General features: G+C 41.5%; 47 protein-coding genes and 4 tRNA genes (1 of these 51 running past the window's edge). 30 read left to right on the forward strand and 21 right to left on the reverse strand.

The features are described 5' to 3' along the window. The first annotated feature begins 287 nt into the window (after nucleotides 1-287). The 7 genes from FCV43_RS01290 to nspC all read left to right on the forward strand — a co-directional run bounded on the left by FCV43_RS01290 (nucleotide 288) and on the right by nspC (nucleotide 6935). Nucleotides 288-361, forward strand: a tRNA-Cys gene (locus tag FCV43_RS01290). A 26-nt stretch (nucleotides 362-387) separates the two neighbouring features. Next, a tRNA-Gly gene (locus FCV43_RS01295) sits at nucleotides 388-463 on the forward strand. Between the two features lie 96 nt (nucleotides 464-559). Further along, nucleotides 560-646: transfer RNA gene (locus FCV43_RS01300), tRNA-Leu, on the forward strand. Between the two features lie 34 nt (nucleotides 647-680). Beyond that, nucleotides 681-756, forward strand: a tRNA-Gly gene (locus tag FCV43_RS01305). A gap of 831 nt (nucleotides 757-1587) precedes the next feature. Continuing rightward, nucleotides 1588-4485: a pyridoxal phosphate-dependent class III aminotransferase gene (locus FCV43_RS01310; protein WP_136993785.1), complete on the forward strand. Its 2898-nt coding sequence runs from the start codon at nucleotides 1588-1590 to the stop codon at nucleotides 4483-4485. Beyond that, a complete protein-coding gene (locus FCV43_RS01315; protein WP_017054570.1) occupies nucleotides 4485-5729 on the forward strand; it encodes a carboxynorspermidine synthase in 1245 nt (414 codons plus the stop codon). The genes FCV43_RS01310 and FCV43_RS01315 overlap by 1 nt, the downstream gene beginning before the upstream one ends. 72 nt (nucleotides 5730-5801) lie before the next feature. After that, entirely contained in the window at nucleotides 5802-6935 is a 1134-nt protein-coding gene (gene nspC / locus FCV43_RS01320; protein WP_136993786.1) for a carboxynorspermidine decarboxylase, read from the forward strand. 77 nt (nucleotides 6936-7012) lie between these two features. Here nspC and FCV43_RS01325 read toward each other — a convergent pair whose 3' ends face one another. The 3 genes from FCV43_RS01325 to FCV43_RS01335 all read right to left on the reverse strand — a co-directional run bounded on the left by FCV43_RS01325 (nucleotide 7013) and on the right by FCV43_RS01335 (nucleotide 9945). Then, the gene (locus FCV43_RS01325; RefSeq protein WP_136993787.1) at nucleotides 7013-8233 is read right to left on the reverse strand and encodes a diguanylate cyclase domain-containing protein; all 1221 of its coding nucleotides are present in this window, start codon (nucleotides 8231-8233) and stop codon (nucleotides 7013-7015) included. Between the two features lie 101 nt (nucleotides 8234-8334). Further along, nucleotides 8335-8847, reverse strand: coding sequence for a glycine cleavage system protein R (locus FCV43_RS01330; protein ID WP_017054567.1), 513 nt, complete (start codon nucleotides 8845-8847; stop codon nucleotides 8335-8337). 213 nt (nucleotides 8848-9060) lie between these two features. Further along, complete coding sequence (locus FCV43_RS01335) at nucleotides 9061-9945, reverse strand: DUF3943 domain-containing protein (protein WP_040887335.1); 885 nt, start codon at nucleotides 9943-9945, stop codon at nucleotides 9061-9063. 216 nt (nucleotides 9946-10161) lie between these two features. Here FCV43_RS01335 and FCV43_RS01340 point away from each other — a divergent pair, with 216 nt between their 5' ends. Both FCV43_RS01340 and FCV43_RS01345 read left to right on the forward strand, forming a co-directional pair. Next, nucleotides 10162-11403, forward strand: a complete 1242-nt coding sequence (locus FCV43_RS01340; RefSeq protein ID WP_017054565.1) for a CinA family nicotinamide mononucleotide deamidase-related protein — start codon at nucleotides 10162-10164, stop codon at nucleotides 11401-11403. A 232-nt stretch (nucleotides 11404-11635) separates the two neighbouring features. Continuing rightward, complete coding sequence (locus tag FCV43_RS01345; RefSeq protein WP_017054564.1) at nucleotides 11636-11884, forward strand: hypothetical protein; 249 nt, start codon at nucleotides 11636-11638, stop codon at nucleotides 11882-11884. 124 nt (nucleotides 11885-12008) lie between these two features. On the opposite strand, the gene yfaE is transcribed toward FCV43_RS01345, so the two are convergent. From yfaE to ubiG, 4 genes are all read right to left on the reverse strand, one after another. Next, nucleotides 12009-12287: a class I ribonucleotide reductase maintenance protein YfaE gene (gene yfaE / locus FCV43_RS01350; protein ID WP_136993788.1), complete on the reverse strand. Its 279-nt coding sequence runs from the start codon at nucleotides 12285-12287 to the stop codon at nucleotides 12009-12011. Then, nucleotides 12287-13420 (reverse strand): class Ia ribonucleoside-diphosphate reductase subunit beta, encoded by a 1134-nt coding sequence (gene nrdB, locus FCV43_RS01355; RefSeq protein ID WP_017054562.1) that lies wholly within the window; start codon nucleotides 13418-13420, stop codon nucleotides 12287-12289. The genes yfaE and nrdB overlap by 1 nt, the downstream gene beginning before the upstream one ends. 87 nt (nucleotides 13421-13507) lie before the next feature. Then, nucleotides 13508-15790 (reverse strand): class 1a ribonucleoside-diphosphate reductase subunit alpha, encoded by a 2283-nt coding sequence (gene nrdA, locus FCV43_RS01360; protein ID WP_136993789.1) that lies wholly within the window; start codon nucleotides 15788-15790, stop codon nucleotides 13508-13510. 486 nt (nucleotides 15791-16276) lie between these two features. Next, nucleotides 16277-17014: a bifunctional 2-polyprenyl-6-hydroxyphenol methylase/3-demethylubiquinol 3-O-methyltransferase UbiG gene (ubiG, locus tag FCV43_RS01370; RefSeq protein ID WP_084654926.1), complete on the reverse strand. Its 738-nt coding sequence runs from the start codon at nucleotides 17012-17014 to the stop codon at nucleotides 16277-16279. 336 nt (nucleotides 17015-17350) lie between these two features. On the opposite strand from ubiG, the gene gyrA reads away from it, so the two are divergent. Beyond that, complete coding sequence (gyrA, locus tag FCV43_RS01375; protein WP_136993790.1) at nucleotides 17351-20005, forward strand: DNA topoisomerase (ATP-hydrolyzing) subunit A; 2655 nt, start codon at nucleotides 17351-17353, stop codon at nucleotides 20003-20005. Between the two features lie 170 nt (nucleotides 20006-20175). After that, a complete protein-coding gene (locus FCV43_RS01380; protein ID WP_136993791.1) occupies nucleotides 20176-20817 on the forward strand; it encodes a TPR domain-containing protein in 642 nt (213 codons plus the stop codon). A 99-nt stretch (nucleotides 20818-20916) separates the two neighbouring features. Here the strand turns inward: FCV43_RS01380 and FCV43_RS01385 are convergent, their stop codons facing one another. Both FCV43_RS01385 and nrfA read right to left on the reverse strand, forming a co-directional pair. Further along, entirely contained in the window at nucleotides 20917-21228 is a 312-nt protein-coding gene (locus FCV43_RS01385; protein ID WP_136993792.1) for a DUF1330 domain-containing protein, read from the reverse strand. Between the two features lie 394 nt (nucleotides 21229-21622). After that, a complete protein-coding gene (nrfA, locus tag FCV43_RS01390) occupies nucleotides 21623-23056 on the reverse strand; it encodes an ammonia-forming nitrite reductase cytochrome c552 subunit (RefSeq protein WP_170961579.1) in 1434 nt (477 codons plus the stop codon). Nucleotides 23057-23517: 461 nt separating this feature from the next. Between nrfA and nrfB the strand changes: the two genes are divergently transcribed. The 15 genes from nrfB (at nucleotide 23518) to fabV (ending at nucleotide 38872) form a co-directional block, all read left to right on the forward strand. Beyond that, nucleotides 23518-24105, forward strand: a complete 588-nt coding sequence (gene nrfB / locus FCV43_RS01395) for a cytochrome c nitrite reductase pentaheme subunit (RefSeq protein ID WP_136993793.1) — start codon at nucleotides 23518-23520, stop codon at nucleotides 24103-24105. Nucleotides 24106-24109: 4 nt separating this feature from the next. Continuing rightward, on the forward strand, nucleotides 24110-24802 hold the full coding sequence (gene nrfC, locus FCV43_RS01400) for a cytochrome c nitrite reductase Fe-S protein (protein ID WP_017054553.1): 693 nt from the start codon (nucleotides 24110-24112) through the stop codon (nucleotides 24800-24802). After that, the gene (nrfD, locus tag FCV43_RS01405; RefSeq protein WP_017054552.1) at nucleotides 24799-25755 is read left to right on the forward strand and encodes a cytochrome c nitrite reductase subunit NrfD; all 957 of its coding nucleotides are present in this window, start codon (nucleotides 24799-24801) and stop codon (nucleotides 25753-25755) included. The genes nrfC and nrfD overlap by 4 nt, the downstream gene beginning before the upstream one ends. A gap of 94 nt (nucleotides 25756-25849) precedes the next feature. After that, nucleotides 25850-27781 carry a heme lyase CcmF/NrfE family subunit gene (locus tag FCV43_RS01410; protein ID WP_136993794.1) on the forward strand — a complete coding sequence of 644 codons (1932 nt, stop codon included), beginning with the start codon at nucleotides 25850-25852 and terminating at the stop codon, nucleotides 27779-27781. After that, nucleotides 27771-28298: a DsbE family thiol:disulfide interchange protein gene (locus FCV43_RS01415; RefSeq protein WP_017054550.1), complete on the forward strand. Its 528-nt coding sequence runs from the start codon at nucleotides 27771-27773 to the stop codon at nucleotides 28296-28298. The genes FCV43_RS01410 and FCV43_RS01415 overlap by 11 nt, the downstream gene beginning before the upstream one ends. 41 nt (nucleotides 28299-28339) lie before the next feature. Then, nucleotides 28340-28753, forward strand: coding sequence for a heme lyase NrfEFG subunit NrfF (nrfF, locus tag FCV43_RS01420; RefSeq protein ID WP_431188279.1), 414 nt, complete (start codon nucleotides 28340-28342; stop codon nucleotides 28751-28753). Between the two features lie 115 nt (nucleotides 28754-28868). Continuing rightward, nucleotides 28869-29057: a hypothetical protein gene (locus FCV43_RS01425; RefSeq protein WP_017054548.1), complete on the forward strand. Its 189-nt coding sequence runs from the start codon at nucleotides 28869-28871 to the stop codon at nucleotides 29055-29057. Between the two features lie 210 nt (nucleotides 29058-29267). Beyond that, nucleotides 29268-29897: a GTP cyclohydrolase II gene (locus tag FCV43_RS01430; protein WP_113797334.1), complete on the forward strand. Its 630-nt coding sequence runs from the start codon at nucleotides 29268-29270 to the stop codon at nucleotides 29895-29897. Between the two features lie 195 nt (nucleotides 29898-30092). Next, a complete protein-coding gene (locus tag FCV43_RS01435) occupies nucleotides 30093-31352 on the forward strand; it encodes an imelysin family protein (protein WP_017054546.1) in 1260 nt (419 codons plus the stop codon). A 155-nt stretch (nucleotides 31353-31507) separates the two neighbouring features. Continuing rightward, nucleotides 31508-32893, forward strand: a complete 1386-nt coding sequence (locus tag FCV43_RS01440) for a di-heme oxidoredictase family protein (RefSeq protein ID WP_136993796.1) — start codon at nucleotides 31508-31510, stop codon at nucleotides 32891-32893. Nucleotides 32894-32903: 10 nt separating this feature from the next. After that, complete coding sequence (locus FCV43_RS01445; protein WP_136993797.1) at nucleotides 32904-33965, forward strand: imelysin family protein; 1062 nt, start codon at nucleotides 32904-32906, stop codon at nucleotides 33963-33965. Next, nucleotides 33955-35052, forward strand: coding sequence for a DUF1513 domain-containing protein (locus tag FCV43_RS01450; RefSeq protein WP_136993798.1), 1098 nt, complete (start codon nucleotides 33955-33957; stop codon nucleotides 35050-35052). The genes FCV43_RS01445 and FCV43_RS01450 overlap by 11 nt, the downstream gene beginning before the upstream one ends. A 492-nt stretch (nucleotides 35053-35544) precedes the next feature. After that, nucleotides 35545-36201, forward strand: a complete 657-nt coding sequence (locus FCV43_RS01455) for a 2OG-Fe dioxygenase family protein (RefSeq protein ID WP_017054542.1) — start codon at nucleotides 35545-35547, stop codon at nucleotides 36199-36201. Beyond that, nucleotides 36185-37414 carry a cysteine desulfurase-like protein gene (locus FCV43_RS01460; protein ID WP_136993799.1) on the forward strand — a complete coding sequence of 410 codons (1230 nt, stop codon included), beginning with the start codon at nucleotides 36185-36187 and terminating at the stop codon, nucleotides 37412-37414. Before FCV43_RS01455 ends, FCV43_RS01460 begins: the two co-directional genes overlap by 17 nt. A 255-nt stretch (nucleotides 37415-37669) precedes the next feature. Continuing rightward, nucleotides 37670-38872 (forward strand): enoyl-ACP reductase FabV, encoded by a 1203-nt coding sequence (gene fabV, locus FCV43_RS01465; protein WP_136993800.1) that lies wholly within the window; start codon nucleotides 37670-37672, stop codon nucleotides 38870-38872. A 76-nt stretch (nucleotides 38873-38948) separates the two neighbouring features. Here the strand turns inward: fabV and FCV43_RS01470 are convergent, their stop codons facing one another. Both FCV43_RS01470 and FCV43_RS01475 read right to left on the reverse strand, forming a co-directional pair. Then, nucleotides 38949-40631 (reverse strand): aspartate:alanine antiporter, encoded by a 1683-nt coding sequence (locus FCV43_RS01470; protein ID WP_017054539.1) that lies wholly within the window; start codon nucleotides 40629-40631, stop codon nucleotides 38949-38951. A 186-nt stretch (nucleotides 40632-40817) separates the two neighbouring features. Continuing rightward, a complete protein-coding gene (locus FCV43_RS01475) occupies nucleotides 40818-41084 on the reverse strand; it encodes a GrxA family glutaredoxin (RefSeq protein WP_017054538.1) in 267 nt (88 codons plus the stop codon). Nucleotides 41085-41415: 331 nt separating this feature from the next. Here FCV43_RS01475 and FCV43_RS01480 point away from each other — a divergent pair, with 331 nt between their 5' ends. Continuing rightward, the gene (locus tag FCV43_RS01480; RefSeq protein ID WP_136993801.1) at nucleotides 41416-42645 is read left to right on the forward strand and encodes an iron-containing alcohol dehydrogenase; all 1230 of its coding nucleotides are present in this window, start codon (nucleotides 41416-41418) and stop codon (nucleotides 42643-42645) included. 138 nt (nucleotides 42646-42783) lie between these two features. Here FCV43_RS01480 and FCV43_RS01485 read toward each other — a convergent pair whose 3' ends face one another. From FCV43_RS01485 to FCV43_RS01505, 5 genes are all read right to left on the reverse strand, one after another. Further along, the gene (locus tag FCV43_RS01485; RefSeq protein ID WP_017054536.1) at nucleotides 42784-43638 is read right to left on the reverse strand and encodes a MurR/RpiR family transcriptional regulator; all 855 of its coding nucleotides are present in this window, start codon (nucleotides 43636-43638) and stop codon (nucleotides 42784-42786) included. A 325-nt stretch (nucleotides 43639-43963) separates the two neighbouring features. Beyond that, the gene (panP, locus tag FCV43_RS01490) at nucleotides 43964-45607 is read right to left on the reverse strand and encodes a pyridoxal-dependent aspartate 1-decarboxylase PanP (protein ID WP_136993802.1); all 1644 of its coding nucleotides are present in this window, start codon (nucleotides 45605-45607) and stop codon (nucleotides 43964-43966) included. Nucleotides 45608-45735: 128 nt separating this feature from the next. Then, nucleotides 45736-46248 (reverse strand): hypothetical protein, encoded by a 513-nt coding sequence (locus FCV43_RS01495; protein WP_136993803.1) that lies wholly within the window; start codon nucleotides 46246-46248, stop codon nucleotides 45736-45738. Nucleotides 46249-46322: 74 nt separating this feature from the next. Continuing rightward, nucleotides 46323-47228 carry a lysine exporter LysO family protein gene (locus tag FCV43_RS01500; protein ID WP_017054533.1) on the reverse strand — a complete coding sequence of 302 codons (906 nt, stop codon included), beginning with the start codon at nucleotides 47226-47228 and terminating at the stop codon, nucleotides 46323-46325. Between the two features lie 27 nt (nucleotides 47229-47255). Then, nucleotides 47256-48176 (reverse strand): HDOD domain-containing protein, encoded by a 921-nt coding sequence (locus FCV43_RS01505; protein ID WP_136993804.1) that lies wholly within the window; start codon nucleotides 48174-48176, stop codon nucleotides 47256-47258. A gap of 377 nt (nucleotides 48177-48553) precedes the next feature. Here FCV43_RS01505 and FCV43_RS01510 point away from each other — a divergent pair, with 377 nt between their 5' ends. Then, a complete protein-coding gene (locus FCV43_RS01510) occupies nucleotides 48554-49135 on the forward strand; it encodes a TfoX/Sxy family DNA transformation protein (RefSeq protein ID WP_017054531.1) in 582 nt (193 codons plus the stop codon). Between the two features lie 135 nt (nucleotides 49136-49270). Here the strand turns inward: FCV43_RS01510 and FCV43_RS01515 are convergent, their stop codons facing one another. The 3 genes from FCV43_RS01515 to FCV43_RS01525 all read right to left on the reverse strand — a co-directional run bounded on the left by FCV43_RS01515 (nucleotide 49271) and on the right by FCV43_RS01525 (nucleotide 52459). Further along, nucleotides 49271-49813: a hypothetical protein gene (locus tag FCV43_RS01515; RefSeq protein ID WP_017054530.1), complete on the reverse strand. Its 543-nt coding sequence runs from the start codon at nucleotides 49811-49813 to the stop codon at nucleotides 49271-49273. Nucleotides 49814-49989: 176 nt separating this feature from the next. Then, nucleotides 49990-50487 carry a response regulator gene (locus tag FCV43_RS01520; RefSeq protein ID WP_136993805.1) on the reverse strand — a complete coding sequence of 166 codons (498 nt, stop codon included), beginning with the start codon at nucleotides 50485-50487 and terminating at the stop codon, nucleotides 49990-49992. Then, complete coding sequence (locus FCV43_RS01525) at nucleotides 50480-52459, reverse strand: ATP-binding protein (protein WP_017054528.1); 1980 nt, start codon at nucleotides 52457-52459, stop codon at nucleotides 50480-50482. The genes FCV43_RS01520 and FCV43_RS01525 overlap by 8 nt, the downstream gene beginning before the upstream one ends. Nucleotides 52460-52667: 208 nt before the next feature. On the opposite strand from FCV43_RS01525, the gene FCV43_RS01530 reads away from it, so the two are divergent. Beyond that, nucleotides 52668-53942, forward strand: a complete 1275-nt coding sequence (locus FCV43_RS01530) for a DUF945 family protein (protein ID WP_136993806.1) — start codon at nucleotides 52668-52670, stop codon at nucleotides 53940-53942. A gap of 129 nt (nucleotides 53943-54071) precedes the next feature. Then, complete coding sequence (serC, locus tag FCV43_RS01535; protein WP_136993807.1) at nucleotides 54072-55169, forward strand: 3-phosphoserine/phosphohydroxythreonine transaminase; 1098 nt, start codon at nucleotides 54072-54074, stop codon at nucleotides 55167-55169. A 214-nt stretch (nucleotides 55170-55383) separates the two neighbouring features. Here the strand turns inward: serC and cydC are convergent, their stop codons facing one another. Next, a complete protein-coding gene (gene cydC / locus FCV43_RS01540; RefSeq protein ID WP_136993808.1) occupies nucleotides 55384-57105 on the reverse strand; it encodes a heme ABC transporter ATP-binding protein/permease CydC in 1722 nt (573 codons plus the stop codon). Continuing rightward, on the reverse strand, nucleotides 57098-57671 hold the 3' end of the coding sequence (cydD, locus tag FCV43_RS01545; protein ID WP_113797306.1) for a heme ABC transporter permease/ATP-binding protein CydD. 1211 nt of this gene lie beyond the right edge of the window; the window shows 574 of its 1785 coding nt (coding positions 1212-1785); its start codon lies off the right edge, out of view; the stop codon is at nucleotides 57098-57100. The genes cydC and cydD overlap by 8 nt, the downstream gene beginning before the upstream one ends.

Raw genomic sequence — 57671 nt, forward strand, 5'->3', positions numbered from 1 at the left:
GTTCGCTTTTTTTGTTTTAGTCTATTGGTTTTAAGGTGATGACTTCTGTGATTGAGTAGGAGAATGCACTTTCTTACTCTCATTTTCTAAGTTGCTAGCAGTTATCTTCTCCAATATGGAGGTTTAGTTGCTAGTAAACTGACCAATTTGGCACGTTTTGAATGTTTAGTAGCCAAACAGTCTGAAAATAGAAAAAATAGTGTTGACTCAACTGCTCTAATCCGTAAAATGCATCCCGTACCCAAGAGGAGCTCAACGAAATAAGTGAGCAACTTAACGGTGATAAAGGCGCCTTGGCAGAGTGGCTATGCAGCGGATTGCAAATCCGTGGACCTCGGTTCGACTCCGGGAGGCGCCTCCATTCTCTCTTTTAAAGAAGAATGAAATGCGATACTAGCTCAGTTGGTAGAGCGCAACCTTGCCAAGGTTGAGGTCATCGGTTCGAACCCGATGTATCGCTCCAAATTTGAATGTAGCGTTATGGCGACGATACATAAGATGGTGTCTAACCACTCTTCATTGAGTTACTGGTTAGGAGCATCGCAATAAAGAATTGCGTGCCCTGGTGGTGGAATTGGTAGACACAAGGGATTTAAAATCCCTCGGCGTTCGCGCTGTGCCGGTTCAAGTCCGGCCCGGGGCACCATCTATAAAAGTCTGCATTCTATGAATGCAGCAATGCGATACTAGCTCAGTTGGTAGAGCGCAACCTTGCCAAGGTTGAGGTCATCGGTTCGAACCCGATGTATCGCTCCAAATTGAAGAAGCCCGATCAGAAATGATTGGGCTTTTTTTCGTCTGAAATAAATAGATTGGGTGCGCAACCTTACCCAGGGTGAGGTCACGCCTAATGTTTTGAAGAGAGGGATCTTGTGTGTCGCTCTCATTAATACCAATCGTAGTAAATAACTGGTCATCCTAGCTTGTTAAAATACTCGATAACGGCGTTAGAAATTTTGATTGTAGAATAACTACTTATCGAAAATTTCTGCCTTGTTCTCAAGCATTTTTTCCTACGCTTTTTATGACCATCTACTTACTGTGATTGGTATAATTAGACAGAAAGTAAATTGCCCTGATAGAAATCCCCGTTTTTTTTCCGCTGTCGTTAACAGGTTAAGAATTTATTCTAAAGATGATCTGCTCTTTATTTGTCCAAAGAATGTTGGCTTTAACAACCTTGTCATTAAAAAATTGCAATCGCATTATTGTTTATGTTACTTTTCCGCCCAATCTCGGAATGAATCTGGGGGAGACGCGTAGTGAGCATTCTGCTGATTGTGAAACTGCGTAGGGTAGGTATTAGTTAAGCCTTTTAACTAATAGACGGGATACTAATGGTGCGATGCATCATGTTAATGGGAAACCCAACATTGAACTCAATTAAACTGCTTTTAAAAATCAGCTTTATACTTCCAACCTGTAGCATCATTACAGAACCTTGATCGCCTGAAGTTTAAATTCGTCATCGTTGAATGACCGTTTTCCCGAATCCGCAATATGCAGATCCGGCGCTTTAGCTACCCTAAAATTATTATTACACACTAATATAAACGTAATTTAGGGCTTATATATTTAGGTATTTGTATGAGTACAGTTTTTGATATCAACGCATCGAGTGTTGATGCCTTAGTTTCTATTCAAGTCCCGGTGACTGACGGACTATATGATCTTACGCTTGACCAAGCGTTGCTGGACCAGGCTGAGCATGAATCAGAAGTCCGTTCTTATCCTCGTCGTCTGCCTATTGCAATCAAGCGTGCATTTGGTGCATTGGTTGAAGATACGCGCGGTCAAATTTATTTAGATTGTCTTGCCGGAGCTGGAACCTTGGCTCTTGGTTATAATCACCCGGAGATCAATCAAGCACTGAAATCTCAGCTTGACTCCGGATTACCGTATCAAACTTTAGATATTACTACTGAGGTTAAAAATCATTTCATCAAACAGGTGAAAGCATTTCTGCCTCAAGATTTTTCACATAATTCATCGATTCAGTTTTGTGGTCCCTCAGGGGCCGATGCTGTGGAAGCTGCCATCAAACTTGCTAAGCAAACAACAGGTCGTAATACCATGTTTGCATTCCGTGGTGCTTATCATGGGATGACTAACGGAACCATGGGACTGATGGGGAACTTAGGCACCAAAGCGCGTAGAACGGGTTTAATGTCTGACGTTCACTTTATGCCATTCCCATATAATTTGCGCTGTCCTTTTGGTATTGGCGGCGATGAAGGTGCCAAGCAGAGCATTCGATACATTGAACGATTATTGAATGATGATGAAGCGGGTATCATGAAACCGGCAGCGATCATTGTTGAGCCAGTTCAAGGTGAAGGCGGTGTTATTCCTGCCCCTGCATTCTGGCTTAAAGAGTTACGTCGAATTACTCTTGAGCATGGAATTTTACTTATCTTAGATGAGATCCAATGTGGTGTAGGTAAAACTGGTCATCGCTTTGCATTTGAAGAGGCGGGAATTACGCCAGATATACTCTGCTTATCGAAAGCCATTGGTGGCGGTTTACCAATGTCTCTCTTAGTGTTTAGCAAAGAGATCGATACCTGGAAAGCGGGTGAACATACTGGAACATTCCGTGGTAATCAATTAGCTATGGTGTCTGGTGCTAAAGCACTAGAGATCATTGAGCGAGATAACCTTGTCGAACACGCTAAAATTGCAGGGCAGTACTTACGCTCAGGGCTTGAAAAAATTCAGAGCAAGGTTAATTGCATCGGTGAAGTTCGCGGAAAAGGTTTAATGCTCGGGCTCGAAATTGTTCAGCCATCAGGCGAGCGTAATAAATTTGGTGAGCCTGCTTCAGATGGCGACTTAACGCTTGCGATTCAACGTGCGGCATTAGAGCGTGGGTTGATGATCGAAAAAGGCGGACGTGATGGATCGGTAATTCGTTTCTTGCCGCCGTTGATTATTTCGTTTGAGCAGATCGACTTTGCATTAAAAGTAATAGAAGAGGCGATCATTGCATCAGGCGGTGGGGTGACAAATACGCCTGAAAACCTAGCATGGAAAAAGCACTTCATTCACACCGGTGAATTTGGTAGCCAAGAATTTGCAACGGTAATGAATCATACCACTCAAGCGATGAAATCTGTGTTTGAGCAAGTAGAAACACCCTATTCGGCAATGGATCCTCTTGATCTTGAAACTGCAATCAATAACGTTAATTTGAACAGCAAGAATGCAGTACTCGCAGACGTGATTGATGACACTGCCGAGCTTGTGGCAAAAAACTCAATATTCGTTCAGCACCCAGATTGCATCGCTCATCTACATACGCCGCCTTTACTTTCATCTGTTGCCGCTGAATCAATCATCGCTGCGTTGAATCAATCAATGGACTCTTGGGATCAAGCTTCTTCAGCAACATATGTTGAGCAACGCGTTGTAGATTGGGTGTGTGATAAATTCGATTTAGGTGAGAAAGCCGATGGGGTCTTCACCAGTGGTGGCACTCAGAGCAACCTTATGGGGCTTCTAATAGCCCGAGATTGGATTGCCGACAAGTTCGATCAGCACTCGATTCAAAAGTTGGGACTACCTGAATATGCGTCTAAGTTACGTATTTTGTGTTCCAACAAGTCGCATTTTACTGTTCAGAAATCCGCATCGTTATTAGGTCTCGGAGAAAAGTCAGTGGCGTGTGTGGATACGCATCCTAACGGCACGATTAAAACAGATGCACTCATCGACACGATAGAAGAGCTTAAATCTGAAGGGCTGATCCCGTTTGCTTTAGTGGGAACAGCGGGAACCACCGACCACGGTGCGATTGATGATCTCAGCACTCTTGCAGATATCGCGCAGCAGCACTCGATTTGGTTTCATGTTGATAGTGCTTACGGCGGCGCACTGATCCTTAGCGGTTCAAAAACTCGTTTATCTGGCATTGAACGTGCTGATTCAGTCAGTGTTGATTTCCATAAACTGTTCTTCCAAACCATCAGTTGTGGAGCAGTGTTAATTAAAGATAAAACGAATTTTAAATATCTGCTTCATCACGCTGATTACCTAAATCGTGAGCATGATGAACTACCTAATTTAGTCGATAAATCTATCGCGACAACGAAAAGATTCGATGCGCTAAAAGTCTTCATGACGATGCAAAACGTTGGGCCACAAGTTTTAGGTCAAATGTACGATCATTTATTGGCGCAAACGCTGGACGTTGCGGATTTAGTGCGAGGCTGCAATGATTTTGAATTGCTCGCGGAGCCTTCTCTCTCTACGGTACTTTTCCGTAGTACACCGAAGAACTGCATAGATCTGAATCAGCTAAATAAAAATCTAAGGCTTGAGGCTCTAACTAAAGGGGTTGCAGTGTTGGGAGAAACGGTTGTTGATGGGCATTCAGCGCTCAAATTTACCATTTTGAATCCATGCCTTGCGCTATCAGATTTTGATTCACTTCTTACAAAGATTAAAACACTAGCCATTGAGTTAGTAGAAAAAGGAAATAAATAATGTCTATTTTACAAATTGGCGCAGGTGGCGTTGGTTGGGTTGTTGCACACAAAGCGGCACAAAATAATGAAGTACTTGGTGATATCACGATTGCATCACGCACCATTTCGAAGTGTGAGAAAATCATTGAATCAATCAAAGGTAAAAACAATCTTAAAGATCCATCGAAAAAATTAGAAGCTCGAGCAGTCGATGCGGATGATGTTGAAGCGTTAGTGGCATTAATTAAAGAAGTACAACCAGATTTGGTTATCAACGCGGGTCCTCCATGGGTTAATATCACCATTATGGAAGCGTGTTTACAGGCTAAGGTGTCATATTTAGATACTTCAGTGGCGGTGGATCTTTGTTCTGAAGGGCAACAAGTTCCTCAAGCTTATGATTGGCAGTGGGGCTTCCGTGAGAAGTTCGAAAAAGCGGGTATTACTGGCATTTTAGGTGCAGGCTTTGATCCTGGTGTTGTGAGTGTTTTTGCTGCTTATGCGGTTAAGCATTTGTTCGATGAAATTGACACCATCGATGTCATGGATGTTAACAATGGCGATCACGGTAAGAAGTTTGCGACAAACTTTGATCCTGAAACCAACATGTTAGAGATCCAGGGCGACTCTTTCTACTGGGAAAACGAAGAGTGGAAACAAGTCCCTTGCCACACTCGTATGTTGGAATTTGATTTCCCTAATTGTGGTAGCCATAAAGTGTACTCAATGGCACATGATGAAGTCCGCTCGATGCAAGAGTTTATCCCAGCTAAACGTATTGAGTTTTGGATGGGATTCGGCGACAAATACCTGAACTACTTCAATTGCATGCGTGACATTGGCTTATTGAGCCCAGATCCACTGACTTTGCATGATGGTACGGTTGTTCAACCTCTGCATGTACTTAAAGCGCTACTGCCAGACCCAACCTCACTTGCTCCGGGATACACTGGCTTAACGTGTATCGGTACGTGGGTTCAAGGTAAGAAAGATGGCAAAGAGCGTAGTGTGTTCATCTACAATAATGCAGACCACGAAGTGGCTTATGAAGATGTAGAGCACCAAGCGATTTCATACACGACTGGTGTACCAGCGATCACGGCAGCACTGCAATTCTTCCGTGGCGAATGGGCTGACAAAGGCGTGTTCAACATGGAACAGCTAAACCCAGACCCGTTCCTAGCAACAATGCCTGAAATCGGTCTAGATTGGCATGTTCAAGAGCTAGAGCCCGGTCAGCCGCATATCAATATTCTTAAATAATCACTGAGAGATTATTTGCTTCCAAGCCGATGTTGAACATCGGCTTTGTTCGATTTAAATAGTGATATAAAGATGCAGAAGAGTGAATTGAAAACCCCTTACTTTATGATTGATGAGAGTAAGCTAGTTGCAAATTTGGAAAAAGCGAAGTACTTGAAAGATATTTCAGGCGTTAAGTTAGTATTGGCTTTGAAATGCTTTTCTACGTGGGGCGTGTTTGATCTTATCAAACCCTATCTTGATGGGACAACCAGTAGCGGTCCATATGAAGTGAAGCTTGGACATGAGACCTTTGGTGGAGAAACTCATGCTTATAGTGTGGGCTACAGTGAAGATGACGTGCGTGAAGTCGCTGATATTTGCGATAAAATGATCTTTAATTCCCAGAGCCAATTGGCTGCGTACCGTCATATTGTAGAAGACAAAGCATCAATTGGGCTGCGTTTAAATCCGGGAGTGAGCTATGCAGGACAAGATCTAGCCAATCCTGCGCGTCAGTTTTCACGTTTAGGCGTCCAGGCAGATCAAATCAATCCTGCCGTTTTTGACTCACTGAATGGTGTCATGTTCCATATGAACTGTGAGAATAAAAGTGTTACTGCATTCAAAGGGTTACTTGACTCTATCTCGCTTCAATTCGGAAAATACCTTGATGAGCTAGAGTGGGTGAGTTTAGGTGGTGGTGTTTTCTTCACGTGGCCAGACTACGATATAGATACGTTAGGCTTAGCATTAAAAGAGTTTGCAGAGCGTCATGGTGTACAACTGTATCTTGAGCCAGGTGAAGCGATTATCACCAAAACAACGGATCTCGTGGTTACCGTTGTGGATATTGTTGAGAATGGTAAAAAAACGGCGATTGTGGATTCAGCTACTGAGGCACACCGTCTTGATACGCTTATCTATAACGAGCCAGCATCAGTATTAGAAGCGTCTGAAAGTGGTAGCCATGATTATGTGATTGGTTCATGTTCGTGCCTTGCAGGCGACCAGTTCTGTGAAGCAAGCTTTGACGAGCCACTGAACATTGGTCAAAAGCTGCATCTGTTGGACAGTGCGGGTTACACCATGGTGAAACTGAACTGGTTCAATGGCCTTAAAATGCCATCAATCTATTGCGAGCGCAGCAATGGTGAGGTTCAGATGCTGAATGAATTTGGTTATCAAGACTTTAAACGTTCATTGTCGCAATGGTCGGTTAAATAACAGAATTTATTATTCATAGAAATAAAAAGAGCAGCTAATGAGCTGCTCTAATTTGTATTTTCCAATTCGCTGCTCTGTTAGCTGTTTTTATTTTTGTACATCTCATGATCAGCCGCGCTCAGTAACATATCCGCCGACGTTTCTGCTTTGGTGTGTACAACATGACCAATTGAGGCTGAATATGAGATATCTAGCCCATTAAAATCTACTGTGGTGGTCATCGCTTTTGTTATTCTTGAAGCTAACTGCTCTGTTTCGTCATCGTGTATTATATTCGGGATCATGATGACAAACTCGTCACCGCCTATTCTTGCAAGTGTATATTCCGTTTTAATCATATTTTTTAACGTTTGAGCGCAACGGGTTAATACTCGATCTCCAGCAGCGTGCCCCCATGTATCATTGATGTATTTAAATTTATTGAGATCGATAAATAACAGTCCGATATTGTTACTTGTTGAGTCCTTTAGAGCTAAGTCCATCATCTTCGTGAGTTGGTTTAGATTCGATATCTTCGTCAACGGGTCATGGCAAGCTTGGAATTCTAACTCGGACATGAGGCTTTGAGACTGTTTCAAAGATACTTTAAGTTGTTTCACTAAAGGTAAAACTAAAAAAACACCACTGATAGATACAAGTAGGGCAACGATTACGCTTAAACAGGTGTAGTCACTCTCGAATATATTTTCGGTTGAAACTGGGAAACTGATTTCTCGAACACCACGAAAGTCGCCATCTTTCCAAGTTATACCAGTGTAATCTGACTTGGCGTTATGGCAGTTAAGGCATGGTTTTGACATATAAATAGGTGTGATCAAGGTGATCATGTTTTTTTCGCCGCTATCCATTTTTTCATACTTGAAAATATCTTCGGTATTTCCTTGTTCAAAATAAGTAAGAGCAGATTTCTGAGAATCATAAAGTTGTCTGTCTTTTCTATTTTCGAATGGATATTGGCTATAAATTTCAACGGATACATCAGAAAGTTGCTTGTTTAATCGTTGACCAAAAGCATTGCTGAATGTGATAGGGAAAGGCAAATCATGATCATTATCTAAGTAATTTAAACTTGTTTTTGCTCCTGATGCTTTAGCTCTCGGAAGAATTTCATCAGAGTAATATTGATGTAAAAGTGAAAGTGTATTGCTGTATATGATAGCCGTATCTTGTGCGATACGGTTATAAGTGGAATCTTTATAATATTGGCTACCGATGAGGAATAGGCAAGATACAGAGAGAATATAAATAAATATTACAGACGTAATATTCTTAACCAATAAACACTTTAACGATTTCATTATAATTGGATACCTTTTTTACCGTTCGATATTCTATCGAATGGCGAACGGTATATCAAATAGTATCCATAATGGGGCGTAATTATTCAGACCCTGTATGGTTATGCTTCTAAAATTACTCGTGTATCTTCGCTTAATGCTTCCAGTTCACTTGCCACATCTTCTATTTGTACATCCACAGGTAAGCGAATCGATAGAGTCGATGTGAATAAGCTCGAACTCACACCACCACCACCAGCGATGAATACCCGTTGGCAATCCATATCTAAAATACTGATTCCCTGTCCATCCAAAACGTGTGTAATTTCATTCACGATGCCAGCTCGATCATTTGAATCAAGTCGTAGTTGATAGATGGTATCAACTTCATGTGCAGTGCTTGCTGAATCAACGATATCGACCATTAAATTTTTTTGTGCTTTAAATGCGGCTTTGACGGTTTCGGCATTGGCTTCGGGAAGTTCAATTTTAATCACCGCGGCTACTTGGCTTTCTATGAAATTAACCTTGCTTATCAACCATTTACCACCATTTTCGTGAGTTGTGGCTGCAAGTTCTTTTATGGTTGCTGGTGAGGCTTTACCGACGAAATTTACAATAAATGTACTATTCATATTTTATTCCCTCTTCTAAATACCAGTCATACATCTAACCTACTGGTTGATAACTATTTTATTTATATCCTTGGTTTTAGTGTAGAAGGTCTGTGGTAGGAATAGTTGATGAATATCAATTTTTTGGCCTAAGCGAAGGTCGGAATCTCAAATATCAAAACTCAGACACAAAAAAGCGGCAACAGAGTGCCGCTTAAATTGAAGATGTTTATATTAAAAAGTGATTTTTAAATCAACGCCGTAATACTGATTGTCGTACGCGGCACCAGCATCAAGGGCAAACTTGGCAGCATCTTGATTATTACCCCAAGGCTTATTGTTAAAGCTGAATTCGGCTTCACCGCCCCATGCATCACTTACCCAGTAATGGATATGACCGACTGGGTTTAGGAAAAAGAGTGATACGTCACCAACGGTTTCAGACCCCATTACTTCACCACCATTCGCCACAATCTCTTGTTCTGTTTCGAACATGATTTCACCAGCAACAGCACCAAAGAAAGGAGTAATGAAAATATCTTGCCATGAAGGTACTTCTGCAAAGGCTTCTACACCATATTCCCAGAAAAATGTGGACATAGTGAACGAGTACATGAATGACTCAAACTCATTAAACCCAGCATGGCGAGCAGCAGTGTAATAAACACCACCAAAATATGGGTGAGCAATGTAGTTAAGGAAGTGTTCATCGCGGTCCCATGTAGGGCCTGAAGTCACGTTATCTTTCCATTTGCTGCCAATATTGCTTAAGTCACGATCTTCAGCATCCCATTTGGTGATACTTTCAGGAAGTAAAGTCATCAAACCTACAGTCGCAACGCTAAGACCTAAAATTGTGTAAGTTTGACCTTTCAAGTAGTCCCAATCTTTCTCACTGCGAGGATTCATATACAAAGGCAGTTCAGGTTCTGAAAAATCTAAGCTTTGATCTGACGTTAGGGCATAAGAATTGCTTGTGTTGTAACGATAAGAGTTATTATCTAGGCAAAACTCTTGTTTGCAATCAACGGTATAGGAAAACTCAATATCTTGGCTAATATTGCTGTTTGCGTGGACTGTTACAGAAGATGACAGTGCTAGTCCTGCAATAGTTTTCATTAATACGGTTTGCTTTGACACGGATTGCTCCAAAGAGTGGGTTATTACGATCAAGATCGCAATTATCCATGAATAGAGCATGCTTGAAAACACTAAATAGGTAATTTTTCTGAAACTTATTGTGTAAAAGCGTTGTCTGATACTAGATCAGCGACATTTAAATACCCCCAGAGTATCAATGCCCGATTAAGTCATCGTGCACCAAAGGAATATATTATGTTGAAAATTGCAATGTTGAGTACTGGTGAGGAAGTCCTTCATGGTGACATTGTTGATACAAATGCTGCATGGTTATCGAGTAAATTCTATCAACACGGTTTTGGGCTATCTAAGCGATCAACCGTTGGTGATCAGCTTAGTGCTCTCACAGAAGAGTTTTTAATGCTGAGCTTTAATTACGATGTGATTATCGTAAATGGCGGTTTGGGGCCAACAACTGACGATATGAGTGCTGCCGCTGCTGCTAATGCTTCTGGCGAAAAATTGGTATTGTTTAGTGATTGGCTGAAAAAACTTGAAGCGATGTTTAGTGCTAGAGGTGTGGTAATGCCAGACAGCAACTTAAAACAAGCGATGTTGCCAAGTAATTCCGAGATTATTGATAATCCGATAGGCACTGCTTGTGGCTTTAAAATGAAAATTAACGATGCGATTTTCTATTTTACTCCTGGTGTACCTAGTGAATTCAAGCGAATGGTACAAGATCAAATATTGCCCGATTTGAAGATGTCTCAACCAGACGTTGAGCAGTCTGAATGCAGCCGTTTATTTACTTTTGGTTTGTCAGAGTCAGGGATTTCTGATTCATTAGATCAACTTAAGTTACCTGCTGGCTACGAACTTGGCTATCGTTCATATTTACCTTTTATTGAGGTCAAGTTATTTGGCCCTAAAGATGGGTTAGAAGTTCGGATAAAACTACTGCAGATGATCTATAAGCTGCTAGAAGCTCATGTTGTCAGTGTAGATGAACCTATGTTGACGCACTTAGGGCATTTATTGGTTGATCAAAAGAAGACATTGTCGATTTCAGAGCAATCCACAAGAGGCTCCTTATCTTCTTGGTTACAGAGTGATGAGCTTATTGAAAGCTGTTGTGGGCATTCATGGATAATGAGCTCGTTAAATGAATCCCCTGGTGATGGGGGAGACCCTTTAGCCGCGGCGTTTGCTTTAGCAGCGGCTACACGAGAAAAGTGTGCGACTGATATTGCGTTAGTTACTGGAAAAATAGAGGAAAATCAATTTTCAGTTGCACTAGCAACACAAACTGGTGAATGGGGGCAGGTTCTTGAGTTTAAAAGAGACTACAACCGCAATGATGCTCGAAAAGTCATCAGTACAGTGGCGTCAGATATGTTGAGGCGTCACCTTGAAGGTAAGCCGATGTTTGTTCAGTATGGTTCACTGAATAGGATAAAAGAGCTGTTTATACCCGTGAGTGTTATTCAAGCTTAACCGCATAGTCAGCTCGCTGTAATTTTGTGCGCCGAAAAAGGTAAGCCGATGATAAATCAGCTTATCTTTTTTTAATCTTTATCTTAATTATCTATAAGTAATCGATCTATCGCTTAACTCAATGATTTTATGAGGATGATTTTTATGTCTCACTTTTGATACGCGCGAATAAAAAATAAACGGTTAAACTGACTCTAGTACTCATCAATGGATAGTGAGACTGGAGGCAAGGATGCAGCAACAATCAAAAATAAAAGTTTTGTATCAAATCGCAAGTCAGGAAGTGGTATTAGGGGAGATTTTCAATAGCGCCAAGGGAGACATTGTCTCATTATGGCGTGGTTTTCCGAGTTCATTTCATCAACTTCCTAAGCAAGGTTATCGGTTGTCACTGTTTGATGATGATGGAAAACACATTGGGGATAAATCAGTTTCAGTCGATACGGCGGATATGATCTTGCTCGAAACTAAAGTGGGATAACGTTAAACGAGTAATAAATAAAAAAGAAGAGCCAGCGCGGTGAGGCGTTGGCTCTTTCGTTTTTGGAAGTCTTGAAGGGTCGAATACTTAGCCGAGGTGTAAAATTTAGCAAATCAGATGGAATCTAAGCTCGCTGTTTTCTGACCGAATAGTTCACACTACTTAACGCAACATCAGTTTTTGCTCGACAGACACAAGGTAAGATCTCGTCATCGTTCGTATATGCCATTGCAAAACCAACATACTCGACCTCACCAGATTCTAGTTTGCAGCGACATGCGCCACAATGACCATCTCGGCAATTATACTCAGGGGTCAGCCCTGATTGCTCCATGGCCTCAAGTAGAGTGCTAGATGAGTTAGACTGGATAGAGGTCAAGCCGTTAATTTTGAGTGCTGGCATTACAGTTCAAAACCTTCGAAGTCATCCGCACTTACTTCGTTATCAATTTGACCTACGAGGTAAGAGCTAATTTCTGCTTCTTGAGGCGCAACTTGTACGTTGTCTGATGATAACCAAGCGTTGATCCATGGAATTGGATTCGAAGTCGCATGTGGGTAAGCGATGCCTAAACCGACAGCCTGCATACGAATATTGGTAATGTATTCAACATACTGACATAGAATGTCTTTGTTCAAACCAATCATTGAACCGTCTTTAAATAGATATTCTGCCCACTCTTTCTCTTGTTCGGCAGCGGCTTTAAACAAGTCAAAACAGTCCTGCTTACACTCTTCTGCAATCTGCATGAAAGAGAAATCATCTTGACCATTACGCAGAATATTAATCATATGCTGAGTACCTGTTAGATGAAGCGCTTCATCACGAGCAATCAGCTTGATGATTTTTGCGTTACCCTCCATCAACTCACGTTCTGCAAAGGCAAATGAGCAGGCAAAACTTACGTAGAAGCGGATTGCTTCAAGTGCATTCACGGACATTAGGCACAAGTAAAGTTTCTTCTTCAAGTTATGAAGGTTTACATCGACTGTTTCGCCATTAATATCGTGCTTGCCTACGCCATAACGGTGGTAGTCATTTGATGTCGCAATCAAATCGTCATAATAGTGAGCGATGTCTTTCGCGCGCTTTAAGATCTCTTCATTTTCTACGATATCGTCAAATACAACACTTGGATCATTGACGATGTTACGAATGATATGAGTGTAAGAGCGAGAGTGAATCGTTTCAGAGAAAGACCAAGTCTCGATCCAAGTTTCGACTTCAGGTAGTGACACTAAAGGAAGCAAAGCCACGTTTGGACTACGTCCTTGAATTGAATCCAATAAAGTTTGGTATTTCAAGTTAGAGATGAAAATATGCTTTTCATGATCTGGTAGTTTGTTGTAGTCAATACGGTCGCTTGATACATCAACTTCTTCTGGACGCCAGAAGAAAGAGAGTTGCTTCTCAATCAGTTTTTCGAAAATTTCAAACTTCTGTTGGTCGTAGCGTGCAACGTTTACTGATTGACCAAGGAACATTGGTTCTTTTAGTTGATCGTTTTTATTTTGAGAAAATGTACTGTAGGCCATGTGAACCTCTAAATCTTGTGAACTTATCAACCTAGTCGTTAGATTGAAGCAATAAAGCCTACCGTGGTTGGGTAGGCTACATTGGTGTTAAATTTTACAACCGCCGCCTTCGCAATCATCATCTTCCGGCTGAGCAGTGTCACCTTGGTCATCTTTAGCACCATCACGAGTGTTATGATAATAAAGCGTCTTCACACCGAACTTATAGGCTGTTAGTAAGTCTTGTAACAGCTTCTTCATTGGTACTTTACCGCTGTCATAAGCACTTGGATCATAGTTGGTGTTAGCAGAGATAGCTTGGTCAACAAACTTCTGCATGATGCCAACTAAGTGAAGGTAACCATTGTTTGAACCAATATTCCAAAGCAACTCATAGTTGTCTTTCAAATTAGCGAAATCAGGAACAACTTGCTTCAAAATACCATCTTTCGATGCTTTCACTGATACAAAACCGCGAGGTGGTTCGATACCATTGGTTGCATTCGATATTTGAGATGATGTTTCTGACGGCATTAAAGCTGTTAATGTTGAATTTCGTAGGCCGTGCGTCATGATCTCTTGGCGTAAAGTATCCCAATCATAATGAAGCTCTTCATCACAAATTAGATCGATATCTTTTTTGTACGTATCGATTGGCAGTAAACCTTTCGCATAATTTGTTTCGTCAAAAAGAGGGCATTTACCTTGCTCTTTCGCGAGTTCAACAGACGCTTTAAGCAAGTGATATTGAATAGCTTCGAATGTACGGTGAGTCAGAGCGTTTGCGCTGCCATCAGAGTACTTAACACCATTTTTCGCAAGGTAGTAAGCGTAGTTGATAACACCCACACCTAATGTTCTGCGATTCATTGTTGACTTGTAAGCCGCTGGCAAAGGGTAGTCTTGGTAGTCAAGTAGAGCATCAAGAGCACGAACCACAAGTTCAGACAGTTCAGCAAGATCATCTAAAGAATCGATGGCCCCAAGGTTAAATGCTGAAAGCGTACAAAGTGCAATTTCACCGCTGTCATCATCAACATTCGTTAATGGTTTAGTTGGCAGAGCGATCTCCAAACATAAGTTTGATTGACGAACTGGCGCAACTTTTGAGTCAAATGGACTATGAGTATTACAGTGATCGACGTTCTGAATATAAATACGACCCGTTGATGCTCGCTCTTGCATAAGGAGAGAGAATAGTTCTACTGCACGAACGGTTTCTCGTTTTACAGAAGCATCGTTTTCGTATTTAACATACAGACGTTCAAATTCATCTTGATCTTCGAAAAACGCATCGTAAAGACCGGGTACATCAGATGGTGAGAATAGGCTGATATTTCCGCCTTCAACCAAACGTGAGTACATCAGTTTGTTCAACTGAACACCGTAATCCATATGACGAACACGGTTCTCTTCAACACCACGGTTGTTTTTAAGCACTAATAGAGATTGAACTTCACCATGCCACAGTGGATAAAATACGGTTGCCGCACCACCACGAACGCCACCTTGAGAGCAACATTTTACCGCAGTTTGGAAATATTTATAGAAAGGTATACAACCAGTATGGAAAGCTTCACCATTACGGATTTCAGAGCCTAAAGCGCGGATACGACCTGCATTAATACCGATACCAGCACGCTGAGATACGTAACGTACAATTGAGCTCGCCGTTGCATTGATTGAATCTAGGCTATCACCACATTCGATAAGTACACATGAGCTAAACTGGCGCGTAGGAGTACGAACACCAGACATAATTGGTGTTGGTAACGAGATCTTGAATGTTGAAGCCGCATCATAGAAGCGCTTAATGTAATCAAGGCGTGTCTCTTTTGGGTATTTCGCAAATAAACACGCAGCAACCAAGATATACAAGAATTGAGCACTCTCGTAAATTTCTTTAGTTACACGGTTTTGAACGAAGTATTTACCTTCAAGCTGCTTAACGGCGGCATAAGAGAAATCCAAATCACGGCGGTGATCAATGATGCCATCAAGTTGGTTAAGCTCTTCGCGAGTATAGTCTTGCATGATGTGTTGATCATACTTACCCATGTCAATCAAACGCGAGACATGATCGTATAAAGCGGGTGGCTCGTATTGGCCATATGCTTTTTTACGAAGGTGAAATACTGCTAGACGCGCGGCTAAGTATTGATAATCAGGTGTCTCTTCAGAGATTAAATCTGCGGCTGACTTAATGATGGTCTCATGGATATCCGAAGTAGTAATACCGTCATAAAACTGAATGTGAGCTTTCAGTTCTACTTGAGATACGGATACGTTATGAAGGCCTTCTGCTGCCCATGTGATAACACGGTGTAGCTTTTCAAGATCAATGCTTTCTTTACGTCCATCACGCTTGGTGACAGTGAGTTGTTGGTTCATTCTGCTTTAGTTCCCTAACAAAACTGATAAAAGCCGTATTTTGAGTGTTTTTGTTTGCAATTATTGTAAATTGCGCTGCGGCTTTGTGATCTGAATCTACCCATATATTGTAGACTAAACACAAGATATAGGGGTAAGTTGTTTCGTGGCTACAAGATAGTGCTATCTATGATTATTTTCAAGGAGCAGTTTTGGACAGGGCTGTGGATAAGTAGGGGAAAGAAAAAAAACAGTTAGTAACCACTAACTGATGGTAACAGGGCGCACTTGATTGAATGAAATGGATGGTTTGCTGATGCTTTTAATTTGACCATTTACAAAAATAAATTCCTTGATCTTTGAACGAAACTGAGCAACAGATTTGTGGTGGTTAAAATAAAAACGGGTTGGTCAAAATGGAATCTAGAGCACGAAAAATAGGCTGAACTGAGCATCAAAAATATGATAATTGCAACTCAGTTCAGAGATATTTTTGAGAAAGATAAATCACACTAATCGAGTATGGACAATGTAGTTCACATCGACATTTGGGCCTAAGCGATAAGTGTCCATTAATGGGTTGTAATGTAGACCTGTGATCCCTAATTCTTGCAATGGTGTTTGGTCTACCATTTTGATGAGCTCGGCTGGACGGATAAATTTGTCATGGTTGTGAGTTCCGTCCGGAACGATTTTTAATAGTTTCTCAGCACCGACAATGGCAAATAGATAAGATTTAATATTACGGTTGAGAGTAGAGAAGAAGACATGGCCACCAGGTTTCACTAATTTTGCGCATGACTGGATAATAGAGAGTGGGTCGGGCACATGTTCGAGCATCTCCATGCAAGTGACGACATCGTAATGATGGGGATGGCTTTGAGCGTGATCCTCAATGGTGCTTTGAATATACGAGAGCTTTGTTCCCGTTTCTAATGCATGTAATCGTGCGACTTCTAATGGTTCTTTGCCCATATCTAACCCAGTAACAATCGCGCCCTCTTTAGCCATACTTTCAGCAAGAATGCCACCTCCACAGCCAACATCAAGAATCGTCTTGCCAAAAACACCGTCGGCTTTTTCTAAAACATAATTTAGACGCAGCGGGTTGATTTGATGTAGAGGTTTGAACTCACCTTCGAGATCCCACCAACGAGAAGCCATATCTTCAAATTTCTTAATTTCTAACGGATCGACATTTTGAGGTTTGCCAGAACTGATGTTTGATGCTTGATCTTTGATCATATTTTTCGTCATAGGTTGTTTCACAATAAGTGCTGAATGGGTGTAATAGTCTAACGTCAGATTAAAGAATGCAACCATGATGCTCGATTGCGTTATTGTCGTTTTTGAATGTGGTGACATAATGTCCAAGAATATGTATTTATATTGACTGCAAAACAACCTACTTTCAGTAAGATATGAATCGTCAGTGCAATTTTTCACCAATTGATTCGCCACCAAGCTCACAACATGATAAAAGGGCGATGAAAGTGATGCCGAATCAGGTAAATTTGTGTTATATTTTTTGGTCTTGTACGTATTAAAAATACGATCAGACTATAGAGGGAAAATGGCTCTATGAGCGATCTAGCTAAAGAGATCACGCCCGTAAACATTGAAGATGAGCTTCGAGGTTCATACCTAGACTATGCGATGTCAGTTATCGTTGGTCGTGCTCTTCCAGATGTGCGTGATGGCCTAAAACCAGTACACCGACGCGTATTGTTCGCGATGAATGTACTTGGTAATGATTGGAACAAAGCATATAAAAAATCTGCCCGTGTAGTGGGTGACGTAATCGGTAAATATCACCCACATGGTGATAGTGCGGTATACGATACAATTGTACGTATGGCACAGCCATTCTCACTTCGTTACATGTTGGTCGACGGTCAAGGTAACTTTGGCTCGATCGATGGTGATTCAGCGGCGGCGATGCGTTATACCGAAGTTCGAATGTCGAAAATTGCTCATGAGCTTTTGGCTGACTTAGAAAAAGAAACGGTAGATTACGTACCTAACTACGATGGTACTGAGCAAATCCCTGCGGTTTTACCAACAAAAATTCCAAACCTATTGGTTAACGGTGCTTCTGGTATCGCAGTAGGCATGGCAACGAATATTCCACCGCATAACTTAGGTGAAGTGGTAGATGGTTGCCTAGCGTTTATTGATGATGAAGACATTACTATCGATGAGCTAATGGGATTCATCCCAGGCCCAGATTTCCCGACGGCCGCTATGATCAGCGGACGTAAAGGCATCATTGATGCTTATAAAACGGGTCGTGGTAAAGTTTACATGCGTTCAAAAGCGGATATTGAAGTTGAGAAGAATGGTAAAGAGACCATTATTGTCACTGAAATCCCGTATCAAGTGAACAAGGCTCGCTTGATTGAAAAGATCGCAGAATTGGTAAAAGACAAAAAAGTTGAAGGCATTAGTGCACTACGTGACGAGTCTGATAAAGACGGTATGCGTATTGTTATCGAATGTAAGCGTGACGCTGTGGGCGAAGTTGTTCTAAACAATCTTTACTCTCAAACTCAGCTTCAAACGACTTTTGGTATCAATATGGTTGCGCTTGATAATGGCCAGCCGAAATTGTTTAACCTAAAAGAGATGATCAAGTGTTTCGTTGATCACCGTCGTGAAGTTGTAACTCGTCGTACTATCTTCGAACTTAAAAAAGCTCGTGATCGTGCTCATATCCTTGAAGCACTAGCACTAGCATTAGCCAATATCGATGAAATCATCGAACTTATTCGTAACGCAGCAACACCAGCTGAAGCAAAAGTTGGTCTGGTTTCTCGCGGATGGGATTTGGGTAATGTTGCTTCTATGCTTGAACGTGCAGGTACTGACGCGGCTCGTCCAGATTGGTTAGAAGATCAATTTGGTATTCGTGACGGTCAATACTTCTTAACTGAGCAACAAGCTCAGGCGATTCTAGAACTGCGTTTACACAGACTAACAGGCCTAGAACACGAGAAAATCTTAGATGAATATAAAGATTTGCTCGAAGTTATTGCTGAACTTATGCATATTCTTGCTAGCACTGAACGCTTGATGGAAGTTATTCGTGAAGAGCTAGAAGCAGTTCGTGACGGTTTTGGCGACCCTCGTCGTACAGAAATCACAGCGGCAATGCACGATATTGATATGGAAGATCTTATCACTCAAGAAGATGTGGTAGTGACGCTTTCTCACGAAGGTTACGTGAAATATCAAATCCTTAGCGACTACGAAGCTCAGCGCCGTGGTGGTAAAGGTAAGAGTGCAACTAAGATGAAAGATGAGGATTACATTGAGCGTTTGCTTGTTGCTAACACTCACGACAATATCTTATGTTTCTCTACTCGTGGTAAAACGTACCGCTTGAAAGTATATCAATTGCCTCAAGCGAGCCGAACCGCTCGTGGTAAGCCAATCGTCAACATTCTTCCACTTGAAGAAAATGAACGTATCACGGCTATCCTACCAGTTACTGAGTTTACTGAAGATAAGTTTATCTTTATGGCAACTGGTGACGGTACCGTTAAGAAGACATCATTAGCAAGCTTCTCTAACGTTCGTTCAAACGGCTTAATTGCGGTTAACTTACGCGACGAAGATTCACTGATTGGTGTTGACATTACTGACGGCGAAAGTGACATCATGCTGTTCTCTAAAGCGGGTAAAGTGGTACGCTTCAGTGAAGATAAGGTTCGTAGCATGGGACGTACTGCGTCTGGTGTACGTGGCATGAAGCTAGCGGAAGATGACCAAGTTGTGTCTCTGATTGTTCCTTCAAATGAAGGCGACATTCTAACTGTAACGCAAAATGGTTACGGTAAGCGAACGACGCTTGCTGAGTACCCAACGAAGGGTCGTGCAACACAAGGTGTAGTTTCTATCAAAGTATCAGATAGAAATGGCCCAGTTGTTGGCGCGGTACAAGTTGAGGAAGGTGATGAGATGATGATGATCACCGACGCTGGTACTCTAGTTCGTACACGTGTTTCTGAAGTTAGCCAAGTTGGTCGTAACACTCAAGGTGTGACGCTAATCCGCACGACTGAAGACGAAAATGTAGTTGGTTTACAACGCATTGATGAAGTCGAAGAGTCTGAAGTTTTGGACGGCGAAGATGTAGAAGGTCATATTGCTGAAGGTGAACAACCTGCTAGTGATATCGCTGAATCTTCTGACCAACCGGAAGCTCCGACTGAAGGTGGCGATAGCGAAGAGTAGTCTCAAGACTCACTGAGCATTCTCCCCAAAAACCGAGCCTTTGTGCTCGGTTTTTTTATCCATAAAATACATGACTTTTATTGATCAATCTTACAATTTACAAGCAAAAACAGATTGTAAGTGCCTAATTGATATACCATAAACTGATAATTAGAGTGAGAGGAAAGATGATGCAACAGTGGACATTCGTTTTTATCACTGTGACATGTATATTTATCGTTGGTTTTATCTATGCTATGACGCCAAAAGGGGAACAGAAGAAGTACTCTCTAGCGTTAGGCGTCGGGGTCGTAGGGTTAAGTGTGATCGCTTGGTCTGTCTTACGTCAGCCAGTACAAACTGTCGCAGTGGATACCCCAGTTAAGCACTCTAGTCAGAAAATGATGACATTGAAGGAGGAGTTGCAAGCTCAACTCACACAAGATCCTAATCAAGGCGAGCTGTGGTTTCAACTTGGCCATGGTTACGTTCTTGAAAATGATTTTCAATCGGCGCTGACGTGTTTTGATTACGCAATTCGACTCAGTGAGAGCCCAACTGCAAGTCAATATGCGGCAAAAGCAACAGCACTTTATTACGTTAGCTCGCAACAAATGAGTTCGGATGTTGTTGCACTGTTAGATGCTGCTTTTGAATTAGATCCACAAAACCAAACGGGTTTAATGTTAGTCGCAAATGATCACTTTATCAGTTTCCGTTATCAACTCGCGATAGATACATGGACAAAGATTCTGGACTCAGAAAGACAAGAAGTAGATAGAGTGAACTTGATTCAGTCGATTAACCGAGCCAAGGAGTTGGTTAACAATTGAAGCTTAGATACAACTTCCAATCTAGAATTTGCTCCTAAATTGGAAGTTGAGTGCTATTCATTCACTTAAGCTATTTATTCACCTAAGTTGTTCATTGTTCTATTCTGGTAACACCAACTTATCTACGATAAATGAGTTGATGTTTGTCGTTGAGTTCAGTCTAATTTGCTTCACTTTTGCGTATTCTGGGTCGTCGTGCCAGGCGAGTGCGGCTTCTTTATTTGGAAATTGAACCACAACCTTCATCTGAGCCATTTCCCCATCAACCACTTGCCCTTCATTTGTAGCAACAAGGATTTCTCCCCCGTGTTTAGCAATCGTCGCTGCCGTGATGCCAATCGAACCTGGGTTGTAAAGTGAATACTGTTCTGGATCTGAAACATCATAATTTAAAATGAAAAATACCGTCATAATATAGATTCTCTTATTTGGATTTTGGTTTAATTATAGAGTAGATATTTATTTATATTGCAGGAAATAGTCGCGGTTCAAAAGGGGAATAATATCCAATGATTATGGGTTGAAACGACCATAATAGAATTTGTCTTGATATGAATACGAACAAAACCGTAATGAGAATGTGTCTTAATATACTTATTGTTTGCTTCTTATTTGATATGAATAAATAGTACCAAAGAAGAAATGACTTTAAGTGATATTAGCGAATCGAACTTAACTCTCTTTTCGCTAGGAATAAAAAAACCAGCCACGAGGGCTGGTTTTTGGAACAACATTGCTTATTGCTTATTGCTTATTGCTTATTGCTTATTGCTTATTGCTTATTGTGCGTAAGCTTGCGAACGATCTATTTGTAGTCGTAGCCCGCTTCACGTTTTTCAGCTTGCTCTTCCCATTGTGGAACGATGGTTTCTAAGAATTTCTTCTTATCAGCATTCATCTTATCCATATTCATACCAAGTGCTTTTTGAGCTTTTGCTTTGGTAGAGATATCAGGGATTTGAACAGGTTCCGTAATGCCTTTCTTCGCAAGTAGGCGAATTAGCTTAGTACGCGCATCAGCGGCACGGTCAACTGCAGTACCTAGAACTTCAAGTGCTACTTCAGGAGCATGCATATGAACACCGTGAGAAGCGATAGCGTAGTCCCAGCGCCATTGTGCATGGCGAATATCTTGTAGGATAGGTTTCATTTCAGCTTCTGTTGCACCAGCATCCCATGCTGCGCCCGCCTCAAAGTGTGCTGCCACAATTTGCTTTTCAGCGGTTAGCTTCATGTTTGTCACTTGTGTTTTACGAGTCGCAACAATACTTTGCATTTGTTCTTTACTTTGAGTATGACATTGCGCACATGTGTCATCGAAACGGTCAAATGGGTTGCCTACTTTATGATCAGTAAAGACAGTGCCATCTTCTTTGGTGACTTTTGGCATGTGACAATCAACACAAGCAACTTTATTTTTGCCGTGAATACCTTCACGCCATGTTTCAAAGCCTGGGTGCTGTGCTTTTAGCATTGGTGCTTTCGATACTTTATGCGTCCAATCTTTAAAGCCTAATGCATCGTAGTACTCTTCCATCTCTTCAACTTTTGTGCCGTTATCCCACGGGAATTTGACGCCTTTTGTTGGGCCAGTAAAGTAGTATTCTACGTGGCACTGAGAACAAACAGAAGATTGTTGATCTAAGCGGGACTGATGATCAAAGTTTTTGCCGATGGTGTCAAAAGCACGTTCAACATACGGACGAGTGATTTTTAATGCAGGCTCGCCATTTTTGAATTCATCGCTTTTCGTATCGTGACAATCAGAACAGCCGATAGGGTTAACGATTTCATTACCTAAACGTGCCCATTTGCCTTCGAAGTATCCATCTTCACCACGATCTTCAATTGAACGAGCTACATCAGGGCTTTTACAGCTCCAACATGCCATTGGCATTGGACCCGTTTTTCCATCTGTTGGTCCGCCTGTTCTTAGTGTTTGGCGGACATCATCTACTGCGTAAAAGTGACCACGAGCTTTGTTGTAATCTTTTGCAAAACCGTAGCCAGCCCACATGATAACCATATTTGGATCGCTTTTTAGGGCATCTTCCAGCACTTCACTTTCAGATGTTTGCTTCCAAGTTTGGTATTGGTCTGGGTGGTTTTGTTCAAATTGGGTATTTCGTGGGTCACCAATTTCTTTTTCTTCTGATGCTGCAAAACTGGCGAAACCAACTAAAGAGGTGGTTACCATCAGTAAGGTTGCAGCCGAATTACGTATCCAGTGCTTTTTCAAAATAATATCTCCGTATTCTAGATTTTTTATAACAAGCGTTGTGAACTGGCTATATTCCAAATAAGAACTGGAGAGTTGTTGAAATAATAGTACATATCTTGAAACATTTATTAGCAATTATATCTAGAATTGTCTTAGATCAAATATCAATAGTGATCCATGTCACATCTGGTTCCGTATAACCCTAAAGGGGTAGTTATTAAGCTTGTTTCTTCAAATAGTTCATATAGTTAGAGATATGACCATTATATTAATAAGGTGAAATAGGTCACTAATTTGAGAGGTGTATATATATATTCTACTACTATAGAGTTATTATATTTACTTATAGCGTTGTGGCTTATCCAAAATAAGAATTGATATCATTTAGATTTGGCAATATACCATTCTAAAGGTACATTTTATTTGACCGGAATAATTAAGTAGAGAGCTTAATTTCGCTGGTATAAGGAAAGGATATAATGGGCAATATAAAATTGACCATAGCCATAATGTTGAAGTCTCTTCTAGCATTCTGTCTCTATGGTTATTCCATCCATGCCGTTGCCGACTCTTCATCTGTTCAGCTTGAAGATGCCTCGACACGACATGAAGTCAGCCTCATTCGTGATAAAGATTATAAATGTGTGCAATGTCATAAAGATTCAAAAGAAACTCTTTTTGGTTCTCATGGCGAAGATGCGCATAAAATTCTTGGACGCGAAGTAAATTGTACGGAATGTCATAGCAATATTAGTCCAGATCACCGTGAAGGTGCTCCGAAGGTTATTAAGTACTCCAACGCTCAATCGCAACCTGGCTCTGAAAAGGTATTCCTTGAACCTGACGCTATTTTAAAAGCGAACAGTCAATGTACCGATTGTCATAAGCCAGAATATTTACGTGAGTCCAGTTGGACACACGATGTTCACGCGAAAAACTTAACTTGTTCTAATTGCCACGATGTTCACGCTAAGAAAGCGAAAGTATTGGCATTCGACAAGAAAGAAAAAATTAAGCTATGCGTGGATTGCCACTCAGACTTCAACCAGTTAAAAGAAGAGGAGTGATGTTATGAGTTGTTCTAGACGTAATTTCTTAGCAGGCGCTGGTGCCGTTATTGTTACTACTGGTGTTGCGGGTACCGCTGTTGTTACTAGCCGTAAAACATTGGCAAGCGTTCAAGAAGATGGCAATAAACGCTATGGTATGATCCACGATGAAACTGCTTGTATCGGTTGTACGGCATGTTCAGATGCTTGTCGTGAAGTAAATAATGTTCCTGAAGGTGTATCACGATTAGAGATCATTCGCAGTGAACCACAAGGCGAATTCCCTGATGTTGAATACCGTTTTACTCGCCAATCTTGTCAACATTGTGAAAATGCTCCTTGTGTTATGGTTTGCCCTACAGGCGCAGCCTATAAAGATGAGAAAACAGGCATCGTCGATGTGCACCACGATAAGTGTGTCGGCTGTGGCTACTGTTTAGCGGCTTGTCCTTACCAAGTTCGTTTCTTCCATCCTGAAAACAAATCAGCAGATAAATGTAACTTCTGTCGTGACACAAATCTTGCTCAAGGTAAATTACCGGCATGTGTCGAGTCTTGCCCGACGAAGGCGCTGACATTTGGTGACTTGAACGATCCTGAAAGTGAGATCAATCAAGTATTGAAGAATGAAGTGGTTTATCGAGATAAGGTTCATTTGGGTACTAAGCCTAAGTTGTTCAAAGTACCGCATCAGAAAGGGGAGATTTCATCATGAGTGCATGGGACACCGCATTTCAATCTAGCACAGTCGTGTGGGATTGGATTATTGCTATCTACTTGTTCTTAGCTGGTATGTCAGCAGGTGCTGTAATGATCTCAATTTACCTTAAACGCAAGGTAATTGAAGGAAACCCAGCTGAAAATGGTATTTTGAAAGCGACGGCTTTCCTTGCACCATTCGGTATCATATCTGGCCTAACGATTCTTATTTTCCATCTAACAAAACCACTTTCGTTTTGGAAAATAATGATCTTCTTTAATCCAACATCGGTGATGTCTATGGGGGTTATTCTCTTCCAAGTCTACATGGCGGTATTGTTTGTTTGGATTGGTATCATCTTTAAAAAACAAATTGTCGATTTCCTACAAGGTCGCTTTGCATTTGTTGATGGTTTACTGGAGAAATTCACTAAGTTTGAGAATTCAATTGAGCTATTCCTTGGGTTCCTTGCGCTACTACTAGCGGCTTATACTGGTTTCCTATTGTCAGCACTTCAAACGTACCCAATGCTGAATAATCCAGTACTTCCAATACTGTTCTTGTTTTCAAGCCTATCCTCTGGTGCTGCGGCATGTATCTTATTCGGCGTTCTTGTATTTAAAGAGTCTCCACATGGGCCAAGTGTTTCATGGATCCACGGGTTTGAACGTCCAGTCGTTATGTTTGAGTTGTTCGTTTTGGTCACCTTCTTCACTGGACTAATTTTCTCTGGTGGACAGGCTGAGATTTCGGCAATGAATGCGATTGGCGAAGGCTTTTGGGCATCTTGGTTCTGGTGGGGCGTAATTGGCGCAGGTATGTTGCTACCGCTTCTACTTAATGCAGTCACGCCTAAGTCAATTCGTCATAGTGGCGGTTTTATTTTAGTCGTAACAACGCTGAGTTTAGTGGGCGTATTGATGTTACGTACTTTCATTCTATACGCAGGTCAAATGACAGTTGTTTAAATCAGTTTTGATTGATAACACTAGTGTTTGAAAGTGTCATTGCTTGTAAACTATAAGCTCCACTGATTTTGGTGGGGCTTTTTTTTGAGGTTTTATGATTGGTGAGTTAGGTCTATTTTCTCTTGTTCTAGTCGCTTGTTTGAGTTCAATAATCTGCGTGGCTATTGGCTGGAAAAGACAGCAAAACTCGCCGATTGAACTCTCTACTGTGCGCTCTTGTACTCAGCTATCTGCGCTGTTTTCTATCGTGAGTATAGTCCTGCTTGGCTTCGCCTTCTATATTGATGATTTTTCAATATCATATGTTGCAGCACACTCTAATACTGAATTACCGATATTTTTCAAATTGGCGGCCGTATGGGGTGGTCATGAAGGCTCCCTGCTTTTCTGGGTTTTAACTCTTGGGTGCTGGAGTGGTTTAATTACGTTGAACCGACGTTATCCGCGAGCATATTTGATCAATGTTCTCTGGGTGATGAATGGCTTAATTGCTGTGTTTGCGTGGTTTACGCTTATCGCATCCAATCCATTTGTGATGAGTTCTATGATTCCTGTAGAGGGGCGAGATTTAAATCCTATGCTCCAAGATGTGGGGTTAATATTCCATCCGCCATTGCTCTACTTGGGCTATGTTGGCCTTTCGACGGTACTGGCATTTGCCGTTGCCGCCTTATTAACACCGGAAATAGAGTACAACTGGGTTAAGTATTGTCAGCCTTGGTGCCAGAGCGCTTGGGTGTTTCTAACTGGTGGCATTATTCTGGGCTCTTGGTGGGCTTATTACGAACTAGGCTGGGGCGGTTGGTGGTTTTGGGATCCGGTAGAAAATGCATCTTTATTGCCGTGGTTAACTTCAACAGCACTATTGCACTGTTTGTCTGTTGCTCGTTATAAGCGTCAGCTAATGAAATGGGCGTTTTCGCTGTCTTTTATCACTTTCAGTTTGAGCATTCTAGGCACGTTCATCGTTCGATCTGGAGTACTGACATCCGTTCATGCTTTTGCCGTTGATCCGGGGAAAGGATTGACACTCTTATTGATACTTTCACTTGTTTTATTCGGATCATTTTGTCTATTGCTGGCTAGAGGCGACGAGATTAAATCCGAGTCTATCACTCACTTTCTGAGTAAGAGTTTTGTGTTACTGCTGGCCAATAGCCTGCTTATTGTTGCGATGATAGTTGTCCTCGTTGGGACCTTCTATCCAATGCTATTTAGTTTATTAGGATTAGGAAATATTTCGGTAGGAGCTCCTTACTTCAATACCGTTTTTTCTCCGCTAGCGCTCATTGCTCTATTTATGATGGGAGCCAGCCCTTTTATTTCTTACTACAAACAGCGCAAGAACGTAAAACAAGTCGTTATCATTACCGCTATTGCTTCTATCGTTGTTGGTGTATTGCTCTACCAGGTTCAAGTTGAATACAGTGCTTGGCTAGTACAACTAACCTGGATAATAGCAGTTTGGGTGGTGTTATCTCATCTGTATTTGCTGAAATTTTCGCTGGCAACATCGGGTCGAGCACGAAGCATTGCGGTTAATATGGCGCATATTGGTGTTGCTGTTGTTTGTATAGGTTCTGCGATGAATAGCGAACACTCTTATGAACTTAACCGTAGAATGGCACCAGGAACAGAAGTGGTATTCGCTGACTGGACGATCAAACATTTAGACACTGAGTTATATATTGGGCCAAACTATACATCAGAGAAGATATGGTTAGAGATTAGCGGCAATAACCGGACAGATATCATTATACCTGAGAGACGCCATTATCAAGTCCGCGTAATGAATATGAGTGAACCGGCTATGAAATGGTTCTGGCATGGTGATATTTATGTCACGGTTGGAGAGAAGGTCGATCTCAAATCCTATGCTGTAAGGATTCAATACAAGGCGTATGTTCGCTGGATATGGCTAGGAGCGCTGCTTTCGATTTTAGGCGTGGTGTTGCTTTTAGTTCAACCAAAACGCAGTCGCGAAAATCAACAAAAAACCAATACAGGGGCTGGCTTTGCAAAATAAAACCAAACTAAAAATTGGCGTACTGTTCCTCGTGATGTGTGCTTTTATTGGCACGCTGACCATTGGGTTATCTGAGAGTCAGAGTAGTAAATCCGTTTCGGTTAATAAACCTTTGCCTGAGTTCATGCAAGCGGACTTAAGAGATTCACAGCAAGTTCTCACCAAGGTTGATGTTCTTACAGAGAATGTTCAATTGCTCAATGTATGGGCCTCTTGGTGTGGCGTTTGTAAATCAGAGCATGAATTTCTCAAAGAATTGAAAGATGAGAATATTAATATCATCGGTTTGAATTATAGGGATGATCTTAAATCGGCAAATAATATGCTCTTGGAGGAGGGTGATCCTTACAGAAGGATCATATTTGATCCTCGTGGAGAGTTTGCGTTGGATCTTGGCGTTATTGGTACTCCTGAATCTTATTTAATTAACAGGGATGGAATTATAATTAAGAAATACAGTGGAGCATTAACCCGTGATATTTGGAACCAAGAATTTAAACGCTACTTTAATAATTGATGAATCGTTGAAGAAAAACTATGCGAATACTATATTTTTTTATGATGGTTGTATTAGCCTCTTGTCATGCTCAAGCCTCAACTGACGAGGTGTTTGTCGGAGCAAGTAAAGAAGTCAGCCAACAGGTTGAATTGTTTGAGTTTGATACGCCTTTACAGCAGAAACATGCCATTTTACTCGCAAAGTCATTGCGTTGCCCACAGTGTCAGAACCAAAATCTTGTCGAATCTAACTCTCCAATAGCTAAAGATTTGCGCTTAAAAGTCTTTACCATGGTAAAAGAGGGTAAGTCAGAAGAAGAAATAATAGAATTTATGACGGATCGTTTTGGTGATTTTGTTATGTATAAGCCCACATTTAATGCGAAAAATCTATTACTTTGGATCTTTCCACTGCTGTTGTTGATCTTATTTCTACTCTTTGCGATAAAAAGTGTTAAAAAAAAGAGTTTGTGACTATTATTCCATTTTCAATTAATGATTGTGTAATATATAAACGAAGTGATATTATTTAATCAAATAATATCACTTCGCACTATACCAAACGTTAATTGAATATAAGGCTTTGCACATGGACTCGATAACCTCGCAATTAAAAAATGACTTTTATGCGCATCTTCGTTCTATGCAAGCCAATAATTCCGGAATCTCGACCTCAAGTGTTTCTCTACTCACTCAAGAAGAGCTTTCTGAACTGGAAAGTGTTTGGATTCAATTAGCGGTGTGGAAAAAATCGCAGAAACAGCAACTGAATTGCTAATGTGTTCGTTATGTGTGGATAATATAACACATTGAAAATAAGCAACTTTAGTATAATGCCTCAATTTTATCATTATAAAATTGGGGCTTTTTATTGCCTGTGGATTGAAATGTTATAATATAACAATTATGATTTGGTCATTGAAAAATGAGGCGTGAGTCCCCATAGTTGAAGAATCGTAGTGCGAATACACTGCATTCCTTTTCTAAAATGCAGACAACAAATAGTCAAGTGAGTGAGAATATGGCGGAAGTACGTGCCAGAATAGAGTTGAAAGTCGGAGCAAAGAGTAATATCGATGCAGAGATGCTCTCTTTTAAAGGATTAGAAACGGATAAGGAACATGTAGCGGTTGTCTTCAAGTCTGTTGATCAGCTACCCACAATTCCGTTAGTTAGAATGCATTCAGAGTGCTTGACTGGCGATGTTTTTCATTCATCCCGTTGTGACTGTGGTGAGCAGTTAGAAGAAACGATCCAAAAGATGGGTGAGCAAGGCGGCATCATTCTTTATTTACGGCAAGAAGGTCGTGGTATTGGTCTATATAACAAGATTGATGCATACAAACTTCAAACTGAAGGGATGAATACCTATGAGGCGAACAATCATCTTGGATTTGGTGATGACCTTAGAGACTTCACTGAAGCCGCACAAATGTTAACAGCATTGGGTATTAATAAAATTCATTTAGTTACCAATAATCCTAAAAAAATCAATGATCTTAAGAACTTTGGTATTGAAATAGAATCAGTCGTTAACACGCTCGCTCATATTAAATCGGGCAACGAAAGCTATTTACAAGCGAAAGTCTCTCATGGGAAACACAACCTGAAGTTGTAGCCCTTCCTTAAAGTCTCTTCCCTAGATTTTCTGTTGAATTTGAATAAAGCCTCACTATTGTGAGGTTTTTTTGTTTTTGTCTTGCAAAAAAATTGTAAATTTGTATTATCCCAAACCTAAGTGCAAATGATAATAAGTTGCACTATCAATATAATTAAAATTTAGAATACGATTAAGCTCAACAAGGACGCTTTCATGACTATTAAACATTTAGTGGCAACAACCATTGCATCGTCACTACTTCTAGCTTCAGGCTCTACATTTGCCGCAGTAACTAAAGATCAAGTAGTAGAGCATTACGCAGATATTGCTCACGCGGTATTTGAAGACTCTGTTATTACAGCGAAAACTCTGGACACAGCAATTGATGGGTTTTTAGCCCAACCTTCAGCATCAAGTTTTGAGAAAGTAAAACAAACTTGGTTAGATTCACGCGTACCGTACCAACAATCTGAAGTATTCCGTTTTGGTAACGTCGTGGTCGATGACTGGGAAGGGCAACTGAATGCTTGGCCTCTTGATGAAGGTTTAATTGATTATGTTGGTAGTGATTATCAGTATGAGCTTGGTAATGAAGGTGCGAGTGCAAATATCGTAGCTAACAAAACTCTTAAAGTTGGTTCAAGTGTTATTGATGCAACGACCATCACTCCTGAGTTGATCGCAGATTTAAATGAAATTGGTGGCTCTGAAGCGAATGTAGCCTCTGGATACCATGCGATTGAATTCTTACTTTGGGGTCAAGATCTTAACGGTACAAATGCTGGTGCAGGCGCTCGTGCATACACCGATTTCGTTGTAGGCAGCGAATGTACAAATGGCAACTGTGATCGACGTGGTCAATATCTTAAAGCGGCTGCTGAACTTTTGATCCAAGATCTTGAGTGGATGGAAAAACAGTGGGAAGCCGGTGAAAAAGGTAACTATCGCCAAGAGCTATTAGCAGATTCTGCTGATAACGGTTTGCGTAAAATGCTGTTCGGCATGGGGTCACTTTCATTAGGTGAGTTAGCCGGCGAGCGTATGAAAGTGGCATTAGAGGCAAACTCAACGGAAGATGAGCATGACTGTTTCTCTGATAACACTCATAACTCTCACTACTACAATGAGCAAGGGATCTATAACGTTTATACAGGTTTGTACAAACGTGAAAGTGGCAAGTTACTTTCAGGACCTAGCCTTTACGATTTAGTGGCTCAGAAAGACAAAAAAGCAGCTAAAGAGATCCAGAAACAGTTCGATCTAGCTCGCGCACAAGTTGGTCAATTGGTGACTTCAGCAGAGAAAAACAATCAGCATTTCGATCAACTGATTGCAGCTAACAACCCGGCAGGTAATGCTTTGGTTAATAAGACAATCATGGCATTGGTTGCACAAACTGGTTCTATTGAAAGAGCGGCATCTGTCATTGGTATCAGCAGCTTAAACCCAGATACTGCCGATCACGAATTCTAAGCATAAAATAATAATATAGAAGGGCTCTCTTGAGCCCTTTCTGCTATCTCTAAAATAATAATCATATTTAAGTCAATGACAGCGGAAACCGCCTGCAATATGACCACTCTTTGATGGCATTTTTGAAAGCTAAATTACACAATAAGAATACAGTTATGAAATCATATATTTTCTCAGCAGCTATTGCCTTGATCACATCGTTTTCAATACAGGCAAGTGATGTTAAATCTGGTGGGCAAACCAGTGTAAAAAAAGAAGGGAGCAATGCCTTTTCTTTACCTGCTGCAAATTTACCAATGAGCAAACGCCTTGATTTTAGCGTTGGTAACAGTTTTTTCCGTAATCCGTGGGTGCAAGCACCAGCTTCAACCGATGCTCGTGATGGATTAGGACCTCTATTCAATACGAATGGTTGTCAGAACTGCCATATTAAAGATGGGCGAGGGCACGCTCCTGAAAAAGGGGATACTCATGCCGTCTCTATGCTAGTTAGGCTAAGCATTCCAGCCATGACGGCAGAGCAAAAAAAAGCGTATATCAAAGATGGTGTCATTCCAGAACCCACGTACGGTGGTCAACTACAAGACTTTTCCTTACCAAATATAAAACCTGAAGGTTCAATTCAAATTGATTACACCGATGTCCCTGTCACGTTTAAAGATGGTTTCGTTGTCACCTTACGTAAACCCACATTAACCATTAATGATCTCGGCTTTGGTGAGATGCACCCAGACACTCAATTTTCTGCTCGCGTCGCCCCTCCTATGATTGGTCTTGGTCTGCTTGAAAGTATTCCTGAAAGTACTATTTTGGCGTTTGCTGAACAACAGAAGCTAGCGGGACAAGGCGTTTCAGGTAAAGCTAACCGTGTATGGGACGTTCAAGCGGAAGAATTTGCGCTTGGTCGTTTTGGTTGGAAAGCTGGACAGCCGAATTTGATGCAGCAAAACGCGGCCGCCTTTAATGGTGATGTTGGATTAACGAGTTCACTTTTCCCAAATGAAAACTGTACATCGAAACAGAGCTTATGCGATGAATTGCCAAATGGTGGCGATATTGAAGTAAGTGATAATATTCTAGACTTTGTAGAGTTCTACTCTCAGCACCTTGCTGTCCCTATTCGCCGTAACGTGAAAGACGAAACCGTAATGAAAGGGCAAGCTCTTTTTGCTCAATCTGGTTGCCAAAGCTGTCACCAAACCAATATCAAGACGGCAAATCGTGAGGGTCTACCCGCGATTTCAAACCAAGTAATTAACCCTTATACCGATATGTTACTGCATGATATGGGTGAAGGGCTTGCAGATAATCGTCCTGAGTATTTAGCAAATGGCCAAGAGTGGAGAACAGCGCCGCTATGGGGCATTGGCTATACAAAAGAAGTCAACGGGCACACGATGTTTTTGCATGATGGTCGAGCAAGAAACCTTCTGGAAGCTGTGCTTTGGCATGGTGGAGAAGCGAAATCAGCAAAACAGCAAGTTCTCGGTTTTGACAAAGCAGAACGTGATGCGCTGATTGCTTTCTTAAACTCATTGTAAGGAGAAGTATATGTGGTTAAAAATATCTCGGATAATGAGTTTAATTGTTCCGACCGTATTGGTTTTAGGATGTCAGAGTACTGACTCGAAACACTCATCAAACCAAGCTGTGTTGAGCAAAATGGACACGACTGAACATATCAGTTCCAGTTTGTACCAAGTACAGTTTCAATCGGCTATGAAACTGAACGAACAAGCAATATCTTTAAATAAGTCGATGAAATCATTCTGCTCAAATGGAGCCGACCTTTCGGATTTAAAAGGATATTGGCAAGCATCGATGGCGGCTTGGATGCATTTACAAGGACAGGAGAGAGGCCCGGTAAAAGCATTGGAGCAGAGTTGGAATGTTCAATTCTGGCCAGACAAAAAGAACACGACAGGTCGAAAAATGTCTCAGTTGGTGTCATATGATAAATCATGGACAGCTGAAGAGATCTCGAACCAGAGTGTGACGGTGCAAGGTCTTGGTGCTATTGAGTGGATGTTGTTTGACGCCCAGTCACCTCTGCTTACCAATAAAGGTGAGACGTGCTCATCAGCGACTGCAATCAGCCAGAATTTACAGAATCGTACTTCACAGATTCGACAGGCATGGCTCATTAACCCTTGGACCTCGATGAATGAAGCACAGTGGAATTCGGAATACGTGAGCCTACTTTCGAATCAGCTTGAATACAGTATGAAGAAGTTGAGTCGACCACTGGCAAAAATGGGCCATCCACGAGCCTACTTTTCTGAGTCGTGGCGTTCTGCTTCATCGTTATCCAATCTGAAGGAGAATCTGAAAGCGATGCAGGCTATTTATTTTGCCAATGGTTCTGGATTGGATGCGATCTTGCGTGCAAGAGATAAAGGCGAACTTGCTGATCGAATCGCTTTACAGTTTGATATGGCCATCGACACTTGGCCAGAGCAAGACAGCCTATTCAATATGCTACAAACTAAGAGTGGGTACCAAAACGTACTTGCACAATACAATAAATTAGAACAGCTTAAGTATTTGATCCATGAAGAAGTGGCAATTGAACTTGGCGTAGTGATAGGATTTAACGCGACCGATGGTGACTGATTTAAATCGAAGAACGCTATTGAAAGCGGCTATGTATGGGGCGATGGTTCCTGTATTGCCCTATGGATGTGCAGCGCAATCAGTCAACGCCAATGCTTCTCCGGCATTGATAGGTTGCTCCTTGAGTGCAAAAAAGCAGTATCGTGCTGTTGTCGCTGATGAATCTGGCGTTGAAATTCACTCATTACCAATACCTGAGCGTGGTCATGGCGTTGCTATCAATAGCCAACATGGTGAGGATCAGTATAAATATCACGCTGCAGTTTTTGCTAGGCGTCCAGGTTCATATTTAATGGTGTTCGATTATTTATCTGGTGAGCAGATCTTGCTGCGGCCAGCGGATAAAAATCGCCATTATTATGGCCATGGTGTTTTCAGTAATGATGGTATGTACTTGTATGCAACCGAAGGTGAACGTGGTACTAGCCGTGGGATCATTGGTGTATACCGTGTTCAAGATGGCTATAAGAAAGTGGAAGAGTTTTCCGGTTTTGGATTGGGGCCCCATGAAGTGATCGCAATGCCAGATAATACACTCGCGATTGGGGTAGGTGGCGTTCATACCGATGGACGAAAAGCATTGAATCTCGACGCTATGTCGCCTAGTTTGAGTTATGTATCCGCAGAAGGAAAGTTACTCGATCAAGTTTCTCTTGATGACCGCCACTTAAGCATTCGACACTTAGCACATGACGGAAGTGATACCGTGCTTTGCGGTCAGCAGTACCGTGGTGAACCTGATGAGTATCCCTCTTTACTGGCGATGCACCGTCGCGGTGGCGATATGGTTCAGCTTCAAGCAGAGCCTGAACAGTGGGCACGTTTCAATCACTATATTGCAAGCATTGCAGCAAGTGATGAATTGATTCTGGCGACATCGCCTCGTGGCAACTGTTATGGGATATGGTCGAAAGAGAGTGGCGCATTGATCGAATTAGCGGCACTTCCTGATGCATCCGGGGTGATTGAAGCTAACGGCATGTTTAAGGTGAGCTCTGGCTCTGGCTCGGTTGTTACTCGCAATAAGCAGCAATCCACTTCTAAATACTCTGGCGTGCAATGGGATAACCATTGGTCTGCCATTTGATCTATTGAATCACATTTTGACTTGAGCTTTTACGATGACGGCCCTTGATTGTTAAGGGCTGTACACAAAAATGTTCGGGGTTGGGTTCATATTCGAACTGAATGCCGGCATAAGATTGTAGAGTCAAACACACTGCTTTATCTGAATTCTGACAATTTTTTACTCTGATAATATCGCATTTACTCCCCGCTAAAATTTCGCGAGATTCTTACATCTTAAGTAAAGTGATGAGACGATATAAATACAATTTTCAATAATTTCAATATTTTAGTGTGACCGCAGTGAACTCATCTGCTTTTTAACTATCCACAATTCAAATATCGGAGTGTTTAACTTCTAATTGTTAACTTATTGGTGTTTAGTGTGGTTTTTGTCTATTTTATGGGATTATTGATGGCGATGCCTTGTGTTTGCCATATTTGTGCGTATTCTTTGTGTGAACTAAATGTTAAATTTATTGATTGTTAATGTTTCTTTATCAAGGAGTCGATGATGTTACATAACCACGAGAGTACCCTACATATCACTAGTTTATCCCGTCACGCTTTAGAACAGTTATCCCCTTCATTTAACCAACTACCATCAACAGAACATGCGGATGGTAAATATCGATTACGTCGTTATTCAGTTATATGCCTGCAAGATGGAACCGTGACAGAGTTGGATAACCCAGGGTTTGTACAAACTGATGATATTAACCATTTTCAAGGTGATATTGTCCGTCAATTTGAATCCATTGAGCAGGGCATTCTCGATAGTGATGGCATGAAGGAGATGTGCCAACTGTTTGTTGATAGCAACAAGTTACCTAACGGGCAAGAAATTGAAATTCATCAAATTCGAATCGCAGCAATATACGATGAGACACAAGTTGCGCCGGAAGGGGTTCACCAAGATGGTTTTGATCACCTTGCATTAATCGGTATTGATCGTAGTAACATCATTGGTGGTGAGATTATGCTGTACAACAATAGCAATGAAGCACCATTTTTCAGAAAAATTCTTGAGAATGGTGAAGTAGCAATGCTAGCCGATAGCAAGCTGTGGCATAACGCTCAACCGATATGTCCCGTCGAGAATGAAGAAAAAGGGCATATGGATGTTTTTGTTCTGACAGCAAAGGATGCGCGTAATGAGCTTCAATCTTAATTCTGTTCGTGAACAGTTTAGTGCGTTATCTCAGCAATATAATGGAAAGCCCGTAATATTCTTGGATGGCCCTGGAGGTTCTCAAGTGCCGAAATCTGTTTTGGACGCGATGACAAGTTATCTCGGTTTCTATAACTCCAATCTAGGCGGGCATTTTTTTTCGAGTCAACACACGACAAATCTGATGACACAGGCAAGAGAGTCAGTTCAAGCTCTAGTGAATGCAGAAACTCCCGATAATATGGTGTTTGGGGCGAACATGACGTCGTTGACCTTTCAATTGAGTCGAGCAATAAGCCGAGATTGGAAGGCTGGAGATGAAATCATCGTCACAGCATTAGATCACTATTCAAATGTTTCAAGTTGGCAGCAAGCGGCTGAAGATAAAGGCGTTGTAGTACATCAGGTTAAAGTCGATGAAAGTAATTGCTCGTTGGATATGGATCACTATGCCTCTCTGCTTAGTGAGAAAACTAAGCTGGTGGCGGTAACATTCGCATCGAATACCACAGGTTCAATTGTCGATGTAAAAACAGTGATCGAACAGGCTCACTCTGTTGGCGCGAAAGTGTATGTTGATGCTGTTCATTACGCGCCGCATCATCTGATTGATGTTCAAGATTTAGGCTGTGACTTTCTAGCCTGTTCGGCTTATAAGTTCTTCGGCCCACATGTTGGTATTGCATATATTGCACCTCAATGGCTGCAAACCATTCAACCTTACAAAGTTGAACCTGCAACGAATTTAGGCGCTGGTCGGTTCGAAACTGGCACTCAAAGCTTTGAAGGCTTAGCTGGCGTGATCCAAGCGGTGGAGTATTTGTCTCAATGGGGCGAGCAAGGTAGCTCGTTGAGGAAGAGGCTTGAACAGAGTTTTAGCCAATATAATCAGCATGAACAAGCGCTCAGTGAATACTTCTTAAAACGCTTGAGTACCCTTGGTGATAAGGTCGCTCTACATGGGCGTGAAGAAGCTGATTCGAACCTTCGTACTCCAACCTTTGCTGTTACATTCAAACATCATCATCCCGAATTTGTCGCTAAAAGTTTAGGTGAACACAACATCTGCGTCTGGAATGGCCACTTTTATGCGCTGGGGCTGATTAGGCAACTTGGCTTAGAGGAGAGTGGTGGTGTCGTAAGAATCGGCTTCATGCATTACAACACAATAGAAGAGGTCGATCAGCTGTTTGAGGCGCTTAACGGGCTGTAAATTTACTCGACTAATTGATGTATACTTGAAAGATATCAATACCAATCAGAGATACGCTGGTTGGTATTTTTTATGCTCTTATCAAAATATAATGATCCTGTTTATGACGCTATTTCCGTCTTTTTCATATTTTTGGGAACAAAAGTGGCCGGTAGTGCTCCAACCACTTACATTTTAAGGGTCTTTTTGAAGAAATTAGATGCCATTTGAGAGCGAAACTTTTATCCTACCAAGGATTTTTTAAGGAAGTTGAATATGATCATCAAACCTAGAATTCGTGGATTTATCTGTACTACAACGCACCCAGTGGGTTGTGAAGCGAACGTAAAAGAACAAATTGCTTATACTAAGGCGCAAGGCCCAATCAAAAATGCACCTAAGCGTGTACTTGTTGTGGGTTCATCAAGTGGCTACGGTCTATCTTCTCGTATTGCAGCGGCATTCGGTGGCGGGGCATCAACGATTGGTGTTTTCTTTGAAAAAGCGGGTACTGAGAAAAAACCTGGTACGGCGGGTTACTACAACTCAGCTGCTTTTGAAAAGTGTGCACATGAAGAAGGCTTGTACGCTAAAAGCTTAAATGGCGATGCATTCTCAAATGAAGCTAAACAAAAAACAATCGATTTAATCAAAGAAGACTTAGGTCAAATCGATATGGTGGTTTACTCATTAGCGTCTCCTGTTCGTAAGCTCCCTGATTCTGGTGAGTTGATTCGTTCATCTCTGAAGCCTATCGGTGAGACATATACGGCTACAGCGGTTGATACCAATAAAGATCAAATCATTGAAGCGAGCGTTGAGCCTGCAACTGAAGAAGAGATCAAAGACACTGTGACGGTAATGGGCGGTGAAGATTGGGAACTTTGGATGAATGCGCTTTCTGATGCAGGCGTGCTTGCTGAAGGCTGCAAAACGGTTGCTTACAGCTACATCGGAACAGAGCTAACATGGCCTATCTACTGGGATGGCGCGTTAGGTAAAGCGAAGATGGATTTAGATCGCGCTGCAATGGCATTAAATGAGAAGCTTAGCTCAACAGGTGGTACCGCGAATGTTGCAGTACTTAAATCTGTTGTGACTCAGGCAAGCTCTGCGATTCCTGTTATGCCGTTATACATTGCGATGGTATTCAAGAAGATGCGCGAAGAAGGCGTACATGAAGGCTGTATGGAACAGATCTTCCGTATGTTTAGCCAACGTCTGTATAAAGAAGATGGCAGCGTTGCAGAAGTGGACGATAAAAACCGTTTACGCCTAGATGACTGGGAACTGCGTGAAGACATCCAACAGCATTGTCGTAACCTTTGGCCACAAGTGACGTCTGAAAACCTAAAAGAACTAACGGATTACGTTGAGTATAAAGAAGAGTTCTTGAAACTGTTTGGTTTCGGTGTAGACGGTGTTGATTACGACGCTGACGTAGCTACAGCCATCGATTTTGATGTGATTGATATTTAAGTCGATTAATCAGAAATTACTGATAAAAGAAAAGGCGCTCATTGAGCGCCTTTTTGTTATCTGACCGTTTCGACTTTTAGCTAAGAATAATTAAGAACGTTCCTGCTAAAGTCATCAATATATTGGCGATAGCATAAGTGCCTGCGTAGCCCAATGCAGGAATGGTCGATTTTGCGTACTCATTAACGACATCCATTGCTGGCGCACACGTTCTTGCTCCAATAATGGCACCGAACAACATGGCTCTGTTCATTTTTAAAACATACGCCCCGACTAAATACGCGAGCATCACGGGAACCACACTCACGATGAGTGATAAGCCAATAACTTGAGGTCCAACTTGGGTTAAATGCTCGAACATATTCCCACCGGCACTTAAACCGATCCCCACCATAAAGAACATTAAGCCAAGGTCTTTAACCATGTTCAATGCACCTTGCGGGACATAACCAAAAGTAGGGTGATTGGCTCTTAAGAATCCAAGGGTAATACCGGCAAGTAATAACCCTACAGCGTTACCTAAGCTGAAAGAGACCTGCCCAAAGGTCATTGTGACTAACCCGAAGAGTAGGCCTAAAATAAAGAAGCTACAGAATGCAAGTAAATCAGCCATTTGGCTATGTATAGAAATGAAACCAATTTTTTCCGCTAGACCATGAACTCGGCTCTTTTCACCACTAATTTGCAGGACATCACCTTTAGCGAGAACGATGTCCAAATCCATCGGCATTTCGATTTGAGCTCGCGTTACAAGGTTTAGAAAACACCCATACTCTGACAGGTTGAGATCCGAAAGGCGCTTACCTGCGATACTGTCACTTTTAACTACGATCTCTTCTTCAACCACGCGCAAATCGAGTAAATTTCGATCGAAAACTTCCTTGCCGTTTCTGAAACTAGGATCTAGGCGAGCATGACTATCTGGAAAACCCACTAATGCTATTTCATCACCTTCTTGTAAAATAGCATCCCCATCAGGATGGGCAAGAATGCCATTACGACGAATTCGTTCAATGTAACAACCTGTTTGTCGGTAGATACCAAGCTCACGTAGGTTTTTGCCATCAGTCCAGTCAATCAGCTCTTGCCCAACTCGATAGGCTCGAATAATAGGTAAGTAGACCTTACGCTGACTTCCGCCTCCTAGACCGCGCTCTTTTGCGATCTGTTGAGCCGAATCGTGCAAATTCTCTTTTTGAAGCTTAGGCAGCAATTTAGCAAACATTATCATGCTGATTAAGCCAACCAAATACGCCATAGCGTAACCGACTGAAATACTCTCAAGTATCAGTCCGATATCCATATTTCGCGGAATATTCGCCAGTCCGGAATTTAATGCATCCTGAGCACCTACTAAAACGGGTGTTGCGGTCAGTGCTCCTGCCATCATCCCGGCAGCTAAACCGAAATCAAGCCCCAAATAATGGCTACAGAAGTAGGTCAAAGAGACAGCGGAGACTAACACCACGAGGCTGAGAATAAGGTAATGCTTGCCATCGCGAAAAAAAATGCCGAAGAAGTTGGGGCCAGCTTCAATACCAACGCAATAGATGAAGAGCATGAAGCCGATAGTGAGAGCTTCCGAGTTAAATGAGAAACCGAGGTGGCCCATAACAAGTGAAGTGATTAGCACGCCAATCGAGTTACCTAATTGCAAACTTCCAAAGCGGATTTTTCCAAAGGCAAGGCCAATAGCAAGTACAACGAAAATTAAAAGGATGGGGTTTTGCTCTAGTAGTAATACTACGTCTATATTCACAGCGTTAGCTCAGTTAAACTTGATTTATAAAAGGTATTTAAGAGTGGGGGATTGTAGCGAATAATAAAAAAATGATAAGTGATATTTTTTATCTTTTGCTATTAGCTGACATAACATAACGAAAACAGTGGATATAAAAAACCCGCCTATCAATAGCGGGTTATTTTAGATACTGTGGTTGAGCGATTACTCGTCAAATAGACCAAGGTGCTCTTTAGCGTATGCTTCAAATTCTGTACAACCACCGATATGGTCTTGATCTACAAAGATTTGAGGAACAGTTTCAACTGGCTTACCAACTGTTTTTTCAAGATCAGCTTTGCTGATGCCTTCGGCATGGATATCAACATAGCGATAGTTGAAATCATCACGTTTCGCTTTTAACGTTTCAGCATGCTCTTTTGCACGAACACAGAATGGACAAGCAGGGCGACCAAAGATAACAACAAACATAACTCTCTCCTTTATTTTCTTGAAAGCAACTATGCCTCAATAGTCAAAGGAAATAAAGACAGATTTACCTGTTGTTTCAATAGGTAAAACCTATCAGGTGATTTCGTGAGCAAAACGGTGGTTACAGAAATCGTGAGCTTGACTTGAAACGTCTCATCTCAATTGTGATACGGTGCAAAAAACAGGCAATGCATCGGGATTCTTATCTGCAAATTGCACCAAATCAAATATTTATGCGTATTTAAAGCGCAATCTGTACTGAGTCCATCGAATCGAATTTGAGCCTAAATTGTCTATCAACGACGTAATTAGGTAAGCATAAGGATATCGCATGTTTCAATTTATGACGTCAACTCGGATAATTTTTGGTGAGGGGGCGTTACAGTCCTCGCTATCGATACTGAATCAATTTGGCTACAGTGTTTTACTCGTCACGGGTCAAGATCCTGAGCGGTCCTCCCCCATAATCCAATACCTTAAAAATCAATCAATGCGTTATCAACATGTCGCCATCAATGGTGAACCCAATATTACAATGGTTGAGGAAACGGCGGTATCGGGGCGAAAATTTCAGCCCGATATGGTGGTCGCTATCGGAGGCGGTAGTGTGATTGATATGGGTAAGGCGTTGGCGGCTGTTATTCCAAATCAAGGGGATGTTTATGATTACGTAGAAGTCGTTGGGCGAAATGTACCATTAAAAACGAAGCCAATTCCGCTTATTGCCATCCCCACCACAGCAAGCTCAGGATCTGAAGTGACAAAAAATGCAGTATTGAAATCAGGTCAAGATCGGGTGAAAGTGAGTCTGCGCAGCCCTGATATGTTGGCTGATGTCGCTATTGTTGATCCTACGCTTACATATGGAACTGATGCGTACACCTCTGGAAGAGGCGCAATGGATGCATTTACTCATCTGATGGAGGCGTATGTATGCGGGGACCCAAACCCGCTCACCGACATGGTGTGTGAAGAGGGACTTCGTCGATTAAGCCCGTCGATTATTGCGGCCTGCAAACAAGATGATCATAAAGCTCGAGCTGACCTCTCTTTTGCAGCAATGCTAGGAGGGATGGCAATTACCAATGCAAAACTTGGCGCTGCTCATGGGTTAGCCTCTGCTCTTGGTGGAAAGCTTAATGCACCACATAGCGTGATCAGTGGGCGTTTGGCTCCATTTGTCATGAGTGAAAATATCAATGAGGCAAAAGCGGCAGGGCGTAGTGATATCTTAAATCGATATAAAAGAATCGCACAGATAGTCACTGGGCGAACCAACGCTCATATTGAGGACAGTGTGCTTTGGGTGCAAATGGTACTGGATAAATTAGAACTGCCTCACCTTTCCGAATTCGGTGTTTGCAGTACCTCTTTTGAACAAGTCGCGCAAGACGCATTACAGTCGGTTGCGATTAAAGGAAACCCATTACCTTTAAATGAAGAGAGGCTAATACACATTTTAAATCAAGTTTGTGGATCGGTGTGTGTTTGTGAAACGCAAGACTCAGTCACGCAAGCAAATGTGAAAGTGATCGATTCTATATTGCAGGCTGAGAAATAGTGCTATCAGGGAGGTGGAGGCTAACGGCTTGGAGATAGATAAATTGTAGGCGTACAGTGCAAAGATAAAAAAGTAAGTCTCGACATATTATTGAACATACTAATATGTTGAGACTCGCTTGTGTTAGTCATTGGAATCTTAAAATTGCGACATCTTATCGTAGCGAGAATCTTTAAGAGAATCTTTAACTCGCTTTAAGTTGTCACGAAAACCAGATCCACGACGAAGAGTAAAACCTGTCGCTAGCACATCAATGACCGTCATCTGTACTACACGGCTTGCCATTGGCATATAAACGTCAGTATCTTCAGGTACATCAAGTGAAATAGACAGTGAGCTCGCTTTATCAAGAGGTGAATCTTTTGCTGTGATAGCAATGACAGTTGCACCGTTTTCACGAGCGAGATTCGCAACTTCAACTTGGCTTTTCGTACGACCAGTATGAGAGATAAGGACAATCACATCGTTATCACTGCAATTTATGCAGCTCATACGTTGCATGACAATATCTTCAAAACAAGTGATTGGGATATTGAAGCGAATGAACTTATTCTGTGCATCTTTTGCAACAGCAGAAGAAGCTCCAAGACCAAAGAATGAAATTCGTTTAGCTTGAGTGAGCAAATCCACAGCACGATTTATCTGCATAGAGTCGATGCTATTTTTCGCTACATCTAAACACGCCATTGTCGATTCAAAGATCTTATGCGTGTAAGCATCAGGACCGTCATCTTCTTCAACGTTACGGTTTACATAAGGTGTTCCATTCGCAAGGCTTTGTGCAAGGTGCAATTTAAAGTCTGGGAAACCTTTAGTATCAAGACGACGACAGAAGCGGTTAACTGTAGGTTCACTGACATCAGCCATTTTGGCTAGTGTCGCAATACTAGAGTGGATTGCTGTTTGGGGCGACGCCATGATAACTTCAGCTACTTTTCGCTCAGATTTGCTAAAATTTTCTAGATTTTTTTGTATTTTTTCTAATGTATTCATAGTGTTCACGAGGGCGTAGAGAACAACTTGCTGATTTTTGCCATTACTTCTGAATCAGAAGTTATCACCACTAGCAGAGCTAGGTGAATATTTAATGACAAGAGCAAACCAGCACCATAAAAATAGTATAAACGTAACTGTGCTTAGCCTATAACAAAAGTCGAAACCAATTGGCTAGAATATGACAAGCCTCAAACAATATTTTGGTAAAACTACAGAATTGGAGGCTAAGTGGAAAAAAAATAGGCTTTTCTAGCACGAGGCTGATGTATTTGTTACACCAAAACGAAATAAATTTTCATTTTGGTGTAATTTCAAATTACTATTAAGCGAGGATTTCTTGTGTTAATTGCTGAATTTTAGCCATTAATTTAGGTGCTAAAGAGGCGATTTGTCTCTGTTCAACAAGAACCGATTGAAGAATGTCGTGGGTGGTTAATGGGTTTGCCAATACCACTCTAAATACGATGGTATTAAGCTCATCCCATTGCTCAGGATTGAGTTGAGTTCTGGACACAAATGACTTTCCAGTCTCACGCTGCTTCTTCTGAACGAACTTGGTTAGCTCATTGATCAAGTTGTTGAGCTTTTTCTTACTTCCTTTATCCGCAATGAACAAGGCTTGTTTTACGTCTTGAGGAAGATAGCGGTAGGTCAGTAAGCACAGCTCAGGCTGAGAAACTAACTCAAAATCTTGTTGCTGTTGAATTAGCTCTGCGAAATATTGAGCTTTTTCAATACTTTCATTAATTAAAAGTTCGTAACCCGGTCGCCCGATAATATGCATGCTGGCATAAACAAGCATTGCCATACCTGAACGTGAGCCTTCAAGAGTATGGCTGCCTAAATCTTTAGAGCCTTTTCTAAGAATATACTGAGCGTGATGTTCGATTGCCATCATTGCGTCAGGATCTTTAAACAGCACCATTCCTGCACCCATTGGAATATAAAGCTGTTTGTGAGCGTCAATGGTGACTGAGTCCGCCTCTTCGATGCCATCAAGCAGCGAACGGTGAGAATTCGACATTAACGTTGCGCCACCCCAAGCGGCATCAACATGGAAATGGCAGTCATGTTTTCTACATATAGCAGCCATTTCTTTCAACGGATCAATATTGCCGGTTTCTGTTGTGCCCGCAACACCAATGGCAGCAAATGGCAATATCTTATTAGCCTTTAGCTCGCTCATTTTTTCATCCAGTGCTTGTGGACAAATTCGGTTATGGTGGTCGGTCTTGATCGCAATAAGACTATCTTGGCCAATCCCAAGAACATCGGCCGCTTTTTTAAGCGAGTAGTGACCACGTTCTGAAACTAAGATGGCTAAACCTTCGTAGCCATAGTGTTTCATTGCACGGAATAAGCCCTCTTTTTCGACACCTTTGAATGAACCTTCCGCTCGTAAAGCATTGTTACGTGCAACCCAAAGAGCGGTGATGTTTGCAATGGTGCCACCAGAACAAAACGCGCCTAATGAGTGATTCGAACTGTGCATCCATCGAGAATAAAACTTATCATCTTGCTGATAGATAAGACGATGAAGCATACCCAGTACTTGGCGCTCAAGAGGAGTGAAAGCTTTAGATGTCTCGATTTTTACCAAATTTTGGTTTAGCGCAATCATGATCTTAGATAGCGGCATTAAGAAATAGGGCAGAGCAGAGGTCATGTGCCCAATAAAACTTGGTGATGCAGTATGTACAGAATGCGCGACGAGAGAATCTAGCAAGTGTTCAGTATGTTCAGAGACAAACTCAGGTTGCTCTGGGATATGAGCATTAGAAAAATCTTTCTCGATTTCGAGTAATGGCTTCTCTTCCGCGACGATATGTTCACGTAAGAATTGATTAAGATTTTGGGAAAGTTTTTCTTCGATTTGAGTTAACGTTGAATCAGGTCCTTCTGGGACAGTGAAAATTCGAAGTAAGCTTTCGAAATTTACGTCAACAGTTTTTTGTTCCGATACCATAGCAGCTAGTTATTTTTCTATTATTTAAAAGCGCGAGCGAGATAATTTAAACGAAAACGGGAACAATGTCCCGTCTTAATTATGAAAACGAATTTTCCAGCAAATGATGTGGTAAAGAGGATGATAGCCTATTTACATACTGTATTTTCGACGGTTTTGATCGCTTGATTGTACTTGTTTAACGCATTATCAATGTTTTTTGGGTGGCTAAGAAGGTCAGCAAAAGCGGATCTTAACTCATAGTTTTTATCGTGCGGAGTTGATTGACGGTCATTGAAAGTTGAAGTCGCAATCTTGCCTAGTGCATTGTCTTTAGATGCTAACTCTTTGATATCTTTCTGCTCTAATTGCAACCAAGCTTCAATTGGTTGTTCAGTCGCGACTTTACTCGAATCATTTTTAAGGTAGTAATGAACGGCTGCTCGATTAAGTTCAAAGTGATGTTTACGCCCCTCTAAAAACCATTCCCCAACTTCATTTAGGTCCGGATATTGAGCTGATGTTAAATCGACAAGGTCTTGATACCAAGTTAGTGAAGCATCAATATAAGCGTCATATTTTCCAGTTAAGCATTGAGTATCAGACGCTAGACTCATGGTTGAAGAGGTGGCGAGAAGCATTCCGATAATAAAGCGTTTCATAGTGATTCCTTTTGAATTATTTTGATTATTATTTTTTGCGTATTGTAATAGAGCTGAATACAAATTCATGCGATCTAGCTAGCAAGTGAAACAAAGAACAACATCATTATTGGGACTAAAATACTTAAAATAAAACCACTTACGATGGCTATCGGAACACACCTGACGCCGCCAGTTGTTTGGATCACGGGTAAGGTAAAGTCCATCGCTGTCGCCCCAGCATAGCCGATAGAGGTACATGGTGCGCTACGAATAAATAGAGGTATAAGTACTAAAGAGACAAGTTCTCTAAGTAGTTCAATCATAAAGGAGGCCCCACCATAAACCGGGCCAAAAGCATCACCCATTAAAATACCTGCGAGTGAATACCAACCAAAACCGGATGCCATTGCTAAACCACGAGCCATTGGAATGTCCAGAATGAATGAGGCGATAATACCTCCAATCATCGAAGTTCCGACAACCACAAGAGCAATGACCATTCCGTGTTTGTTGAGCAGAATTTGTCGTAACGTTAAGCCACTGTTTCTTAATTGAATGCCAATAAAAAACAGTAAAATAAACAAGATCCACTCACTCGCGGTGTCTACCCAAGATAGATCGATTGGAAGCAATAACCCTATGATGAGACCGCTGCCGACAACAAGAATAAGTTTAAGTGATTCTAGTGCCATACTTGATAGTGGCAACTTAGTATTGGATTGGTCTGTTTGGATAGGCATTAATTTATCGATCAGAGGAAGCCCTGCCAAGTTACATACGCTTAAGCAGATAAAGAAAGTTCCTGTGAACTGTAAAATGACTTGTAAATTTTCACTGAGATTATCAAGTGCAGCAAGGCTTAATCCCATCAAAGCTAGAATGACATATATTAAATATGAAGTAGCTTTATTGATGACATTTAACACTGACTGTTTTGATATGGAAAATAGATACCCCACCACCAGTGGGGCAAAAATGAAAATCATCCCTGTAAACATTGTTGATTAACCATCCTTGTTGTTTATTTAGAAGCCGCTTGTGTTGATTACATCCTGAATCTTAGATCTGAAAACTTCTTCGCTTAAATTGCTTAATTCATAAAGTATTTCAGCCCCAACGAGATCGAATTCAACTTCATGTTCATCAATATTTTCATCTTCACTTCTAAACATCAATAAATGATTAGATATTCGAGCGATATCGAGGTAAGAGACATTGGAGTGCTCAGCAGAAGAAGGTTCATTTGATGCGACTTCAATAAAATCAACGTCGAAGCCCCAACGTTTTAGCACCTGTTTGCTAGTAATAGCACATCGACTTTGGAAGATCTGCATCGCAAGGTCTTGATCCAAATAATTGCCATTTTCTAAATAGTGATGGTACTCATTAACCAAGCAAAATAGGCCAATATCCGCAAGAAGCCCAACCAGTAGTGCTTTCTCGTGTTCTAAATTCGAATGTTGATCAGGAGCTCGGCGTTTGAATTCGTTGGTTACTAGTACCATCGTTGCCCCGAGTTCGCGAGAAACATGAGCACTTTGAGATAGAATCGCGCTGCATTCGTTGGTGAGATTGACGCTATGCTTGAGCTGTTCAATCGCTTGGGCGGTAACGATATCTCTTACTCGTAAGATGCCTAGTCGAGATACCGCAGTCATCAAGTCATGGCAAGTGATATTACGGCGGTTAAAAACAACAGAATTAGCGATACGAATTACAACCGCAGTTAACCCTGGGTCTTCCAGCAAACACTCTGCAATTTCTGAAATACCTGTCGCTTCAAAAGTACATAATTGTTGGATCTTTAAGACCACATCTGGGATTGGAGGAAGAGAAATCTTTCCTGAACTAATGGATTGCTCGACAAGCTGAGCAAATTCAGTTTCTAGTCCTTTAAGAAGCTGTGATTCATTGTGCGGTAACCAGTAAAAAGAGAGGTGTTCCATAGAGAAAAGTACCGAAGGCTTTATATGAATACAGTGTACCTTTAACGTTTGGTTTAACGCAATAGAATGAGAAGCAAATTAAGTATTGTGTCAATAAATGGGATGATGTTTTTTTTGTATTATGTTAGAGAAATGCTGCATTGATTTGATTTGTAATGTGCATTTTGTCACATTTTTAGGCCGTTGAGATTTGTTTGATGTGAGCTGTGACCAGACTTAATTTGTTTTGTTAAGTATCATTGGTACCCATAATAGCATCTATGCTAAATAATAATTATTATACAACTAATTGATTTATAAAATTTTTCGCGAAAATTACAAGCTGCTATCTGGTGATCATAACTAATCGGGGTAATTCAGATTAAGGATCAATAGATATGACAGGGCACAATTTTTATAATTATGTAGAGCAGTTTGGTACTTCCCAAAAACGTTCTATGTTTGGTGGTATCGGCCTCTTTATGGATGAGGCGATGTATGCACTCATCAGTAATGACTCTATCTTTATCCGTGGTGGCCATGAACTAGACGAAAAACTGAAAGTGCTAGGTTGCGAGAAGTATCGCCATGTTAAAAAACAGACGACCGCAACAGTAAACTATTATGACATTACTCACTTATTTACAGCGGATCATCGTGAGCTACATTCAATCGTTGAAGAGTCTATTAATTACTCCGTTAGGCAAAGAAATTACCAAAAATCATCCGCGAGCCGTCGTCTTCGAGATCTCCCTAACATGCAATTAACCCTTGAAAGAATGGTGAAAAAGGCCGGTGTCGATGATGTTTCTACATTTATGGAACTGGGTGCTTCTGACGTCTTTCGTAAAGTTAAAAAAGCGTATGGGAATGATGTTGATATCAAATTGCTATGGAAATTTGCAGGGGCCATTGACGGAATTCATTGGAAGTTGATTCAAGAGCCAAGAAAACGCCAGTTATTAGAGTTTTGCGAATAAGATCAGTAGACAAAAAATCGACGAAAAAAACCGAGGACACTTCCTCGGTTTTTTTATAACAATTGTATATAGCAAACACGCTGTTTAAATCAATAACGATGTAAAGCTTGTCGTTATTTAAAACTTTGTCGTTATTTAAAACTTAAAGCGTGTTGTGAACATCGCTTGGTCGCCGTAGAAATCATTAATTCGAGCTTCTGCGCCAACAGAGAACAATTCTGTTGAATGGAACCTAACGTAAGCTGAAGCAATCCAATCATCGTTATCATCAATAGATACGTAACCGCCACCGCCACCGACTTCAAGTTGTGGACCAAGCCATTGACGCACTCCTAGGTTTAACTCCATGCCAACATCTGCACTGCTTTTATCACTTGGCTGTGCAACGCGCATTAACATAGAGCCGGTCATATCAGCCCAATTGTTGATTGGAGCATGAAAGCCGAAACCAACAGCGGAATCAAAGTCACCGTCAAATTCAGAATCGATACGGCCAATAACGTGAGCATTTGGGTGCACAGATTTACTCATAGCGGCACCGAATGTAACAGGGCTTGCGCCAATACGAGCTTCTAAGTAATCATAGCTAAAGTTGCTCATTGATTGGTTTGGATCTTCTTGTGCAAGAGCGTGGTTTGATGCCAGCAACAATGCTGCTGCAAGTAATGTTTTGCGCATAATAACGGTAAACCTTTATCGAGTTAAATCTTTGATTTAAAGCTAATCTCTAAATCGTCAAATTATTACCTGACATTTTAATGCATAAAAAGAAAAGGTCATCATAAAAAATGTCATTGTTTTGTCGTTTACTCAAAAAACTAGCAAATAAAGTGCCACTTACCCTGATAATGTCACTATTCTCCAAAGTTAATGCGATTTTCAGCAATAGCATTAAATATCTTTTCAGTGTTTAAAGCCGATGCCCAAGACATTAGATTATCATCATGCTTGATCATGTAATCAGTTAACTGCTCGATTAATGTTTCTCGAAGTTTATCTCCGTACCATGGTTTGGCGATATAGAAGTCTAAGCATGAGTGGTTAACCGCTTCAATCGTATCTTCGAGACCAGCTTGCCCAGTGAGTAAAATTTTACGCGCATTTTTGGTCTGCTTATTTTGGTTCAGCTCGATCAAGAAGCTGATGCCTGTCTGCTCTGGCATGATGTGGTCACACAAAATAAGGGCAAGCTTAATACCTTCATCGGACATTTCTTGGATAACATTACGAGCTTCAGAAACAGATTCAGCACCTTCCACAACAAAGCTATCTTCGAATGGAGCAAGATCTTGTAACACACTGTCTAGAACTTCTCTTTCATCATCGACACATAAAATAAGATATTTATTCATGGCTTACTCCTTGCTCTGATTTCGATGGATTATTACTGGCGATGAGCCGTTGATCGACTGGTAACCAAACTTTCATATGAGTGTACTGATTAGGAACGGAATCGACTTCGATCCACCCTTTGTGCGCCGTGAGAATTTGTTGGCAGACGGATAAACCAATACCGAGCCCAAAGTTTCCTTCTTTTTTTGTCGTGTAGTTTAATTCAAAAATTTTTCTCTTCTGCTCTTCAGGGATCCCACTGCCGTTATCTTTAAAGTTGACAGTAACGTAGTGGTTCCCATTTCTGACGCACTGCTCAGTTGATATCTCAAGTATGCCATTCTCGGGGAATGCATCGATCGCATTAGAGATTAAATTCGTCCATACCTGCTGTAAAGCGATGGGTTGGCAAAAAACCGGAGCGATATTTTGATACTCTTTTATAAGGGTATGCATTTTGAGGCGGTTTTCGAATATCACTAAAGTGTCTTCTATACCTTCATGGATATCAACGGTATGGTTGGTTTCATCATCAGGTCGTGCGTAGCCCTTCAAACTCTTGACCATATCCGCAATACGTTGAGCACAGACATGAACAGAGCGTAACGTTGAACCCGTAAGGTGGTACTTTTCTAGTTGGTTAAGGGAACTAATACTCTGGGCATTTTTGTTGCTCAAAGATTGCACGAAGTCTTCGTCTTGATCTAATTTCAGCTGGACCAATTTTTTGGCAATAAGACGATCGCCCACTCGTTCCTGTATCTGCTTAGCTTGTTCTCTGACTTGGGAAGTGGACATGGGGTGTGACAGCATCGCTTGATTGAGCACTTCGGCGCCTTTGATGTGTATATCTTGGCTTGATTCTAATTTAACTAACTCATCAATATTCTTCGCTAACGTCTCCGCTCCTCGCAAAATCGCCGCGACAGGGTTATTTAATTCGTGGGCAACCCCAGCAACAAGCTGACCAAGCATAGCCATTTTTTCACGTTCTATTAATTGTTGATGAGCGGACTCCAACGATTCCAGTGTTTTTTGCAACTCTAATTTAGTGTTGATGCTGCGTTGAAGCCTACGGTTGAAATGCCTAAGTAGTAGATTAGTAAATAATGGTAACAAACTACTGTCGGAGTGCATCACTTGAGCGAATACATCACGTTCGAGTTTAATCACTTGAGTTTTTGTCAGCGTAATGGCTGTAGAAAATGAGTTTTCGCCAGTAACAAAAGACATACCACCGACAAGGTTGCCTTTTGAGTGTCGAACTACCTCGCGCTGCACGCCTAAGTCATCTTTCTTATATAGTGCCACTTCGCCTTCAGTGATAAACCACAGGAATCGGTTCTCTTCACCTTCTTTTGTCAGCAGGTGATCGGGAGAATAAGTTCGGCATGCATGGTGTTCATCTTGTTGTTCGAAAAATAGACCTAAGGCACCAATAACCTGTTCGGCTAACTCACTATCGGATAAATTATGAAAATCATGAATGAAACCCGCTCGATAAGATTGCATTTTGTTTTCAATGTGAGCCCTTAATATTTTCTGTTGGTCTAAGACTTGGCTATAGTGAAGTAAATCCTCTTTTTCGTGTGACAAAATAAACGTTGTTAGCTCTTTTTGGGCGGTTTTGTAAAGCACCTTATCTTGTAGTGGTTTAGTGAGGCAGTGATCCAATCGTCCTTCATTGACCGCAGATAGAATCGCTTGAATGTCACTACTGCAACTGACTAGAACCTTACGAGCTTGCTGTGTATGAGTTGATCTATCCAGTTGAATGAGAAAATCAACGCCATTGAACTGAGTATGGTGGCTTGCAATGACCAGTGCGACCGATTGCTGTTGTTCTTTAAGGTAGGTGAGGGTCTGCTCTGCTTCTTCGATGGTATCTGCGGTGTGGATATCGAAGCGATGAGCAAATGAGGCCAGCTCCGAACGAATCTGTTCGATGCTGATAGGGTTATTGTCTAAACATAAAACAGCATAACGGTTCACTCTATACCCCACATAATTAACACAGCAATAATTTTACAAATATATACTGGCAATGTAGCAATAAACGAAATTATTGATTGAGAGCTAAGTATTAAAAATAGTCTCTGAAAACAGCAATAAAACAATACAGTGACGTAACTCAATGTTTTCTCATTTGAAAACATAGGATAGACTGGATTCATAAACTCAGAAGGTTAGAAGACAATCCATGAAAGAATTAAGAAAAATAGCCGCAGTTGGCGGTGCAATTTCGTTAGCGTTATGTTGGCCTTTAGCGGTTGGTCAAATTGGTAAAAATGTTATCACTGATGGGGTCAAGCACCTCAATTCAGCGTCGATTCAAGCGGAAGTGGTTGAGTATGATAGAAGTTACTTCTCTTCACGTGTATTAACTCGTTACCAAGTAACCGACCCTGTGCTTATTGAGCAATTGGAAGCTGATGGGTTACCGTCTGAATTTTTAGTTAAGAGTGAAGTTGAACATGGATTGGTGAGCTTAAATGCAGTATCAACAATCGATGGACTTGAAGAACTGCCTCTTACACTTTCCACCACTACACAGCTTAATGGTAATACAGAATTTTCATTGGATTTAGAATCATGGAATCACCAAACCGCTGGTGAAGGTGCCGTTTCTATCGCTGTTGCAAAGTCAGAAATTACAGGAAGTGCGAGTGTTCTGGGGCAGTTGACATATAAGTTGGATATCCCTTCTATACAGCTGAACTTTGCTAATGGCGAGCAAGTGGCACTCTCTGGCATATCAGGCGACGGAGATGGTAAGCAAGCTCAAGGATATTGGTTAGGGACTCAGCAGTATAATATTGATACTTTTGTTGTGAATGCTAACAACGCTCAGCCAATGTTCAGCATGGACGACTCGACGTATCAGTTTGAGTCATCTATTGATGATAAAACGCAACGCCTCAGCAGCAAAGTGCTTTTAGATATCTCGAAAATGATGACAGTTGATGGTGTGGTGAATGATTTAAGTGTTGATTTCGAATTGGCGAAATTGGACATTCATTCATTTGAGAAAATTTTTGAGCTAATTCAGACTAACCCCGAGTTGACTGAAGAAGACGTTCAAGCGTTGCTCCCTGCTGTTGATACGCTTTTTGCTAAAGGCTTTGATATTTCGATGAATAAAGTGTCACTGAAGCTTGGAGAAGGTGAATTTCAGTCTCAGTGGTTAATGACGGTACCTGAAGGTACTGAAAATGTATCACAAAATCCTGGCGCTTTAGTTCCTGCTTTAACCGGTAATCTAAATACGTATTTTTCGAATGAACTCGTGACTGAGTATCCATTTATACAAGAGGGTATTGATGAACTGATCGTGATGGAAATGATCACTCAAACGGATGCTGGGTATGAAATTAAAGCGGAATTGAATGATGGTAATTTAGTTTTCGAAAATGGCCAGCAAGTGCCAGTTTTCGCTCTGCTAATGCCTGCATTAATGGGCCAAGCAGCGAAGTAAACTGATAAATCATGCAGTTAGTGAAGAAAAGAGGTCTGAAGACCTCTTTTCTTGCTTTTTAAGTGAAGCAAAACATGGTATTTGTTAACTAACCACTACAAAACAAGAATGAGCAGGAGCAATAAAATCATGGAGCCGATTACGGACAATATTTTTAACTTTAGTGCAGGCCCAGCGGCGTTACCTAAAGCAGTGATGCAGAAAGCACAAGCGGAATTCATCAATTGGGGCGGCTTAGGTACGTCTGTGATGGAAATAAGCCACCGCAGCAAACCCTTTATTAAAGTTGCTGAAGAGGCAGAACAAGATCTGCGTGACTTGTTGAATGTTCCAGACAATTACAAAGTTTTGTTTTGCCAAGGTGGTGCTCGAGCACAATTTGCTGCGGTTCCAATGAATCTACTAGGGGAGTCGAAAACGGCGACTTATGTCGATGCAGGCTATTGGGCTGAAAGTGCGATAGCAGAAGCGAACAAGTATTGTGAGCCAGATGTCTTTGTTGCCAAAACAGAGAAAGAGGGCAAAGTAGCCGTTCTACCTGCAAGTGAATGGCCAGTCGCAACTGATGCGGCTTATGTGCATTTCTGCCCAAACGAAACCATTGATGGCATTGAAATTAATGATTTGCCTGTCACTGATAAACCGATCGTGGCTGATATGTCATCGACGATTTTATCGCGCGAAATCGATGTTTCAAAATATGGTGTTATTTACGCAGGCGCGCAGAAAAATATCGGCCCAGCTGGTCTGTGTATTGTGATTGTTCGTGATGATCTGTTAGATCTTGCTGCTCAAGCTCTGCCAAGTATTTTGAACTACAAAGTGTTGGCTGAAAAAGATTCCATGTACAACACGCCGCCGACCTTTGCTTGGTATTTATCAGGTCTGGTTTTCAAATGGCTGAAAGAGCAGGGCGGTGTGAAAGCGGTTGAACAAGTAAACCGTGAGAAAGCGGCACTTCTTTATGCTTATATTGATCAATCACCGTTCTATAAGAATGATGTTCATGCAGACAATCGTTCATTGATGAATGTGCCCTTCCAACTGTTTAAACCTGAACTTGATAGCAAGTTTCTTGAGTTAGCAGAAGCTTCAGGGCTACAAGCTCTGAAAGGTCACCGAGCGGTTGGTGGTATGCGAGCTTCGATTTATAACGCAATGCCGCTTGAAGGCGTTAAAGCCTTAGTCGATTTCATGGCATCGTTTGAAAGTGAATATGCTGATTAACTGATTAGGAAAAAGCTGCCTTCGTCAGTTGTTTTGTATGTCGCTTTCGAAATAACAGCTCTGCTTATACAAGAAACCCACTAAAAAGTTAACTTCTTAGTGGGTTTCTTTGTTTGTAACCAAGCTTTTTATGGAACCGATTTATTTATAAATCCAGGCATGCTTATAAAATCAGCCCTGCTTGTTAAATTTGAATCTGTTCATAAAACCAAGCCTATAGCGTCTGGCAAAGTTGGTAATAACGACCTTTTTGCTCAATTAATGACTGGTGATGTCCGTGTTCCACGATCTGGCCATGCTCAATTAAACATATCGAATCCATGCTATCGAGTTCGACTAGTCGGTGGGTAATAAACAGTACGGTTTTGTTGGCAAAATGCTGCTTAAACAGATGCATAATGTTTTTCTCAGTCTGTTTATCTAGCCCTTCTGTTGGCTCATCCAAAAGAATGATCGGCGCATCATGTAACAGTGCTCGTGCAATACCAATACGGCGTTTTTCACCACCAGAAAGTTGTCTACCACCGTCGCCCAACCAAGCATCTAAACCTAGACCTTCATTAAGTGATTCTAGCCCCACGCTGTTAAGTACAGTTGCTAATTGTTCATCTGTTGCATCCGGTGATGCCATGATGAGGTTGTCTCTCAAGCTGCCGTTGAGTATGTCAACTCGCTGGCTTACAACGCTTATTGCTTCTCGCAGTTGACCTTCACTCCATTGAGTCAGCGCTTGGTCAGCAATACTGATTGCACCTTGCTGCGGGTCCCAGTAACGGGTAAGCAGTTGAAGCAGAGTCGATTTACCAGAACCTGTTTGTCCTACAATCGCGACCTTGTGACCTGCAGGTATGGAGAGCTCGACACTATTTAGGACATTTTTGTCGCTGTCTGGGTACGCAAAAGTGACATTATTGAAATGAATACCGTAGTGTCCTGAGTGCTTAATTTCTTGTTCTGAAAATTGAACATCTGGCTTTGCAAGAATAACGTCATTTAATCGACGAGCAGAAGTGAGAGTTTGACCTAAATGCTGAAATGCACCTGCGATTGGCATTAACAGCTCGAAACTTGCCATAGTCGCAAATGCCATCAGTGCGATAAGAGGATCGGGTTGATTACCACCGACACCATCCGCTGCAAGCCAAAGCATAAGAACCAGAGCCCAACCATTAACTAGCATTAATAAAGCGGTCGCAAGGCCACTTAAGTTCGCATTTACAAACTGATTTTTAATCAACTTCGTTTGAGCCAAAGTGATCGCCTGTCTGTAGCGCTCTTCTGCTCCAAATAGAGTCAACTCACTGTAGCCTTGTAACCAATCTAAGGCGGTAATACGTAGGTCAGCTTTATTTTGTGTCAGTTCCGCCCCATTCTGTTTGCCTAATTTATAGAACAATATCGGCCATAAGATAAGAGCAATAGCTAAGATTGCACCTAAAGTAAGACCAAGAGTCATATCAAACCAGCACAAAAATGCTGTCAAACAAGCGATGCCCACAACACCAATAGTAACAGGGCTGATTAAGCGCAGATAAACATGATCCATCGCATCAACATCAGCAACCAATCGGTTTAGAAGGTCAGCGTCTCGTAGGTTGGAAACTCGGCCTGGAATTAATGGTGCGAGTTTTTGGAAAAAGAAAATGCGCAGATCAGTCAGTAGTTTGAAGGTCGCGTTATGGCTTACGACACGCTCACCCCAACGTCCAGCAGTTCGACCCATGGCAAAACCACGAACGCCACCGCCGGGCAGCATATAGTTAAATGTTTCTCTGGCGATGGTTAACCCTGCAATAGCCGAGGCGGAGATAAACCAACCAGAAAGGGTCAGCAGGCCAATAGAGGCGAACAGAGTTGCAAATCCAAGCAACATACCTAGCGAGAGACCAAACCAATGCTTTTTATACAGCTTTAGATATGGGAGTAAATCACGCATCTAAATTCCCCTTATCATTATGTTGAGCGAGGTTTGCACTTAGCATCTCAGCAAACAGTCCGTCTTGTTGTTGTAGTTCTTGATAGCTGCCAGATTGAACAACTTGACCTTTTTGCATCACTAGAATCTGATTAACGCTGCGCAAAGGTTCTAATTGGTGAGTAACCATGAGAGATGTGGTCGATTCCGTGTATTTCTCTATACCCTGCATCACTAACTGCTCACTACGAGCATCTAAACTCGCAGTAGGTTCATCTAGTAGCCAGAATGATCCATTTTGTAGCATTGCTCTTGCTAAGGCGATCCGCTGGGCTTGTCCTACCGATAACCCACCTGAACGATCGGATATTGGGTAATCTAAACCATGTTGATTGACAAATTCGGCAGCGAAGGCATTTTCAATCACGGCATGAACGTCTGAGTCAGAGATATTATGCTTACCTAGAGTTACGTTGTCACGAATTGTCCCGTGGAGTAACAATGGGTTCTGTCCAATCCAACTAATCTGTTTGCGCCAATGGGTCAGGTCGAGTTCTTTCATTTCAACGCCATTCACTTTCAGGCTA

The organism is Vibrio genomosp. F6 (assembly GCF_005146325.1).
Taxonomy (GTDB): Bacteria; Pseudomonadota; Gammaproteobacteria; order Enterobacterales; family Vibrionaceae; genus Vibrio; species Vibrio cortegadensis.

Coding starts and splice junctions, on each gene's coding strand:
- nrfB (WP_136993793.1), top strand. CDS start 23,518: ATGGGCAATATAAAATTGACCATAGCCATAATGTTGAAGTCTCTTCTA.
- FCV43_RS01450 (WP_136993798.1), top strand. CDS start 33,955: ATGGTGACTGATTTAAATCGAAGAACGCTATTGAAAGCGGCTATGTAT.
- FCV43_RS01505 (WP_136993804.1), bottom strand. CDS start 48,176: ATGGAACACCTCTCTTTTTACTGGTTACCGCACAATGAATCACAGCTT.
- FCV43_RS01380 (WP_136993791.1), top strand. CDS start 20,176: ATGCAACAGTGGACATTCGTTTTTATCACTGTGACATGTATATTTATC.
- FCV43_RS01520 (WP_136993805.1), bottom strand. CDS start 50,487: ATGAATAAATATCTTATTTTATGTGTCGATGATGAAAGAGAAGTTCTA.
- nspC (WP_136993786.1), top strand. CDS start 5,802: ATGCAGAAGAGTGAATTGAAAACCCCTTACTTTATGATTGATGAGAGT.
- nrfD (WP_017054552.1), top strand. CDS start 24,799: ATGAGTGCATGGGACACCGCATTTCAATCTAGCACAGTCGTGTGGGAT.
- FCV43_RS01445 (WP_136993797.1), top strand. CDS start 32,904: ATGTGGTTAAAAATATCTCGGATAATGAGTTTAATTGTTCCGACCGTA.
- FCV43_RS01335 (WP_040887335.1), bottom strand. CDS start 9,945: ATGAAAACTATTGCAGGACTAGCACTGTCATCTTCTGTAACAGTCCAC.
- FCV43_RS01515 (WP_017054530.1), bottom strand. CDS start 49,813: ATGCGCAAAACATTACTTGCAGCAGCATTGTTGCTGGCATCAAACCAC.
- FCV43_RS01425 (WP_017054548.1), top strand. CDS start 28,869: ATGGACTCGATAACCTCGCAATTAAAAAATGACTTTTATGCGCATCTT.
- FCV43_RS01440 (WP_136993796.1), top strand. CDS start 31,508: ATGAAATCATATATTTTCTCAGCAGCTATTGCCTTGATCACATCGTTT.
- FCV43_RS01345 (WP_017054564.1), top strand. CDS start 11,636: ATGCAGCAACAATCAAAAATAAAAGTTTTGTATCAAATCGCAAGTCAG.
- cydC (WP_136993808.1), bottom strand. CDS start 57,105: ATGCGTGATTTACTCCCATATCTAAAGCTGTATAAAAAGCATTGGTTT.
- FCV43_RS01500 (WP_017054533.1), bottom strand. CDS start 47,228: ATGTTTACAGGGATGATTTTCATTTTTGCCCCACTGGTGGTGGGGTAT.
- nrfC (WP_017054553.1), top strand. CDS start 24,110: ATGAGTTGTTCTAGACGTAATTTCTTAGCAGGCGCTGGTGCCGTTATT.
- nrdB (WP_017054562.1), bottom strand. CDS start 13,420: ATGGCCTACAGTACATTTTCTCAAAATAAAAACGATCAACTAAAAGAA.
- FCV43_RS01330 (WP_017054567.1), bottom strand. CDS start 8,847: ATGAATAGTACATTTATTGTAAATTTCGTCGGTAAAGCCTCACCAGCA.
- FCV43_RS01430 (WP_113797334.1), top strand. CDS start 29,268: ATGCAGACAACAAATAGTCAAGTGAGTGAGAATATGGCGGAAGTACGT.
- FCV43_RS01475 (WP_017054538.1), bottom strand. CDS start 41,084: ATGTTTGTTGTTATCTTTGGTCGCCCTGCTTGTCCATTCTGTGTTCGT.
- FCV43_RS01485 (WP_017054536.1), bottom strand. CDS start 43,638: ATGAATACATTAGAAAAAATACAAAAAAATCTAGAAAATTTTAGCAAA.
- panP (WP_136993802.1), bottom strand. CDS start 45,607: ATGGTATCGGAACAAAAAACTGTTGACGTAAATTTCGAAAGCTTACTT.
- FCV43_RS01310 (WP_136993785.1), top strand. CDS start 1,588: ATGAGTACAGTTTTTGATATCAACGCATCGAGTGTTGATGCCTTAGTT.
- FCV43_RS01480 (WP_136993801.1), top strand. CDS start 41,416: ATGTTTCAATTTATGACGTCAACTCGGATAATTTTTGGTGAGGGGGCG.
- ubiG (WP_084654926.1), bottom strand. CDS start 17,014: ATGATCAAAGATCAAGCATCAAACATCAGTTCTGGCAAACCTCAAAAT.
- nrdA (WP_136993789.1), bottom strand. CDS start 15,790: ATGAACCAACAACTCACTGTCACCAAGCGTGATGGACGTAAAGAAAGC.
- gyrA (WP_136993790.1), top strand. CDS start 17,351: ATGAGCGATCTAGCTAAAGAGATCACGCCCGTAAACATTGAAGATGAG.
- FCV43_RS01495 (WP_136993803.1), bottom strand. CDS start 46,248: ATGAAACGCTTTATTATCGGAATGCTTCTCGCCACCTCTTCAACCATG.
- yfaE (WP_136993788.1), bottom strand. CDS start 12,287: ATGCCAGCACTCAAAATTAACGGCTTGACCTCTATCCAGTCTAACTCA.
- FCV43_RS01315 (WP_017054570.1), top strand. CDS start 4,485: ATGTCTATTTTACAAATTGGCGCAGGTGGCGTTGGTTGGGTTGTTGCA.
- FCV43_RS01455 (WP_017054542.1), top strand. CDS start 35,545: ATGTTACATAACCACGAGAGTACCCTACATATCACTAGTTTATCCCGT.
- FCV43_RS01460 (WP_136993799.1), top strand. CDS start 36,185: ATGAGCTTCAATCTTAATTCTGTTCGTGAACAGTTTAGTGCGTTATCT.
- nrfF (WP_431188279.1), top strand. CDS start 28,340: ATGATGGTTGTATTAGCCTCTTGTCATGCTCAAGCCTCAACTGACGAG.
- serC (WP_136993807.1), top strand. CDS start 54,072: ATGGAGCCGATTACGGACAATATTTTTAACTTTAGTGCAGGCCCAGCG.
- FCV43_RS01410 (WP_136993794.1), top strand. CDS start 25,850: ATGATTGGTGAGTTAGGTCTATTTTCTCTTGTTCTAGTCGCTTGTTTG.
- FCV43_RS01530 (WP_136993806.1), top strand. CDS start 52,668: ATGAAAGAATTAAGAAAAATAGCCGCAGTTGGCGGTGCAATTTCGTTA.
- FCV43_RS01325 (WP_136993787.1), bottom strand. CDS start 8,233: ATGAAATCGTTAAAGTGTTTATTGGTTAAGAATATTACGTCTGTAATA.
- FCV43_RS01435 (WP_017054546.1), top strand. CDS start 30,093: ATGACTATTAAACATTTAGTGGCAACAACCATTGCATCGTCACTACTT.
- FCV43_RS01340 (WP_017054565.1), top strand. CDS start 10,162: ATGTTGAAAATTGCAATGTTGAGTACTGGTGAGGAAGTCCTTCATGGT.
- FCV43_RS01385 (WP_136993792.1), bottom strand. CDS start 21,228: ATGACGGTATTTTTCATTTTAAATTATGATGTTTCAGATCCAGAACAG.
- fabV (WP_136993800.1), top strand. CDS start 37,670: ATGATCATCAAACCTAGAATTCGTGGATTTATCTGTACTACAACGCAC.
- FCV43_RS01510 (WP_017054531.1), top strand. CDS start 48,554: ATGACAGGGCACAATTTTTATAATTATGTAGAGCAGTTTGGTACTTCC.